This window comes from Labilibaculum manganireducens, from assembly GCF_002843385.1.
Classification (GTDB): domain Bacteria; phylum Bacteroidota; class Bacteroidia; order Bacteroidales; family Marinifilaceae; genus Labilibaculum; species Labilibaculum manganireducens.
In genome coordinates, this window is sequence record NZ_MVDE01000017.1 from 57,672 (window position 1) to 115,342 (window position 57,671).

The window sequence follows — 57,671 nt, forward strand, 5'->3', positions numbered from 1 at the left end:
CAATATTGGTAGGTTTTATTTCCCCCGTTCCAGAGAAAATTGTAAAATAATCTTCAGGAACATCTTTAATGTGTTTTAGTTTTTTTGTCCGAGCCACCTGACCAATTAATCCATGTCCTATTTGAATGTTTCTGTATTGGTTTTTATTTGGTATGCCAATGGAGGCTGTAAGTGATAAATTCTTATTTTCTTCCTGATAAACGTAAATTGCACCAAGCTCAGTACTTAAAAATTCAGTCATAAATATAAGAGAGTTGTCCGAAACTTCATTTAAATTTTGATCCCCTTGAAGAATTCCATTCAATTGATTCACACCAGATTTAAACCAAGATGTTTCATCATTTATGCTTTTTGCATCCTTAAGGGTTTTCACCATCTGATTTAAAGAGGTTGATAATTCATCTTCTTTGGATTTAGGCGTAAGACTTATGCTTAAATCTCCATGCGCAACTTTTTGTGTGTAGTTAACAACATTCTGAAAATCTTGTTGAATAATTTCGAAAGAATTAGCTAAAGCACCAATTTCATCTTTTGAATTAATATTTAAAGGAGTGCGAAAGTTACCTTTGGCAATAAGCTTAAAATTGTTCACCATTTGTTGAACAGGAACAGAAATTGATTTGGAAATATATCTTGACAACAGCAGAATTGTAATTGCCAGGAGTAAAGCAATTCCGAGCATCACCCAAATTAATGCAGAATTGGTTTTTTCCGCTAAATTACTAAGAACAGAACTAATTTCTGCATAGTGTTGTTTAATCTCGCTTAGCTGTATTTTTGTTGTATCAAGGCTTATATTTTCTCTTTTTGTAAGTAATTCTTTTTTTATTTTTTCAATAAGATCAAGAGTTTTTTTTGCATGAATTCTCGTGTCTTTAATATTGCTGTTGTTTAGTGCTTTAAGTATTTTTAAGCGATTCACTAAAAGTTTGGCATTATTAATCTCATTATTATAGATTTCAGGAAAATTCTTGAACAGATAGTTTGCTATTTCATCATCGCTTTTGAATGTGAAGTCATTGTTGATTTGTATAAAGTCTTCAGCTAAATGGTTTGCCCGGGTTAAATATTCGGCAGATTTTTCAAGATGTTCAACGTCTTTCGATATTTTGAAATTATAAAGTTCCTCAGTGGCGTTTTGAAGTAGAGTTTGATGAACACGTACACCATTAATTATTAAATCAAGAGTTTTGTTTGTGTTGAAAAAATAGTTTGAAGTCAAACTTAAGAAAAGGATACTTAAAAGTGCTAGAAGAGTCAGCAAAAGCAACTTGGATTTAATCTTCCAGTCTTTAAATCGTGTAAATCTTGTGAGCATAGTGTTTGAACCGTATTAAATACTTTATGAACAATTTTGTTTGTGTGTTCTTGTTATCCGTAGTAGTACGGTATTGCGTGCGAATGGTTACTAAAGTAGTGCGAATGTTACTTTTTATTACTTTAATTTCTAAAGTAGTGATTTTTTCAATTACCGGCATCAAAACCAATGGATATTTAATTTCATTTTTTTCATGTATTATGGAAAGAAATATTGTTAATGAATTGTTATTTTATTAGGATTTATTCCTTGGTAATCATAAGTTTGTGTGAATCAAAACAAACAATTAATAATCCTAAAAAGTAATACAATGAAATACGTAAGCATCATTGCAATTTTTCTTTTTTGTATGTCTTGTAATTCAAAACAAAAAGAGGCAAAGGAAGGTAATATTGAAAAAAATCAGTCAGCACAAATCAAAACAGCTGTTGTAACCATTGATCAGTTAATGGTAAATGCTGAAGAATTGGTTGGTAAAGAAGTTCATTTTACAGGATTGGTAAATCATGTTTGCGCACATTCGGGCAAACGATGTATTTTAAAGAATTTGGAAGGTAACTTATCTATTCGTGTTGAAGCAAGTGGGAATTTGGAGGGATTTGATAAAGAAATGGCCGGACAGGATATTACGGTGTCTGGAATTTTGAGAGAGAAACGACTTGAAGAAGCGGCGATAGATGAATGGGAGACAGAAGTGAAAGCTAAGGATGCTTCGGAAGACGGCGGAAAACATTGTAGTTCGGAAATGGCAAATATTAAGGAAATGCGCGACTGGATGAAAGAGAACAACAAAAATTATTATGCAATTTATTATGTAGACGGAAATAGTTATGAAGTTGTGGAATAATGTAAAGATTAGAAAATGGCTCCGTTATATACATCGTGATCTGGGATATTTTTTTGTTGGAATCACGATTATTTATTCCGTGTCGGGTATTATTTTAAATCATAAAAAGAATGGGGAAGATCCGGCTTACCGTACTGAGTCTAAAACAATGCAGTTGGCTTCAAATTTAACACCAGATCAGTTAAAGGTTTATTGGGACAAAAACATTACGAATTATCCTTTAAACCGAATAATTCCTGATGACAGTAAATACAATGTTTATTTAAAAGGAGGATTGGGAAATTACGATCCGGTAAACGGACGCTTGTCATTTGAGGTGTATGAGAAAAAAGAATGGGTCTATTTCATTAATAAACTTCATTACAATAGTAGAAAAGGGTGGACACTAATGGCAGATATTTTTGCCGTTGTACTGATTGTGTTCGCTTTATCCGGGATGTTTATGGTTCCGGGTAAAAAAGGGATTACAGGAAGAGGGAAATGGTTGATTGTTATTGGAATAATCATACCATTTTTGTTTTTTCTGTAAAAAATATAATTAAGCAAAGAAGAGTTCATTGAGAAGGTTAAAAATACTTTTGAAATGAACTTTTTTTTGTAGTCGTTTTTATAAGCAAGTTGTGGAACGATAATTGACTAATCAATAAAGTTCTTTAAATACTCATTTTGTTAATCAATTTATTCCTGTAAATTGCTAGCTCTAAATCTGATTTATGCCATGAATAGAATACTTGTTACACTACTACTGATCATTTTCCATATTAGCTCGATGAGTCAAAATAAGGAGCTGAAAAAATTGTTCTCGAAAGGAAAATACGATCAGGTAATTGAGAAAGCTCATTCTATGTTGCAGGGAAATGCAGTAGATCCGGATTTAAATTCGATTCTAGGTCGGGCCTATACAGATTCCAAGCAGTTTACAATTGCAATCCCGTATTTGGAAAAAACGATTGCATCGGCAACAGTTTCGAGTGATGTAAAAGAAATCAGTAAGGCGTATTTGGCAAAATGCTATTTTATAAATGGTGAAGAACAAAGAGCTGTAAAACTATTAAAAGAATGTCAGAATGACAGAAAATCAAAAGAGGCTGCTAATTATGCGGATAAATATTTGAATTTGTTTCAAACCGGGATTTATTATAAAGCATGGGAAGTGGTGGAATCAGAGAATATTCGATTTCATTTTCAGGATAAAAATAAATTGGAGAATGTGGGTGCATTCATGGCAAGAAACGATCTTAACTATAAAAGAATTACAGAAACCCTCGGCGCTGAACCAATTAAAAAAGTAGATTTTTTTGTATGGAGCGATAGAAATGAGGCATTTAGAAAGTTTAATCGTCCTCTTGGGTTCTCAAATTCGGATCTTCGTATAGTGAACGTACTATATAATACTCCTAATGACTACGAACTTTGCCATATGCTTTGTCAGATGGCAGTGCAGACAAAGTTCAGGACAATGTTGATCAAGGAAGGTTTGGGAATGTATTTCGACCAAATGGATCAGAATTTATTAAGAATTGCGCGCCTTAGAGTTCCAAAGGATAAATTTTCATTACTGCAGTTGTGGGAAGAGCCCACTAAATATGAAAGAGATTTAAGTTATCCTGTTGGAGCGGCTTTTATTGAATTTTTAATCAATAAAGGAGGAAAGCAAAAATTGAAAGAGTTCTTAAAAATACAAACCATAAAACATGCCGGGGAAGTTTATCCTGAGTTTCATAAATGGGTGAAAACTTTTGAAGCTATGTTAATGAGGTGAAATTTACCTCTCTTGGCAGGGAGGTATTTTTCATAAGAAAGTTTACTTCAGAATAGCAGCAAATGCTATTCAATTCCTTCTGTAATTTCATTGAAATTAGGTGTTTTTTTAATCCATTTATAAAACTCCCTCTCTTTACTGTTTGTAATAGAAACTATTTTGTCTTTAGGTATTTTTAATCTCACCGAAATTTTACCATTCGAAGAGGTAATTTTTTTGATATTGTTTTTGTTGACAATACATTGTCTATTGATTCTAAAGAAGCTATCGTTAAGTAATTCCTCGTAATGATTAAGAGAATGTGTTAATACAAAATTGTTTCCTGAAAAATTGATCAACGTAACTATTTTGCATTCAATATACATATAAGCAATAGTACTGCTGTTTATAGTTAAAGTTTCACCTCGTTTTTGAATTTGTATTTGTTCTTCAGTATTGATACTTGTTCTGTTTAAAATTTGCAATGTGTTCGACGAGGTATAATGAAAGGGAGTCCCTTCTATCGTGATTTTATATTCTTGTTGATCTTCTACAGCTTGTTGGTATTTCTTGCAATTCTCTTTACAATTCATGTTTGTTGTATATGTGTTTTAATTATTACCATAAAGGAGGGAACTGGATAATCAGCTTAAATCATGAAAATTATTAACATATAAATAAAATGCTGAGTTGCTAATGTTTTGCTTGGAATTTTCGGTCTATTATCAGAGATTAATTGAATTTTAATAATTATGTGGTATGTGGATAATGACTAGCAAATATATAGAATTGAGATGATGAATATCAATGGAGGATTTGAATTTGTTGATGAATGGCCATTTATTGTATGCTAATCTTGCTTTGTCAGGAAATATTTTCTATCGATGAGGTAGAGTGATTGATAAACAAAGATTCGATTTCAATCATAATTTTATTTGTCATTTTATCATGTCGATGAATATTGTGAGTAAAAGGTTGTGGGTATTTATTTTCTTTAAGAGGGGATTAGTATAATAAGTGATTTTCAAGTTTGGAAGTTTAAGCGTAAGAAGGCATTTTTACTATGGCATTGGGAAGAGGATTATTACCAATCGTAAAATCTTGATATAATCATGAGAGAAAATAAAAAGAAAGCTTTGCTATTTTGTGTTGATAATAAAGAGCGGGAGATGCTATCCATAATATTGGATGCTTTTTCTGTTGAAGTATTTGAGGAAACAAGTATGAATCGGGCAATAAATGTAGTTAATGAACACGGTATTGATTACATTATTGGAAATGAAGAGGAAGAGAAATTTATTAGTGCAAAAAGCACTTTTACAAGACAAGCGAATATTTCTTTTCAATTTATTTGTTTTCATAAAAGTGTATTTTACTTTTATTTGAAAATTTTTAGGAATGAGGAGGATTTCTTTGATCTAAAAATCGATATAAATGATTTTTTTGGAAATCAAAAGTCACGTGAAATATCGAATAACAATCTTCTCTCTATTCTAAGTCATGAAATATTCACACCTCTTAATTCGGTACTAGGATTTTCTACATTGCTTCAGGAATATAGTTATACAGAAAAAGATGTGAAAAAGTATTCAGGGTATATTTATAAATCTGGCCAGGAGATACATAATAAATATCGATTACTCATAGATTTTATTGCATTAAAAGAAGGAGGGAGAGATTGTCAATTTTCTTATTTTTCCATTGTCTCTCTTTTTAGTGATCTTTTGGAGAAATATAAATTAAAAAAGGAATCTATTCTGATTGAAGTTGAATATAATTATGATCTAAGTCAGGTTGAAGTTTTTACAGATAAAACCAAAGTAGAAAAGATACTTGAAAACCTTTTAGATAATGCAATAAAATTCACTGAAGAGGGAACAGTTGTTTTTGGTTTTGCAATTAATAAGAATAAGTCATTGGTTCTTTTTGTGAAAGATACTGGTATTGGAATTTCAAAAGAACATCTGAATTCTGTTTTTGATGCTTTTTGGCAAGTGGATAACTCTGATTCAAGAAAATATGGTGGTTTGGGGATTGGATTGTATTTGGTGAAGGAATTTCTAGATCAGTTGAATGGAAAAATAGTATTGAATTCGGAGGAAAGTAAAGGCACTTGTATTCAGATAGAAATACCTCTTCCCGAATCAATTCAGTCTGAAAAGATTCAATTGGAAGAGGCATGTTCTTTTAAATAATAACTGCTAAAACACTAAAATGTTAACCGTGCTGTTATTCGTATTTTAAACTTTTAATAGGGTTTTGGGTGGCTGACTTCCAGCTTTGATATCCTACTGTAATAATTGCTATCATTAACAACAGTATGAACACTGCAAGAAATAGCCAGAACGGAAAATCAATTCTGAATGGGTAGTTGACAAACCATTGTTCCATTGCAAAATAGGTGATTGGCCATGAAATTAACGAGGCGATCACGATCCATTTACTAAAATCTTTGCTGAATATAATAATTAATTGCTGCATTGAAGCTCCCAATACTTTTCGCACTCCAATTTCTTTAGTGCGTTCTTCAGCATTAAATGAAGCCAAGCCAAATAATCCTAAACAGGATACAATAATTGCAAAAATAGAGGCATAAAGTAAAGTGCTAACTGTAGCTCTTTGGTTTTCATACATATTATTGTAATTATCATCCAAAAACTGATATATCAATGGAAAATCAGGATTGTATTTTGAACATATTCTTTCGATTTCATGCACTGCTTTCATCGAATTTCCTTCAGCATATCTTATAAATAAGTAATTTGGATCGTGACACAAACGAAGCATGAATGGTTGTAATTTCCTGGTGTTTGGAGTACAATGATAATCTTTTACAACACCAATAATTCTTAAATCTTCGCTGTTTGAATGAATCATCTTATCTAAAACAGATTCTTTAGAAATCATTTTTGCCAATTTTTCGTTAATGATTACACAGCTTGAATCTGCTGCTGGGTTGTCAACATTGAAAGGTCTTCCTTTGATAAATTTGATTTTAAAAACATCGAAAAAATCAACATCAACGTACGGATAAGTGATTAATGGGTGAAAGTTTGGATCTTTTCCTTCCCAGTTTTCGCCCCAGCCATTGGAAAAAACCGTGTATGGAATGTGTGAGCTATAGGACACATTTTCAATAAGATAACTGCTTGATAATTCGTTTTTTATGGTTTCTATTTTGTCCCTCATTTGTTGATTTACATTCACCGAAATAACATTGTCTTTATTTAACCCAACATCCATATTGGCAAGATATTTGGTTTGAAGCACTATGGTTAAGGTAGAGATTAGTAGTGTAGAGGCTAATATGAATTGGATTACCACTAATGTTCTTCTGAATCGATTACTGCCTTTGCCTCCCGAGAAGGTTCCTTTTAATACCATAATAGGATTGAAGGAAGACAAGTAGAAGGCCGGGTAGGCACCTGCGACTAATCCTGTGAAAATAGTTACAGCAAAAATAATTAACCAAAATTCAAGCGATGAATAGTCTATAACCAATTGCCTGCTCATTAATAAATTGAATTGTGGTAAGAATAAATGCGACAATATAATTGCAAAATTTGCAGCTACAATTGTGATAAGTAAGGATTCACCCATAAACTGTTTGATTAATTGAGTATAGGTAGCCCCAATTGCTTTTTTTAAACCAATTTCTTTCGCTCTTTTTGCGGCTCGAGCTGTTGAAAGATTCATAAAGTTGAAACAAGCAATGATGAGGATAAAAATGGCAATCATGAAGAACATTTTCACCTGTGTTATTTTGGTTGGATTGCCATCCAGATTATACAAATGCACTTTGGTGATTGGGAATAAGAATGCATATTTTTCACTTTCCTTATCAACATGATCAATATAAAATTGGTCTAGCTTTTTATTCAGAGAGGTAATGTCAGTTCCTTTGGCGATTTTAGCATAACCAAAGTAATTGTGTGAACTCCAATTTTCAGAATAAGGATTTTGTTTTCTCATCATCTCAAAAGGGATCAGAAAATCAAACTTTATGCTGGAATTACTTGGAATATTTTCAGTTACTGCTGTAATTACCAGTGGTTGTCTATTGTCAACATTTACGATTTTACCGATTGGATTTTCCTCCCCAAATATACGTTTTGCGGCTTTTTCTGATATTATTAGCGAATTGATATCATTCAAACAGGTTTCCATATTTCCGTAAATCAATGGGAAATTAAATATTTTAAAGAAATCCGGGTCAGCGCTTTTAATATTTTCGTACTGCTTTTTACCTTTATATTCTACTAATAAATTTTCTCCCCAAGCATTATAATGAGTAGCATATTCTATTTCAGGATATTTTTCTTTGATTGCATCTATCAATGGAGTAGGTAAATTTGGCATTGCATTTTTTGTGCCATTCCAGGTTTGGTAGTTGGCCACCTGATATATCCTGTCAACTTCTTTATGAAAGTTGTTAAAGTTCAATTCATGGTTTACCCACAACAAGAGTAATATTGTACAAGCCATACCGATAGCGAGACCTGATATATTAATAAAACTATATCCTTTGTTGCGGATTAAATTTCGATAGGCAATTTTGAGGTTGTTAAAAAACATGATATGGGTTTTAATATTTTGAATTGTCTAAATTATAAAAAGGAAACGGCATTGGCAGGCGTTGCTATTTTGGATTTGTTGTTTTCACTTACAATTTGTCCGTCGAATAATTGAATTATTCTGCTTGCCCTTTCTGCATCGGAGCTCGAATGCGTAACCATCACAATGGTTGTACCTTCATCATTAAGCTGTGAAAGCAAGTTCATAACTTCATTGCCGTTAGCAGAATCAAGATTTCCTGTGGGTTCATCAGCTAAAATTAGATTCGGATTAGCAACTACAGCTCTTGCGATGGCAACCCTTTGCTGTTGTCCGCCAGATAATTGCTGAGGGAAATGCTTGCTTCTATTTTCGATCTGAACTCGTTTCAAAACTTCATTTACTTTTAATTTTCTCTCAACAGCAGGCACTTTTTGGTAAATCAATGGAAGTTCTACATTTTCATAAACGCTTAATTCATCGATTAAATTAAAACTTTGAAAAACGAATCCAATATTTTCTTTCCTTAGTTTCGTTCTTTGTTTTTCTGAGTAGTGAGATACTTCATTCTCAATGAATCTAAAATTGCCTTGACTTGGGTTGTCCAATAATCCAATAATGTTTAATAGTGTTGATTTTCCACAACCAGATGGCCCCATTATGGCAACAAATTCACCTTTTTTTATTTCTAAATTCACATTTGAAAGAGCCGAAGTTTCTACTTCTTCGGTTCTGAATGTTTTACATAGATTTTCAGTTTTTATCATGGCTTTGTGTTTTTAATAATTATTGATGCTGGAAGCTATTTTTGTACCAATATTCGTAATTGTCTAATGATGAGGTTTGTGTGATTGTTCGTGGTCGTTGTTAAGGTTTCAAAGTGTCACAAAATCATCCAAGAGATGTATCAGAATGGAACAATTGGTTTTTTAGTTGATCAATTTGATTTACTTTTAAATTTGTAAAAACGAAAGAGTAAATCTTTTTGAAAAATGAAAAAAGCAGGTAACGTATTAATTGTTGATGATAACAAGAGTGTTTTGGAATCTCTTCAATTGTTTTTGAAACGAAAATTCGATGAGGTGATTATTTGCAGCAATCCGAATCGAATCCCCAATCTACTTTCCTGTCATAAATTTGATGTTGTACTTCTTGATATGAATTTTTCAACAGGTATTAACAATGGGAATGAAGGCTTGTTTTGGTTGAAGGAGATATTGAAGATTGATTCGACTTTGGTAGTAATACTTTTTACAGCTTATGCCGAAGTTAATCTGGCAGTGAATGCAATGAAAGACGGAGCTGCTGATTTTATTTTGAAACCTTGGGATAATAAAAAACTATTTGCAACACTTAAAAGTGGTGTGGAATTGCACCAAACAAGGCAAAAAGTTGAAAGTTTAGAAAATCAAAAACAGTTTTTGGAACAAGATTTAAATCAGAGTTTCGAGAAAATAATTGGTGATTCTGAAGCCATGAAACCTATTTTTGAAACAATTAGAAAGGTAGCAAATACAGATGCTAACGTTCTTATTCTTGGTGAAAATGGTACAGGAAAAGAATTGGTTGCCAGAGAACTTCATTTGAAGTCTGCCCGGAGAAATGAAATTTTTATGGGGGTGGATTTGGGCTCCTTAAGTGAATCAATTTTTGAGAGTGAATTGTTTGGTCATGTAAAAGGTGCTTTTACCGATGCAAAGGAAAATCGACAAGGACGTTTTCAAACTGCCTCAGGTGGAAGTCTGTTTTTAGATGAAATAGGAAATTTATCGTCAGCCATGCAGGCAAAACTATTGGCTGTATTGCAAAACAGAAAAGTTACTCCTTTAGGATCAAACAGAGAAGATCATGTTGATATTCGCCTGATTTGTGCAACCAATCAAAATGTTCAGGAAATGATAATTGCAGGAAATTTTAGAGAAGATTTGTTGTATCGTATTAATACCATACAGATTGAGCTGCCACCTCTTCGTAATCGGGGGAATGATATCATTACAATTGCAGAACACTTTTTACAACGCTATGCTGATAAATATGGAAAATCAGAGTTGAAGCTAAGACCTGAAACGAAAGATAAATTACTAAACTATTTATGGCCGGGAAATATTCGTGAACTCCGGCATTGCATGGAACGGGCTGTTATTTTAAATGATAAGGGAGAATTGAGTCCGGAAGATTTTCTTTTGGAAACACAAAATTCAGGTATTGAGCTAGGAGACAGCCCTATAAGTTTGGATGAAGCTGAAAGATTAATCATTGTAAATTCAATAAAAAGGAATCGCGGAAACATTAGCAGTGTCGCTAAAGAATTGAATATTGGCCGGCAGACATTGTATCGTAAAATTGAGAAATACAATATTTCTTAAAATCTAAAATATGATTTATCCAAAATTAACGATAGTAATAATTGTTCGGGTATTTGCTTTACTGGTTAACTGTATTTTTTTGGCTTTGGCTTGGGTGTACTATAATGATGTACTTGTAATTGCGAATTTACTAATCATTTTAAGTATTCAGATTTATTTCTTTATCCGAAAGTTAAATGCTGTAAATCAGGATTTAGAAAATTTTTTTAAAGCAATTCGAAATAATGATACCAGTATTAAATTTCAAAACAGGAGATCAAACTTAGGTTATAATCAATTATTCACTCAATTCGATCTGATTAATAAAAGCATACAAAATATTAAAATTGAGAATGAAAACAGAAATCAATATTTCAAAGTATTGGTAGAGCATGTAGGAGTTGGATTGGTTTCTTTCAACGAAAAAGGAAAGGTGTTTTTATTTAATGGAGCAGCAAAGGAAATATTTAATAAGACTAATTTATTTCATATCCAGCATTTGGATAGAATTCAGGAAGGAATTTCGGGTTTGATATTAAATTTAGAGCCATCTGAACAAAAATTGATTTCTCTTTACCGAAATTATGAAATGATTCAGCTTTCTGTGAAAGCAACTAAATTGAAAATGTCCGGTCAAAACTTAACGCTCGTATCTTTTCAAAATATTAAAAATGAGTTGGATGATAAAGAGTTAGACTCATGGCAGAAATTAATTAGAATCCTAACTCATGAAATTATGAATTCTATCAGTCCGGTAAGTTCATCTCTTTCTACTTTAATTGATTTCTACCGAGATGATGATACAAATGAGCTGATTTCCAATAATGAGGTTGATGCAGAGATGATATCAGATACAGTTAGCGGACTGAAAATTATCGATGAACGAATTAAAGGTTTGTTGGATTTTGTTCATCGGTTTAGAGATATTGCTATAATTCCAAAGCCAAATATTCAACGAATTGATATTCTGGAACGAATCGTAAAGATTTCTAATTTATTTTCTGAAAAGTTTAAAAGTTCAGACATTAAATTCGATCTGATTTGCAGGGAAAAGAAAGTTGTTTTAAATGTAGATCCTGTTTTATTAGATCAGGTTATTATTAATTTACTGACAAATTCTATTCAGGCATTTCAAGGAATTGAGGATAGGAGGATAATTCTTCGCATTGGCAGAAATGAAGAAGACAGGAGTTTTATCGAAGTTGAAGATAATGGATGTGGAATCGAAAAAGATCTTCAAGAAGAGATTTTTGTTCCTTTTTTCACCACAAAAGAGAATGGCTCTGGTGTTGGTTTAAGTCTTTCAAGACAGTTGATGAGACTTCATGGAGGTACTATTTCTTTTAAATCAATGCCAAATAAACAAACTCTGTTTAGATTGCAATTTTAAATAATTGTTAAAAATCAATAAAGTATATTGGATGAAACAATTATTTTATATATTTGCACTCAAAATACTAAAATAGTTCATTTATGGCAAAATCAGATAAGGTTGAGATTCAGGAGAGGGTTACTAAGGTAGCGATGGATATGATGCTGAAATTTGGACTTAAAGGTTTGAATATGGTTGAATTAGCCCGGGAGTGTGGGCTGGCAAAAGCCACTCTTTATAAAATTATTGGAACAAAAGAAGATTTGGTAAGAGAAATTGCTTTTGAAATATTCAATGTGAATATGATTAAAATTTTAGAGCCTTATAAATCGAATAATGATCCTGCAAAGGCAACACAGGAGTTTTTAGATAACTATTTGAGCTATGCTATTGCTGGACAGAAGGTTCTAATACAACAGATTTATAAAGAATATCCTTTGATTGAGAAAGATGTTGATGAAAAATATGAAGATGAAATAAACATTGTTTATGCTAAATATACTGAATGGCAGGAACAGGGCTTAATTCGTCAGGATATTAATGTTGAGTATTGTATTGATGCATTAGAAAGTCTGAATGATATTTATATTACAAGGCATTACTCTGAAGAAGAAACGATTAATAGATTACGTGCAGCTTTTCGATGTATGATTATGGGAATGGGAATTTCTTTAAAGTAGAAAATAAAACAAATAGTCTTTTTGGAAATAGTATAGAGTGTGTAAAACTGTTGAGGTAGATATGCTTCAATATTTTTTTGATAAAAATGAACCTAATGAACGAAAATAGTTCAAAGAAATAAAATGAAAATGATGAAACTAATGAAAATGGTGATTCTTACTACAATTTTGTCAGTTGGAATTTTTGCTTGCAAAAAACAAGAGGAATCCAAAACGGAGATTATTCAGCCAGTTAAGGTGTATAAAGTAAGTGATAACCCCAATGGCATTTCAGTTAAGGTTTTTACAGGTTTGGTTAAAGAATCCAGAGAAGTGAAATTAGCCTTTCAGATTCCGGGTCCTCTTGTAAATTTGAATGTAAACGAGGGACAGTTTGTTAGTAAAGGTGACGTTGTAGCAGCCTTAAATGAACGTGATTATCTGGTGCAATTGGAATCGGCGAATGCTAATTTTGAAAATGCAAAATTACAAGCAGAAAGATATACTGCTTTGTACGAGAAGAAAAGTACATCAAAAAGTACGTATGATCAAATCCAAGCAGTATATAAATTGGCAAAAGCACAAAAAGAAGCTGCAGAGAATGCTTTAAAAGATACAAAAATTTACGCGCCATTTTCAGGATACGTACAAGCTATGTATGTTGAAAATTTTGAAAAAATTGGTGCAGGTCAGCCTATTGTTTCCCTTTTGGATTTAAATAATTTAGAAGTAACAGCCGCTTTAAGTGAAAATGATTTTCTTCAACATAAATTATTTACCGAATTCAGTGCGAATTTTGAAAACTTTCCAAATATTGATTTTAATCTGAAATTAATTGAAATTGAAAGAAAGCCAAACGGTGATAATTTTTTTAGAATGAGATTGAAAATCGATACTCAGAATAAACAAATTGTTCCGGGAATGGTTGCAAGTATTACCGCAAAATTAAAATCGACAACTATTACAGGTTGTAAAGTGCCGGTAGAATCTGTTTTTAGTAAAGAGGGAAAATCGTATGTGTGGGTTTACAATGAGAGCACGAATTGTGTAAAAAGAAAAGAGGTGCAGATGAAAGGTTTTGATTCTATGGGAATGATTAACATCACTAAAGGTATTTCAAGCGGAGATTTGATTGTGTCGGCTGGTATTAATAGTCTTCGCGAAGGTCAAAAAGTAAAGCAATTACTTCAAAAGTCAAACTCTAATATCGGAGGTCAGTTATGAATTTTACAGAGGCTGTATTGAATCATCGGAAGGTATTGCTTTTTGTGCTGATTGCTGTTGCAATTGGAGGTGTTGTTTCTTTTCTAAAAATGTCAAAGCTTGAAGATGCCGAAATTAGTGTGAAATCAGCTTTGGTAATTACTAAGTATCCGGGAGCTTCTCCCCACGAAGTAGAATTACGAGTTACAGATGTTCTGGAGACTGCGATTCAATCCATGGATAATATTGACAACATTGAATCCAGATCTATGGCAGGATACTCAGAGATTACTGTGGAAATTGCTTCATCTGTACGAACTAAAGATCTTCCTCAAATATGGGATGTTCTGCGTCGAAAAGTGAATGATGTAAGTGTTTACCTGCCATCAGGAGTATCTCATCCAATGGTATTTGATGATTATGGAGATGTTTATGGGATTTTTCTTGCTTTAAGCGGAGATGGTTTTTCTGATGAGGAATTAAAGGATTATTCCCGATACATGAAGAGAGAGCTGCTGCTTGTGCCAGGAGTGAAACGAATTAACTTATTTGGAGAACAGCAATCTTGTGTTAATATTGAGATCTCTCAGGAAAAAATGGCTTTTTTAGGTATTCATCCTTACAAGGTGATTCAAATTCTTGATGCTCAAAATAAGATTGTTGATCCCGGAACTTTTAAAGTGGGAAGTAATAGGGTAAGAATTGCTTCCGATGGCAGTTTTCAGCAATTGGATGATTTAAAGAATTTATTGATTTCGGGCAGTGGTAAGAATTCGGTTTTTCTAAAAGATATTGCTGACATTAAGAAAGATTCCTATACGCCGTACACCAATAAAATGAAGTACAATCAAACTCCGGCAATTGGTCTGGCAATAGCCATGGATAAGGGGGGGAATGTGATTAAATTGGGTGAACTTGTTCAGGCCAAGATCGATAAATTAATGACGAATGTTCCTGTTGGGATACAGATCAACCGTGTTTTTTATCAGCCGGATCGTGTAAGTATTGCTATAGAGCAATTCATGGTGAATTTAATTGAATCGGTTTTAATTGTGGTGATTGTATTGCTTCTGGTTATGGGATTCAGAACGGGTCTTTTAATTGGTAGTGGTCTTATATTTACCATATTAGGAACTTTTATTGTAATGCTTGGTTTTGACATTGCATTGCAGCGGGTGAGTTTGGCTGCGATTATTGTTGCAATGGGAATGTTGGTAGATAATGCTATTGTTATTGCTGATGGTATTTTGGTTGATCTCAAAAAAGGGATTCCGCGAAAAGATGCTATGGTAAGGACATCTAAGCAAACTGCCATGCCATTACTCGGAGCTACTTTTGTGGCAATACTTGCTTTTTTGCCAATTTATTTGTCGCCGGACAGTACAGGTGAATTTTGTGCCAGTTTGTTTCAGGTAATTGCAATTTCTTTGTTTTTAAGTTGGTTGCTGGCATTAACTCAAACACCTTATTTCTGCGATTTATTTTTGAAAGGTAAGAAATACAGTAAAAAAGAAGGGGACAATACAGATCCATACAGTGGAAAATTCTATCAGTATTTCCGTGGTCTTGTTAAATATTCTTTGCGACACAAAACGTTAATTATTTCACTTACCTTATTGGTATTTGTATCATCAATATTTGCTTTTAAAAATGTGAAGCAACTGTTTATGCCAAATTTGGAGTACAATCAGTTTATTGTGGAGTATTATTTACCTGTAGGCTCTGATATTGAAAATGTAGAAAAGGATCTTGGCGAGGTTGAGGCATATTTACTGAAACAGAAAGATATACTAAATGTAACAACTAGTTTAGGTGCAACTCCTGCCCGATATACATTGGTTCGTCCTTTTATAAATAATAATTCAAATTACGGTGAATTGATAATCGATACAAAGGATTATGAATCAACAAAAAGATTAGGGAAAGAGGTTCAGGAATATTTAGATGCAAATTACTCCTCGGCCAGATGTCGTGTAAGATACTATTCTCCGATTTTTGCAGAATATATGATTGAGGCTAAGTTTTCAGGACCGGATCCTAAGGTTTTAAGAGATTTGTCCGATCAGGCGGAAAAAATTATGGCGGCAGAACCTACAGCAGCTAAAGTAACCAATAACTGGAAAAATCCTGTTAAGGTTTGGAATCCTGTTTTTTCGCAGGCACAATCGCGGGTAACTAATATTTCCCGTTCCGATGTGTCGAATGCATTGGCTTGCGCCACTGATGGTTTACCAATAGGGCGTTTTTATCAGGGTGATGATATGATGCCGATTATTCTGAAAACAAAAGCGAAGGCGGACAATTACATCGAGGCTTTGGAGAATACGCCTGTTTGGGGGAATGTAGCCCATAGTATTCCTTTGCGTCAGGTAGTTTCGGATATTAAAATTGATTTTGAAGATCCAATAATTAAACGTTACGACCGTCGAAGAGCAATTAAGGCTCAATGTGATCCGGCATCAGGCTATAATGCACCAGATACATTTAAGAATCTCCATAAAAAGATTGAAGGAATTCCTTTGCCCGAAGGATACGATTTAGAATGGTTAGGAGAGCATAAAGATAGTGTTGATGCAAATGATAGTATTAATAAATTTATGCCTTTGGCATTTTTGTTAATGGTAATTATTATCATGATGCTGTTCAATAATTTCCGACAGCCAATTATCATTTTAGCCATTCTTCCACTCGCTTTTATTGGTGTGAGTTATGGTTTATTATTTACCGGGAAACCTTTTGGCTTTGTGGCAATAATTGGTACGCTCGGGCTGATGGGGATGATGATTAAAAATGCTGTGGTTTTACTGGATCAGATAAATGAGGATATAAGTGAGGGAAAAGAAATTTTAACGGCCATTATCGATTCAGCAGTTTCGAGACTGCGTCCGGTACTAATGGCGTCTTTTACAACCATACTTGGTATGATTCCTTTAATCAGTGATGAGTTATTTGGAGGAATGGCAGTAGCCATCATGTTTGGATTATTGATTGGTTCCCTTATTACATTGATTGTTGTGCCTGTTTTGTACGCGATTTTTTACAGGGTTTCAACAAAAAGCGTAATGGAATTATAAGTGTTAGCAGATATGAAACGTTCATGCCAAAACGATTGCGACACACGGGGAGATGATTATCCCGGCAGGATAAGTTCCATATGGCAAGAACATACAATTAGAATCATATGAAAAATAAAATATTTTGTCTTTTGATCTTTTCCCTGACAGCTTTTCAGGGAAAAGCTCAGGAGTTGTCTCTGAGCGAGAGTCGCACATTGGCATTGGAATACAATCAGAAAATTAAAATTGCTGATGAAATGATTGCTGAAAATGAGTCGAATGTTCGATTTGTATTCACACAGTTTTTACCGAGTTTAAAAGCAAGCGGTTCGTACAATTATTATCATGATATTGATGATATTAGTTTGCCTGGTTCATTTTTGCCTACTGCCAACAGTTTGGCTGAAGCGCAGCAGGGAATTTATAGTGGTACCAGTGATGTTTATTTTCCTGGCTTTAATTTAGAGTTGGGAAATATCGATTATTTTTCTTCTAATTTAACGCTTACCCAGCCAATATATATGGGAGGAAAAATAAGAAGCTCCTATCAAATGACTAAGATGGGAAGAGAGATTTCCATCTACAACAGGAAGTTGCAGTCATCGGATGTTTTGCTGGAAACTGATCAGGCATACTGGAATCTTGTTTCTATAAATGAGAAAGGCAAATTGGCTGAGAAATATGTGAAGATGCTTTCAGCTTTGGTTCAGGATCTGCAAAATGCATTTGATCTGGAGATAACCACTAAAAATGAATTATTAAAGGCTCAGGTACAATTGAATCAGGCAAAATTGGATTTGTTTAGGGTGCAAAACCTGATGGTGTTGTCTAAAATGTCCTTGTGTCAGGTGATTGGGAGAGATTTGATGAGTGATATTACCGCCACAGACACAACAATTACAATCATACAAAATGCAATTGATGCAGATTACATGCAAAAAGCATTAAATCAAAGACCAGAACTATTGATGTTGGGCAAACAGGTTGAAATTTCACAGGAACAGATTAAGAACACCCAGGCTGATTATTTACCTCAGTTAGGAGTTGGTGCATCTTACTCCTATATAAGTAGAATTGAAAGTTTGATTGGGTCATCAAAAATTCTGGCTGTTCAAGCGAATTTGTCTGTTCCGGTTTTTCATTGGCAGGAACGCAAGCATAAAGTAGCATCTGTGCGGTTTAAGAGTAAACAAAAGGAGTTGGAAATGGATCGCACCAGAGATCTGATTAGTCTTGAAGTTCAGCAGTCTTACTTCAAATTACAGGAAGCATATCAACAAATTGAATTGGCGAAAGTGTCAATGGATCAGGCAAATGAAAACGTTGAGCTTACTCAGAACAGTTTTTACGAAGGCTTGGCCAATACAACAGAATTGCTTGATGCACAGGCTTTTTGGCAAAGAGCACGTAGCGAGTTGATTGATTCAAAGATAAACTACAAGCTAAGGGAAATTAGCTTCTTGAAATCAATCGGAGAATTGGCAATCTAATAGTGGGGTGGACGTGACCGAATTAACCGGTAGGATGGGATTGATGTGTAATCATCAATTTTAATTCGGTCACTCCTTTTTTATATACAAGTATGATTAGCAGGTATCAGGACAGAGAGAAATTATATCAGTTTGGAATCACCCGATTGGGTAATACATCTCAGGAAAATATTAAAATATTAGAGAACCATTTGTTTCATCTTAAGATGAATGAGGATTATGTAATAAATTCTTATAAAGAAGTGGAGGAGTTGGTTCAATTTATTAATAGTAATGAATAAAATTTTATTTAGAATTAATAGTAAATCAGTTGGTATTTATTTTCTCACAATAATACCAATTTGGGTACTTGCATTTTTCTTTTTAATGATTTTTCAGGTGGATGAAACAAGTCATCTGTCTGTTTATAAGGTGCAAAATCTTATAAATTTATTGTGGTTTGGTATCATGGCTGGAATAATCTGGGGCACAATATTCAAACTTGCAAAATCTCTTCGCAATCAAATTCCTACTTATTTATTTACGATTATAGTAAGTTTATTGGTAAATGTAAGCAGTGCTTATTTGCTGGTTTATTGTATGTATCACATGGGAGATTTTTTTCCAATAGATAATTTTCCGGCGACCTTTCCTCAATTGTTGTCTTTGTATCAATCCAAGTTGTTTTACGCCATATTGGCTTATTTTTTCATTGTTGGAGGCTTAATCGAAATTTTCCACGAAATAGATCGAAAATTGGGTAAAGGTATACTTGTTAAATTTTTGCTTGGAAGATATTACAAACCAAAAGAAGAGCAACGGATTTTTCTGTTTATGGATTTGAAATCGTCCACCTATTATGCAGAAAAGTTAGGGCATTTTAAATACAGCAGATTAATTCAGGACTGTTTTAAGGATATTTCTGATGCAGTAAGGATAAATTATGCTCAGATCTACCAGTATGTTGGTGATGAGGTTGTATTGACCTGGAAAATAAACGATGGAATAGAAAATTTGAGATGTCTGCAGGTGTTTTATGACTTTTTGGATATTCTTGAGAAGAAAAAGGAGTATTATCAAAAGACTTATGGAATGATACCCATTTTTAAGGCTGGGGTGCATTCAGGTAAAGTAATGGTTGCAGAAGTTGGAGAGTTGAAATCTGAAATTGCTTATCATGGCGATGCAATAAACACGGCTTCAAGAATTCAGGGACTATGTAATTCTTATGAATCGAGACTGCTGATTTCCGGAGATTTGTTGGCAGAGTTGAAAAAGAAGAAAAAGAAGGTAGATATGTATACTTCTTTAGGAGAAGTTTTGCTGACAGGTAAAAAAATACCAACAGAATTATATTCCTGTTTGGTTAAGTAACCGATTTCCTTTTTTAAGGTGTTTATTAATAGTAGCAAGTAACTTCTTTTCGTCAAAAGGTTTTGCTATAAAATCATCACATCCGGCTTCAATACTTTTGCTTCGATCTTCTCTAAAGGCATTTGCTGTCTGAGCAATAATAGGTAGATTGTCTCTCATTTTTTTGATAGACTGAGTTGCTTCCAAACCGTTAATGTCGGGCAATCTTAAATCCATTAGCACCAAATTAATAGTTGGGTTTTTAAGACTTAACTCAATGGCTTTATTCCCTGATATTGTGTGTAATATTTTAACTTTTGTTGGTTTTAAAGCGGCTTCAATGTATTTAAAATTGGTTTCATCATCTTCTACAACTAGAATTAGTTTATCATCCCATTTATAGTTTTTTTTATTCGTGCTTTTTATAATTTTCGCCTCCGAACCTACAGGTTTATAAGGAATGGTAAAGTAGAAGGTTGTTCCTTTATCTTCTTGAGTTTCCATTCTTATTTGTCCGCCCATTAATTCAACAAAACCTTTCGAAATCGCCAAGCCAAGCCCTGTACCTCCGTATTTACGGGTAAAAGTTTCTTCCACCTGTCGAAAACGTTCAAATATAATTTCTTGTTTTTCCTTTTGAATTCCAATTCCGGAATCCTGAACATAGAATTCCAGAAAATTATTATCTATTAGATGGTATCCATATTCAATATAACCTGAAGAAGTGAATTTAAAAGCATTGTTAAGTAAGTTGGAAAGTATTTGACGCAGCTTTCTTTCTTCTGTTATCACCAATGTTTCTTCATCCGAAAGTGTCTTGTTAACTCTAAAATCAATTCCATCGTCCGCACTATTTTCTCTAGAGAATTGGGCAAACAATTCATCTAAGATAATATTAAGGAAGCATTTCGTTTCTTTAATAAAAGTTTGCCCGGAATCTAGTTTTGAGATATCAAGAATGTCATTAATTATTTTCAGCAACTGATTCGAACTTTTATAAATAATGTTGATGTAAGTATTGCTCTGAGCTTCTGTTTTGTCTGGTCTGCGAAGCATATCCGCAAAACCAATAATGCCATTCATTGGTGTTCTTATTTCATGAGACATATTGGCCAAAAAGGCAGATTTTAAGTGATCACTCTCTTCCGCTTTCTCCTTGGCTTTCACCAATTCTTTTTGTGTAGATATAATTTTCGAAATGTCATTAATGATAATCATTGATGAGTTGTCAAAAGGAACCATAAAGAATTCACAATGACGAACTTCACCATTTTTAATTGTCATATGAAATTCCTGTTTCCCTATGTCGGTATGCTCTTTTTTTGCTTTAGCGATAGCCTCTTTCCAAATGTTTTTAACTTCTTCCCGGTATTTTCGATCAGGGAAACACGATTTATACCAGTCATCCGAAGTTTTTATGTCATTTAAAGTGTATTCAAACAGCTCTATAAACTTATCGTTAAAGTATTCAATGTTTTGTCTTTCATCAGTAATAACAATAGGAAGGGGAGATTGATGAATCATTTTTTTCAACCTTTTCTCGCTCTGTACAATTGCCTGCTGAGCATGTTTACGTTCTGTAATATCTCTTGATGTTGATAAGATTACATGTTTTCCCTGCAGAGTTACAAGCTGACTAACGGTTTCCATTGGAGTTTTTTTTCCATACTTGGAAACGAAGGTTTGTTCATGAGTGAATTGTTTCTCTCTTGTTAACCTTTTTATGGAGTTAATGATATAATCATCTGGAAGATCTTCAATGTAATCGGCTGGAGATAAAGTAAAAAGTTCATTTCTTGAATAACCCAGCACTACACAGGATGTATCATTTGCTTCTATTAATTTAGAACTGCCGTCACCAATATATTCATTTACCAGAATAATATCGGTACTCCCGTTTATTAGGTTGCGGTATTTTTCTTCACTTTCGGCTAAAGCCATTGTTCGTTCAGTAACTCTTTCTTCCAATTTATCATTAAAGAGTCTTAATTTTTCCGAGTATTCGTGAATTTCCTGATACTGAACACGAATAGTATCTTCGCCACGCTCCCGTTCTTTTATTTCATTCTGAAGCTTAGTATAGGTTTGAGTTAATTCGGTCATGGAGTGATCCAGAAGCTGTTCTTCACTAATATGACGGACAGAGCCTTTTCCTTGACCTTGATAGATTGCCTGCGCTTTGTAAATAAATTTTTTAATGGGTCTGGAAATACTCTCGGAAATAATATAGGTAATAAATAAACTTGCGAGAACAATTAATATGGCAACACCAATAAATATATATAATTTTTTTGTGTGTGCTAAAGTTGCTTCCTTATAGATACGATTTGCCTGTTCTTCGGCGAAATCAGTCATTACTTTCGTTTTTTCTTTTAATTTATTGAGGTGCTCAGCCGCAATTCCATCAACCATTTTTTTTGCACTCACCTCTTTGCCGCTAACTTTTAAATCGATGATCTGATTTCGAAGTTCTTCCCATTCTATAAAGGTATGATAGGCAATTCCAACATCTCTCTTATCGCCTAAAAAGCGATTGAAAACAGTATCGAATTGAGTCATTACTTTTAGGTGATATAAATTGATTGTATCAATAGCCTGATCGAATTCTTGTTGTGTTTTGGCAAGAAGAATATCCTTCATGGCGCTTTCCATGGTTTGGATATGAGTGTTGATATCCCTAACAGCGTTACTGACCGTATATGTGTGAGTATAAATGAATTCGGACTCGTTGCGAAGATCTTTTACCTGGAAAATAGAGAGGATAACAAATGATACCGTAAACAGTAATATTAAACCGAATCCGGCGATTACTCTGGTGCGGAATTTCATTTTATTTAACATGAAATCTCAACGGGTTTAAGTGTGTAACATAGTGGGAGTTGATTCCAATTAATCGCATTTGACACCAAGTTAATTATTATTACGGATTTACACAATAAATTTGATTAAAGGTAGATATTGACCCATGTAGAGGCGATAATATGCAATAAAAAAGGCAGCTCATTTGAGCTGCCTGTAAAGTATAATGATGTGTTTTTTAATTACACAATACCGGAAAATCCCATAAAAGCCATCGCCAGTAATCCAGCTACAATTAGTGCCGCCGGAGTGCCTTTTATTCCTTTTGGTAAATCAACAAGGTCGAGATGTTCTCGAAGACCTGCGAAGATTACTAAAGCAAGACCGAAACCAATGGCTGTAGATCCTGAGAAAACAACTGCTTCTAACAGATCATAGTCTTTCTGAATTGTTAAAATAGCAACACCCAAAATTGCACAATTGGTTGTAATTAAAGGAAGGAATACTCCCAATGCCTGATACAATGCAGGACTAACCTTTTTGAGAATGATCTCAACCAATTGTACCAAAGCAGCAATGATCAGGATAAAGGTGATGGTTTGCATAAAGCCAATACCAAAAGGATCCAACACCAATTTTTGAAGCAGATAAGTTACAATAGTAGCCAGAATCATTACAAAAGTAACAGCACTTGACATACCTACTGCTGTAGATACTTTCTTCGATACTCCAAGGAAAGGACAAATTCCAAGGAATTGAGCCAAAACAACGTTGTTTACGAATATGGCAGATATAATGATTATAATATAATTCATGATGATTTCTCTTTAGGCTTTTTTAATGCGGTTAATAATAGCAATAAGGTATCCTAATGCGATAAAAGCACCAGGAGCTAATACAAAAATCAGCATACCATAATTATCACTAAATATAGAAATACCAAAAACTTTTCCACTTCCCAATAGTTCACGAACAGATCCCAAAAGTGTTAAGGCCATTGAAAAGCCTAAGCCCATTCCTGCTCCGTCCAATATTGAAGGTAAAATTTTGTTTTTGGAAGCAAATGCTTCTGCACGCCCTAATACAATACAGTTTACAACGATAAGGGGAATAAATACGCCCAATTGTGCATGTAAGGCAGGAGTGTATGCTTCCATTAAAAAACTAATGATCGTAACAAAAGCTGCTATGATTACGATGAAGGAAGGTATTTTTACTTTTTCAGGAATCTGAGAACTCACCATTGAAATAACCATGTTTGACATGATTAAAACGAAAGATGTAGCCAGACCCATTCCCAGACCATTAATTGCCGAGGAAGTAACACCCAGAGTAGGGCACATTCCAAGCAGTAATACAAAAATGGGATTCTCTTTAATAAGTCCTTTGGTGAAATTTTGAATGTTACTCATTGCTTATCTCCTCCTTATTATTGTTTTTTTTCATGTACTCGTCATAACCAGTTTTTATGGCATCCAGAAATGCTCTTGAGCTAATGGTTGCTGCAGTAATTGCATCAATATCTCCACCATCTTTGCTTACCGTGAAATTTATAGAGCCAGGGTTTTTGTTGATAACACTGGATTTTTCACGTGATGGTTCTGTTGGTTTAAACCAACTTACCATTTTTGTTCCTAAACCTGGTGTTTCAGTATGTTCCAAAATAGAATAATTGTGAATAGTTCCATCAGGTTCAAAACCAACCATAATCCAAACATTACCTCCAAATCCTTTAGTGGTTAGAGTTTTAACTGCCGTACCAACTAATATTCCATCTTTTTTAGCTGGATAAAATTCCAGAGTATCCTTTTCGTTCAATCCAACTTTGTACATCTCATCGCTGGGATTGTTATTAAATTCAGGAACAACTTCTTTAATGGCATTGAGTTTTTTTGCCAATTTTGCTTTAGCAATAGGTTCTTTGGTGATTTCGTATACCGCACCTAAAGCAGCAGAGGCTATCAGTGTTATTACAAACAACACCAAAACCATATTTGTAAATGTAGATTCTTTTTTCCCAGCCATGATTATTTCCTTTTTTCGCCGAAACGCTTTGGTTTAACATACACATTAATCAGTGGCACAAATGCATTCATAATAAGAATCGCAAAAGATACACCTTCCGGATAAGCTCCGAATACGCGAATTATAACAGTAAGTAAACCAATACCAATACCATAAATAATCATTCCTTTATTCGACATTGGAGAGGTAACATAGTCGGTTGCCATAAAAATAGCACCAAGTAGTAATCCTCCTGTTAAGATATGGAATAAAGGACCCGCATAGGCTTCAGGATTAGACATGTGAAGAATACCCGAGAATACAGCTACAGTTCCAAGTACAGCAACAGGAATATGCCAGGTAATGATCTTTTTAAATAACATGTAAGCCAAACCAAGAAGTAAAGCAATACCCGCTACTTCTCCCATAGATCCACCCATATTACCCATAAGCAAATCCATATTGCCTGGTACATCATGCATTAATTGTGATAATGGTTCACCTTTCTTTAATCCCTCTTTTATAAGTGCTAATGGAGTTGCTCCTGTTTGCGCATCGAAATAAGCAGTGTCAAAACCTAAAGGTTTTGGCCAGCTTGTCATTTGTACCGGAAACGAGATTAAAAGAAATACACGACCAACTAAAGCCGGGTTGAAAACATTGTTTCCCAATCCGCCAAAGGTCATTTTGCCAATACCAATTGCAACCAAGGCTCCAATCAGAATAATCCAGATTGGAAGGTTGGCCGGAACGTTAAAGGCCAAAAGAATACCTGTAATTAATGCAGAACCATCAGTTATGGTGGGAACTTTTTTAAGCAGGTATTTCGAAATTAGAAATTCGAAAAGATAACAGGATGCTACGGCGGTTAGGGTTACGATGATTGCACCCATGCCAAAGTAAACGAATGAAAAAACAAGCGCCGGAAGCATCGCAAATACCACTCCATACATGTTCTTTTGTATGGAATCTCCACTATGAACGTGTGGAGATGGGGCGACTAGTACTTTGGTGTTCATATGTTAAATTTATTAATTAATTTACTGGTTTATTGAAATTTGAAGCACTTGTAGGTTGTTGTGTACACTATAAGTACTTACTTTCGAGATCTCATAATCTGACCAACTTTTCCTTTTCCCAAGCGGATGTAATCCAATAAAGGACGGTTTGCCGGGCATGTAAAACTACAAGATCCACACTCAATACAATCCATAACGGCATCACTTTCCAAACGTTCGTATGCTTTTTTGTCAGCCAAAACCATTAGTAAGAATGGTTCAAGTCCCATTGGGCAAACAGAAACACATTTACCGCAACGAATACATGGTTTAGATTCTTTACGAACAGCTTCTTCGCGGGGCAACAGCAATAATCCAGAGCTGCCTTTGGTTAAAGGTACATCAACAGTAGTTAAAGCTTTTCCCATCATTGGGCCACCGCCTACAATCTTACCCGTATCTTCAGGTAAACCACCTGCGGCATCAATCAAATCTTTTACCGGAGTTCCAATTCTGAATTTCCAGTTCGAAGGATTTTTTAATGATTTACCTGTGATGGTTGCAACACGCTCGAAAAGAGGTTTGTTTTTTTGAACCGCCTCATAAACAGCTAGTGCAGTTCCAACATTTTGTACAACAGCACCAACTTCAATAGGTAGTGCCCCCGACGGAATTTCACGTTTAATAGTTGCTGAAATCAATTGTTTTTCACCACCCTGAGGGTATTGAGTTTTCAGTGGGCAAATTTCAATGCCTTTATAGTTTCCTGCAAGCTTGGTTAAATGAGCTATAGCATCAGGTTTATTGTTTTCAATTCCAACAATGGCTCTGTCAACACCTAAAGCTTTCATTAAAATTTGAGTTCCAACCAATACTTCATCGCCTTTTTCGAGCATAACTCTGTGGTCAGAAGTCAGGTAAGGTTCGCATTCTACTGCATTGATGATTAGAACTTCGGCAGTTTTTCCCGGAGGAACCGACAATTTCACATGAGCAGGAAAGGTTGCTCCACCCAAACCAACAATTCCGGCTTCGGCTATCTTTTTTATAATTTCTTCTTTGCCTGCGCTGATTTCTTTTACCAAATCTTCGCTTCGATCAATTGTTTCCATCCATTCGTCACCATCAACTTTAATGATAATAGATGTTCTGCGGAAACCACTTGCATCCATAATATCATCCACTTTAAAAACGGTTCCTGAAACCGAAGAGTGAATGTTTGCGGATACAAATCCTGATGATTTTGCAATCAATTGTCCTACTTTAACTTCGTCGTTTTTTTTAACGACCGGAGTAGCAGGAGCGCCAATATGTTGAGAAATTGGAATACTTACTGTTTCGGGTATTGGCAATACCTGGATTGCGCTGCTTGCCGATAATTTGTTTTCGGCAGGATGAATACCTCCTAATGAGAATGTTTTTAACACTGATGATCCTCCTATTTATTTGTTCTCAGTTGTGTCGTCATTTGCTGTTGGCTCTATCTTTGGAGCCTCTTCCGCTTTAACCTCAGCTTTTGGTGCTGCAACAGGTTTTACGCTTGCTGCAGTAGGTTTTTCAGTTGGCTTTTCTTTACGAGGCGGAAAATTCAACTCGTGAATTGCATTTGTAGGGCAAACAATTACACACTTTCTGCAAAGTTTACATTTATTGTAATCGATGTATGCAAGGTTGTTTTCTAAAGTGATTGCATCGAAAGGACACTCCTTAACACATTTACCACAACCAATACAGGCAACGTCACAAGCTTTTTTAGCAATCGCACCTTTGTCTTTATTTACACAAGACACAAAAACTCTTCGACTTTTTGGTCCTTTTTTACGAAGCTCGATAATGTGGTTAGGACAAGCTTTTACGCAGGCACCACAAGAAACACATTTGTCTTCAATAATTACAGGAAGACCGGTTTCCTTGTCCATATACATTGCATCAAAATTACATGCATCAACACACTCGCCTAATCCTAAGCAACCAAACTGACAGCCGGTTTCACCGCTGTAAAGAGAGGCTGCAATTGTACAAGATGGTGCGCCATCGTACTGATTGGTTTTAGGTCGGTTTTCGCAGGTTCCGTTGCATCGGAGCACAGCTACGGTTGGTTCGGCAGCTTTAACTTCGTGTCCAAGAATGGCACCTACATGCGACATTACAGGAGCTCCACCCACAGGGCAAAGAAAGTTGTCGATGTTGTCGGCCTTCACCAATGCTTCGGCAAAACCTCTGCATCCGGGATAACCACAACCACCACAATTTGCGGCTGGTAATGCTTCTTCTACCTCGTCGATGCGAGGATCTTCATACACTTTGAATTTTTGCGCTACAAAAAACAGTATAATTGCTGCCGTTACTCCAATAGCACACAAAGCCAGAATAGTGATAACTATAATGCTCATAGTTTAAATGTTTACGATTTTCTCGATTGTAAATGAAAAAGTTTTCTTAAAATGACCTTTATAAAAGGACAGTACTATATAATAGGGAAGTAATATGGCTAATGCCGAAATCCCGCTTATTAATTCATTATTAGTAATTGCTGTGGCAATGATTAGTGTAAGTATCACCAATACAAACGGCAACACATAGGCAAGAAACATTGCCAACCATCCTAAAGATTCCCGATAGCTTAGGATAACCTTTTCTCCAACTTTAAATTTGTTACTGTAATCAATAACATCAATTGATTTGTCTTTCATGTCAGACATGGTACAAGCACTTTTTGCATGACAACCTGCACAAGCAGAAATATTAACAATGCCCACCGTAATCTTACCATCCTCTATTTCAAGGATAGTCCCTTCGTGATCAATTTTTTTGTGATCCTGCATGTACTTTTCCCTATTAATTGTTGTTTCTAAGTAAAACTCCTGCGAAAGCAAATGAGTTTCATTCATGTAACATTCATCTAGTCAATTTGGTAGTGAATGGGTGCTGTTTAACACAACGCAACAAAAATAACACTTTCGGTTACATTCGATTCTGGCAAAAGTCAATTTATAGTGTGTTTAAATAGAGGCAGTTCCCTGCTTTTGTAAAGTAGAGATTGCAATTTTTTTTGTATCTCTATTGAATACAGTTAGTTTGGGCTATTCCTGAAAAAAATCAGTAATTTAAGTCTGTTTTGCAATCGAGTTAATTTAGATTCATTATGAATAAAATAAAGATTGCAGGATTCTATTCAAAGAATTAATTGATGCTAATTTGACTAAATTTAAATTTATGCGGTAATTCTTTGATAGTATGTGTGATTAGTGTTTTTTTATAGTTCTCCTGTTAAATAACTAAAAATACATTCTTTAAAATTGTCTTATTTGTGATAATAGAATTGAGAATTTTAAAGAATGTATTTTTAGTTATTTAAGAGGAATAATTAAAAAAACTTTCAAAACAATAGTACTTCAATACCAGTCAATCTTGTACTTTATTATATATTTGTTGCCCTGCAAGCAGCATAAATATCAAATACATAAAAATCAATTATTTACATAAAATAAGCTTACTATGTCAACTCCTTTTTCTGAATGTTTGTATTGCCAAGACAATGAATTGCTGCACAGTTTAATGATTAAGATCTGTGATTTGGAAGTATCGAAATTATTCCTGTTTAAAGAACAATCGTATTTGGGGCGCTGTAATGTTGTGTACAAGGATCATGGTGTAGAATTTCATGAGTTGAGTGACGAACAACGCAATGCATTTATGAATGATGTGGCTAAAGTTGCAAAGGCAATAGATACTGCGTTTCAACCTGCAAAAATTAATTATGGTGCTTATGCCGATACTTTATCACATTTGCACATGCATATTGTTCCAAAACACAAAGATGGATACGGATTTGGTGGTGTTTTTGAAATGAATCCACAAAAAACAACTCTTTCCGAAGCGGAATATATTGAGCTAATAGAAAAAATTAAAATGGGATTATAGTTTAGTTTTAGATTGAAGATCATTTTTTTTGAAATTAAACTACAAATTACTTGCATCAAGTAATAAAACATGCAATATTCTCACAATAAAAAAACAGCGAAATTCCCAAAAGGGTTTCGCTGTTTTGATATCTCGATATGTTTGTTTTTTAGCTAATTACACTCCAGTTTATTTTGGTTTTACTCAATCGTTTAACCTGTTTTGCAAGAGTGAAATTTTCTTCTTTGTCCAGTAGGGGATCATTGTCCAGTATTTCCTGAGCAACATCTCTTGCGTATTGAAGCAACTGTCCATCTTTACCAAGATTGGCAATCTTTAGGTTGTAAGAAATTCCGCTTTGCTGAGTTCCTTCAATATCTCCCGGACCACGAAGTTTTAAATCTACTTCGGCAATTTCAAAACCATCGTTGGTTCGAACCATTGTTTCAATCCGCTTTCGCGATTCGTTAGAGATTTTGTAGGAAGACATCAGTATGCAGTACGATTGTTCGGCTCCACGGCCAACCCGACCACGTAACTGATGAAGTTGGGACAAGCCAAACCGTTCGGTACTTTCAATAATCATTACTGATGCATTTGGAATGTTTACACCAACTTCGATTACCGTTGTTGCTACCATTATTTGAGTTTCTCCTTTTGCAAACCGCTGCATTTCAGCTTCTTTTTCAGCTGGTTTCATTTTCCCATGAACCATACTTATTCCATATTTTTCGGGAGGGAAATATTGAGAAACACTTTCATATCCTTCTTCCAGATTTTTGAAATCCATTTTTTCAGATTCTTTAATCATTGGATAGACCAAATAAATTTGTCTTCCCAAATCAATCTGTTTCTTCATGAAATCGTAAACCTGTTTTCTTCTTTTCTCGAAGTAGTGAACCGTTTGTATTGGTTTTCTTCCCGGCGGTAACTCATCAATAACCGAAACTTCCAAATCACCATATAAAGTCATGGCAAGAGTTCTGGGAATAGGTGTAGCAGTCATCACCAAAATATGAGGAGGAATATTATTTTTTTTCCACAATCGGGCCCGTTGCGCAACACCAAACCGATGCTGTTCATCAATAATTACCAAGCCCAGATTATTGAATTGAACAATGTCTTCAAGAAGAGCGTGAGTGCCAATCAAAATTTGCAGCTCACCACTTAGTAATTGTTCATGAATAATTTTGCGGTCTTTCTGTTTTGTTGATCCGGTAAGCAAAGCCACTTTAATATCAAGTCCCTCAAGAAATTCACTGATTGATTCCATGTGTTGAGTGGCTAAAATTTCCGTTGGAGCCATCAAACAAGACTGACAACCATTGTCAAGTCCCATAAGCATGCACATTAGTCCAACCATTGTTTTACCACTGCCCACATCACCCTGCAAAAGACGGTTCATTTGTTTTCCCGAACCAACGTCTTTTCTAATTTCTTTGATAACTCTTTTTTGAGCATCGGTAAGTTCGAAAGGAAGATTATTTTGAAAGAATTGGTTAAAGTTTTCCCCTATTTTAGTGAACTGATGACCACGATAAAGCACCCTGCGCTTCATCTTCATTTTAAGAATGTTTAGCTGAATGTAAAACAGTTCTTCAAATTTTAATCGGTAGGTGGCTTTTTTTAGTATTTCTGCATTACTTGGGAAATGAATCTGCGTAAGCGCTTCGTGAAGATTAATTAATCCTAATTTACTCGTCAAACTTGCCGGAAGTGTTTCCGGAATTTTCCCATTTAATGATTGTAATGCATTTTCCTGAAGTTTGTGAATTGCTTTAGAGTTGATAAAACTGCTTTTCATCTTTTCGGTAGTCAGATAAAAAGCCTGCAGGGAGGCATTCAATTTCCCATTTTTGGCCTCACTCTCTTCCAGTTCAGGATGAACTACATTTATTTTCCGGTTAAATTCGGAAGGCTTACCAAAAACGATATATTCAGTCTTGGGTTTAAGGCTTGCTTTAATGTATTTAATTCCCTTAAACCAAACTAATTCCATTACACCTTTTCCATCAGTAAAATATGCTACCAGTCTTTGTTGTCTTTTTTCTCCAATTACTTCAATGCTGGTTATCTCACCTTTTACCTGTATGTATGGTAATTTAGAATGAATTTCACTGATTTCGTAGAACTTGGTTCTGTCGATATATTTGTAGGGAAAATGATACAGTAAATCTTCGTAACTGTAAATTGATAATTCCTGATTAAGGATGGAAGCCCTTTTGGGGCCAACGCCTGCTAAAAATTTTATGTCGAGTCCAGCTAATTCTGACATTCTTACGGTTCTAATTCTATTTTATATGGAGGGATAAAATTTCACCCTGTTTGTGAAAATGCTTTAAAAATCTAAAAGTACAAACAAAAGTAAATTGAAAAACTTTTATTTTAAAGAAATGATTGCTTAATCTTATGCCATATTATCATTAATAATATCAGGATAATACCTGCAACAGATGATATCTTGGCTTAAGAATTTGAAGAAATTCAAATTTACGATTAAATTCGCCAATTCTAGTTTATTGTAATTATGGGTCGAATCCGCTACAAATTAAAGAAACGTTTATATCGCTTAAAGGCCTTTCGCCGAAAAGGATTTGGGGTTCATTCACCCTTTACTTTTCACCTGATTGTTAATGTTATTGAGGCAAAATTGTCTTACTATGCATTCGGTCAGTTATTTCCTTATCGGAAAATTATTGTGAATGCGCTAAAATCAAAATTGGAAGATGGTGAGATTGGTAAGGATTTGGCAAAGAAGTACAAAGAGGAAATTCAAATTATTAAATCGACTGAAGCATTGGATCGATTGCTGTTTCGCCTGATGAACTTTTGGCATGCTGAAAAATCAGGCTATTTTGGAGGAGGAATAGGATTTACCATTGCTTATATGGCAAAGCTTGATTCTCGAAATAGTGTTGCATGTCTGGATCGGGGAGGTGTTTTCCCAGAATATTCGGATGATATTTTTCGGAACTATATGGGAATTCAGAATTATAAGAGTTTTAACTATAATGAGATTCTGAAGCAAAATCCAAAATATGATTTTCTTGTTTTTTCTGAAAATACCAGTAAAGAAATTCTGTCTGATTTTATTCTGAATTATGAACTTTTGCTTGCAGATAATTGCATGATTGTTATTCAAAATCCACATAAAAATGATACGATTAGCCTCTTTTGGAAACAGATGAAGAAATTGGAGAAAATTTCCGTGAGTCTGGATTTATTTCATTTGGGAATTCTGATTTCGAAAGACGGAATGCAGAAACAAGATTATGTAAGAAAGTATAGGTTTTAGCTATTGCATAGATTCTATGAAATTTTATCTTTGTAGTAGTTCTGCTGAAGGGTATAAAAAGATCCTAAATGTTGGAGCTAATTAAAACACACACACAATGACTAAATTTAAAGTATATACAAAAACAGGAGATTCCGGTACAACAGGTTTGATTGGAGGAACACGAGTTCCGAAGCATCACTTGCGATTGGAAGCCTATGGTACCGTCGATGAATTAAACTCTTATATTGGTTTGATTCGATCGCATGATATTGAATCTAAATCAAAAGAGATTTTATTAGAGATTCAGAATAAATTGTTTATGATTGGTTCAAGGCTGGCAACCGATGAAGAAAAATCTGATTTAAAGGAGAAGTTACCTATTGTGGAAGCAGACATTCTTTTATTGGAAAAAGAGATGGATCGGATGGATGAAGAATTGGCTGAACTTAATAATTTTGTATTGCCGGGAGGTAGTTTGGCCAACGGGTTTTGTCATGTTGCAAGAACGGTATGCCGAAGGGCAGAACGCCGGGCAAATCAACTATCAAAAGATGTAAATATAAATCCACTATTGTTGAAGTATTTAAATCGTCTTTCGGACTATTTATTTGTGCTTTCGCGTAAGGTTTTGCATGATGCAGGAGCTGATGAAATTAAATGGAAGCCTGACTTGTAAATTCAAAAAAAAAAATTATATTCGCAGAATAATAAAAGAACCTAATAAAAATATTAAATATATGTACTGGACACTTGAATTAGCCACTAAATTAGAAGATGCACCTTGGCCTGCTTCCAAAGATGAATTAATTGATTATGCGATCCGTTCCGGAGCGCCATTGGAAGTGATTGAAAACTTGCAGGAAATTGAGGAAGAAGGTGAAATTTTCGAAAGTATTGAAGATATTTGGCCTGATTATCCAAGCAAAGGAGATTTTCTATTCAACGAAGATGAATATTAAGATATAAAAAAAGGGACTTTTATAAAGTCCCTTTTTTTATTGGTTTTTTTACGGCTGAATTTAATTTCCGAATTGGCGTATACTCTTTCCAGATAAATATGTCTTCCTTTGATTTTGGTTGGTATTCTTCAAGCCACTGAAAGTCTTTAAGAAATTTCATTTCCTTTTCTACTTCGAAGAGGGGATACATATTGCCGTCAGGTTTTTTAAGAAAGATGATTCTATCAATTTTATTTTTTTCGATGAGAATACTGATATTGCTGCTCTTGGCAATATTCATTCCCATAATTACCTCCTTGTCAACAGGATAATATAAGGTTTCACCATTGCCTCTAATATCAAGTTTGTAAAGTTTATTGTCTTTAATGTGTCCGAGCATATTTCTACCTTTTATCTGATTGAAAAAAGTGGTGTCTTCTTTAGCTGTTAAAAAAGAAGATCCTCGAAAATGCAGATAACGAATTGCTTTATTTTGGGTTTCAATACCAATTGTATCAGCTACCATTTGGTTTTGTTGTGCCCAAAGAACGGGATCATTGAATAATCTGATGGTCGAATCCTGCATGGTATAAACCAACGAATCGCAAATTCCCTGCAAATCTGTACGGTAAAATTTCACATGATGAAAAGCCTTAATCCGTTCAAATTTGGCACTGTCTTTTTCAATTTTCAGAGTGTCCGAATGAAGAAACAGTGAATCACTGTCAGTAATCTGAATAAAGACTGCAGAATCGGTCATAAGAGCCTCCTCTGTATTCTTGAACGTTTCAAGATAATTGCCCTTCAATATTAAATTATTCACCGTGTCCCGCAACTCAACATTTTTAAAGATACGGGCCAGTTCGTTGTTTCGATCCAAATAAATACTGTCGCCTTTAATTTGATACGATTTACTGTCAAGAGTTGTGTTTTTAAAGAACTGAGAGATATTTGATTCTGTATTGTACCAACCATCTTCCGAATATAAGGTTTCTTTCTCACCAACAATTTTAGTTGGTCCTAAAATAAAAGCAATCTTGCTAACTGTATTGTATTTTAAAGTATCTGAATACAGCGTGTAATCAGTAGTTACAGCTTTAACATTATCTTTAAAAAACAGCAGCTCTTGTTTTGTATAATACCTTCCAATATCACTGGTAAGAGTATTTTCTGCGTCAACAATTTTGCCGCCGTTAAAATAGTATCCTACGCTTTCGTTCATGTCAAAATCAAGAAATTGTGTGGTAACGGTAACCGATTTGTTTTTTAGTTTCACGTTATCTCTCATTTCTGCAAATTTTGTATTGCCATAATATTTTAGGTAGTCTCCGTATATATGAACGGTGTCGGCATTAATAATATGAACATTGCCAAAAGCCTCTAAAGTGTTTTGCTTTTCGAATTGATAAGCACTGTCACAATACATTTTTATATCGCCATGTGTAATAAAAACATTGCCTAAAAATTTATTGAGTACAGGATCTGAGTTTCTCACAAACTGTACTTCGTCCGAATTTTTGATCAGTACTTTCGATTTCTTTTGAGCAGAAGACGAAATATTTGCCAGGCAGATAATGCCTGTAAGTAATATAAATGTGTATCGATTAGCTTTGCTAAGCATTCTTTTTTACTTTAATAGTTCTTGTATGATATTTTCAATACTGATTCCTTCAGCCTCAGCTTTGTAATTCTTCATGATTCTATGTCGAAGAATAGATACTGCAACCTCTTTCACGTCTTCAATATCCGGTGAATATTTTCCAGACAGCAAAGCGTTGGTTTTTGCGCCAACCACTAGATATTGTGATGCTCTGGGGCCTGCTCCCCAATTAATGTATTCGTTGGCCATTCTGTGGGAATGCTCTGTGTTTGGTCTTGTTTTAGCAGCTAAATTAACAGCATATTCCAATACGTTTCTATTAATCGGGACTTTCTGAATTAATTTCTGATAGTATAGTATTTGTTCTGCCGACATTATTTTATCAAGAGCAATTTCTTTGCCGGAAGTTGTGTTCTCAACAATTGCCAACTCGTCTTCAATTTTTGGATAGTCCAGATATATGCTAAACATGAACCGATCCAACTGTGCTTCAGGAAGGGGATAGGTTCCTTCCTGTTCTATTGGATTCTGCGTAGCGAGGACAAAAAATGGTTTTTTAATTGGATAAGTTTTACCGTTTACAGTAACCATTTGTTCCTGCATTGCTTCTAAAAGTGCCGACTGAGTCTTTGGAGGAGTCCGGTTTATTTCATCAGCAAGAAGAATGTTTGCAAACAACGGACCTTGAATAAAGTTGAATTTTCTTTCATTGTTCAATATTTCAGTTCCAATGATATCCGAAGGCATTAAGTCGGGAGTAAACTGAATTCGCTGGTATTTTAAATCAAGAACCTGAGCTATTGTATTTACTAGAAGTGTTTTAGCTAGGCCGGGAACACCAACAAGTAAGCAGTGCCCATTACTGAAAATGGAGATTAATACTTTTTTGATAATATCATCCTGTCCATATATTTTTTTCCTGATTTCAGCAGTTAATTTTTGGTAATCTGCTTGCAGGGCATTTGCAGCTTCAACTTCAGTTTTAAAATTCATAGGATTCCTTCTTGATTATTGCCGTTAATAAATCAGACACAGCTTAGGCTGTGTCTGAGAATTGTATCGGTATTTTATTTACTTTATCCAGCCTTTGAATCGGAATTTAGCATTTTTATAGGTGTCATCAACATGAACATAGGTCTTTTCTTGTTTTTCAGAAATCCATTTGTTCAGGATTTTTTGTTGCTTCTGGCCGGTCAGCATGTTTTCAAATATGCTCCAATCGTCAGATAGATTTGCTTTATGCGCTTTTGTTTCCGATTTTATTTTAATCACCTTATAAGCTTCCTTGCCGCCTGTAACATCCAGAAAAGCTGAAGATATTTCATTTATTTTAAGATCGTTTACAGTTTTAGATACAGCCGGAGGTAAATTGTCTCTTTCGAATTTAGAGGCTCCGGTATAAGGATTTACGAGTAATCCCCCGTTATTTCTGGTGTCTTTATCATCTGAAAAATAAAAGGCCGCCTCATCAAAATCCATTTTGTCCTCACGAATTAAATTGGCAATACTATCCAGCTTATTGATAGCTGCGGTTCTTTTTTCCTCTTCAATTTGAGGTTTTAGAAGAATATGACGAACATTAATACGTTCTCCTTTTCTGTCAATTAGTTGAATAATATGAAATCCATATTCAGTCTCAACAATTTTCGAAACTTTATCTGTTTTTAAGTTAAAAGCCACATTTGCAAATTCCGGAACTAATGAAGATCTGGGTGTATAACCAAGTTCTCCACCTTTTTGTGCACTTCCCGGATCTTCTGAATAAAGAACTGCAAGTGTTGCAAAGCTATCGCCGTTTAGCACTCTTTCCCTATATCCTCTTAACTTGGTTCTGATTCTGTCTTTTTCATTATCCGAAATCTGAGGGTATTTTACAAGTTGCTGAATTTGAAGTTCTCCTGGAATAGTGGGCAAACTATCCTGAGGAATAGAATTGTAAAATTCCCGAACTTCGGCAGGAGTAATATGTATGTCTTTTGTGATTTCAGCCTGCATTTTTTCTTTGATACGTTCGTCGCGGGTGTCATCACGAAGATCGTTTTTCATATCAACAATACTTTTGTTGAAATATTGTTCCAGTTTTTCTTTCGATCCAATGCGTTGAATATACATTTCCATCTTGCGCTCCAACTGATCTTCAACTTCCTGGTCTGTTACCTCGATACTATCAATTTGCGCCTGAGCAATCATCAGTTGTTGAATCAAAAGATCTTCAAATATTTCAGTCTTTAAATCAACACTCCCTGAAGTATATCCCTGAGCCTGCATGCTTAAAAATCTGTTTTCTACATCCGATTTTAGAACCACTTGATTCCCAACAACAGCAATTACCTTATCTACCACATTATCTTGAGCATTGGCAGAAAAAACGCCAATTAAAATCAAGGCTAAAAGAGTATTGAACTTCTTGAAAATGTTATGCATATTTTATGGATTAATAAATTTTGAATTTGTTTTTGGATTCAGCATCTCTGTAAATGTTTTCTTCCAAATTTTTAATAAACTGAATTTTACGTTTGTTTAATAATATTTTTTTAATGTCTTCCTTAACAAAAGGCAAAGGAGCAAGATTGTCTTTTAGTTCAAATTCCTGAATTTTCACAAAGTAATGATGTGTTGAATCACTTGTTTCATAGTATTTTGTGTGTTTCAGAAATTTAACTTCATCATTTATATTACCTGGAAGTTTATTCAAAAGTTCCTGAGCATAAATCCAACGATCGCTAAAATTATCAAATTTTGTTGCATTCTGAAAACAGTAGTCCTCTAATTCAGCCCAATCGTCTTCTTTTTCCGATTTGTAAAGTTTTTGAATTTTTGAAAGATTAGGAACCGGAATAGGTATTTTTATATATAATGCTTTAAGAATGTTTCGGTTTAAAATGAAATTAGCTGAATAACTTCTATAATAATTTTCGATTTCGAATTGACTAATCAGGGTGTCAATTTTCTGTTCTATTAATTGTTGTTGATATTTGTGAATTATTAGTGACGATCTGTAGTCTTCAACCATTTTACTAACATCTTTATCTTCCTCAGACAGATTGAGTTCTGCTTTTGATATGATGAGTTGTTTTTTAATCCACTGATGTGTGTAGTTTTGGGCAATAAGAAGGCTGTCATCCTTGCTGATGCCATTTGGAATTACCTCTTTAACAGTACTTAAATAAAGAATGTTGTCGTTTACTTTTGCAACTGGCTTATCGTTTTCACTTTTATTCGAATTGCATGAATAAAGAATTACAAAAAGTAGTAACAGTAAGGAATGTTTAGTCATTTTGTAGTTGAACAATTTTGTTTAATGTTGATTGTGAGATTTCAATTTTGTAATTATTTCGCAATTGATCTTCCCAAACTTCTTTTAAATACATTTTGTAATCAGAAGCGACCTCTTGTTTTATACTTTCAAAATCAACATTGTTGTTGTACCTATTTATTTGGTTTTGATAGAATTCCATCAAACCTTTATTATTTTGTTTTGCCGGCAACCAAACTTTTTGTTTTGTAATGCCCAAAACCAACACTCTGTTTTCATAATTTTGAATCAGATTTATGAGATCGGTATTGCTCTCAAGTAACTGATTTTTGTAAAAGGCTAAGATACTATTGTTTGAGAAATTATCGTAAATTCGGTTGATGTATTCTATAAAATTTTCATAAATATCTTTAGATGCCTGCTGGCTAAGATAATTTGCAAAATCTTCCTGAGTATATTCCTTCCCGGCTATTGTGAAAAGTGGCTCCCATAAATCAGCATAGGCATAATCTAAAATGGAATAAAAATTAGAAAGAAGCACTCTGTTTTCTTTAAATTGGTAGTCTTTTTTGATTTTAGCAATCAATTCTTCAGTACTTAGTTTTGAACGACTATCTGATGCAATCAGGTATTGAATTTCTGCTCTGCAATCGTCTAATGAAGAGTAGTTTTTTTTATCGGTTAATTGTAAAATATGATATCCGAAATTGGTTTTAACGGGTTTCGATATTTCTCCAATTTCTTTTAATTGAAATGCTGTTTCTTCAATTTTCGGGTGTGTTTCAAATAATCCGAACCAAGGAAGAATTCCACCTGATGGAGCTGATCTTTTATCTTCGGAATATTTTGCTAATTGTGCGAAATCAGCACCTTCCATAAGTCTTGTATAAAGCGAATCAATTTTTTGTTTTATTTCCGATTCATTTTCAGGTTGATACTCGAGTAGTATGTGTCTGATTTTTACTTTCCCAGGATTTGGTATTTTTTCCAGAATTTGAATTATATGGTATCCAAACTGCGTTCTTACGGGTTTTGAAAATTCGCCCACCTTCAATTTGTAAGCAGTAGATTCGAACCGGTATTCCATGTCAAATGCTGTAAAATAACCTAATTCTCCATTGTTTTCTTTTACAGATTGATCATCCGAATTTTTTCGTGCTGTTTTTTCAAATGATTTTCCTTGCAGCAGATCCTGATAAACCTCCTGTGCTTTCTGATAAGCTGCAAGTGTATCGTTAGCCCGTTTGCTGATTTTTACTAAAATATGTCTCGCTTTAAGAAAATATTGGATCCGGTTGAAAGCTTCCTGAATTTTTTCTTCTGTTATAACTGTAGGGTAAAGAAACGAATTAAGGGCAATGTCTCTGCTGATTTGTAATTCGTGTTTTACTTCGGGAAGTGTATCAATTCTTAACTTTTTTGCCTCGGTTAATTTAACTTGAAACAGGATGTAAAGATTCAGAGCTTCTTCTATAGACAACTGATGGTTTGCCTGATATAGGTCTTTAAACTCCTGAGAAGAGAAAGGGGTGTTGTTTATTGTAAAAAGAGTATCTGCTGGATGTGATTGTCCAAAGCTTGCCATTTGGCAACACAGCATTATTGATAGATAAAAGAATACTCTCTTCATTTAGCAGATTTAATGTGATCATTGAACCGCAAAAAAAATGATAACCTGCACGCGGCAGGCTATCATGAAATATCAGATATGACTATCTGCTGTAATTTGGAGCTTCGCGGGTAATTGCAACATCATGAGGATGACTTTCTGCCATTCCCGAAGCTGTTATTTTCACGAATTTAGCATTGTGAAGTGCTTCGATATTAGGAGCACCACAATAACCCATTCCTGCCCTTAGTCCGCCTACCAATTGATAGATAACTTCATAAAGGGTTCCTTTGTAAGGCACACGGGCTACAATTCCTTCAGGAACTAATTTTTTGATATCATCTTCAGCATCCTGAAAGTAACGGTCTTTTGATCCTTGCTGCATGGCTTCAATGGATCCCATACCCCGGTACGATTTAAATTTACGACCATTGTAAATGATCGTTTCTCCCGGTGATTCTTCAACACCTGCAAATAAAGAACCTGCCATAATTGAATCTGCACCGGCAGCAATTGCTTTTACAATATCACCGGAGTAACGTAAACCACCATCTGCAATTACAGGAACACCTGTTCCTTCAAGGGCTTTGGCAATTTCATAAATCGCGGTAAGCTGAGGCACACCAACACCTGCAATTACGCGTGTAGTACAAATAGAACCAGGGCCAATCCCAACTTTTACAGCATCAGCACCTGCTTCAACTAAAAATAAAGCGGCTTCAGGAGTTGCAATGTTTCCAACAACAAACTGCATGTCGGGAAATCTTTTCTTTGCAATTTTAAGCAGATCGGCTACACCTTTTGTGTGTCCGTGAGCTGTATCGATAATAATTGCATCGGCATTTGCATGCACCAATGCTTCAATTCTGTCGAGAGTATCGCCGGAAACACCTACAGCAGCGGCCACTCTTAGTCTCCCTTTTTCATCTTTACATGCCAAAGGTTTGTCTTTTGCCTTGGTGATATCTTTATAAGTAACCAGACCGATTAATTTATTGTCGGAATCAATTACTGGTAATTTCTCAATTTTATAGGCCTGAAGAATTGCTGCTGCTTTTTCGAGGTCGGTTGAAACCGAAGTCGTCACCAGATTTTCTTTGGTCATTATTTCAGAAATAGGTCGATCCATATCCAACTCGAAACGAAGATCACGATTGGTTACAATACCTTTTAATGATTTGTCTGATTCAACAACAGGAATGCCGCCAATTTTAAATTCTTTCATTAATGCCAATGCATCTTTAACTGTTTTGTAGGAAGCAATAGTAATAGGATCATAAATCATCCCATTTTCTGCTCTCTTCACAGTCATAACCTGTTTGGCCTGAGATTTAATACTCATATTTTTGTGGATAACGCCAATTCCACCTTCACGGGCAATAGAGATGGCTAAAGCCGATTCGGTTACAGTATCCATTGCCGCTGATACAATTGGAGTGTTCAGAGTAATGTTACGGGTGAAACGGGTTTTTAGATTTACATCTCTAGGTAATACTTCCGAGTATGCAGGAACTAAAAGTACATCATCAAAAGTCAGGCCGTCAGAAATAATTTTATCAGAAACAAATGACATTATGCAATAATTTTAGATTTAAATTGCATGCGAAATTACAAAAAAATAGTGGAACAGAGATTGTTCTGAATTCTAAAAAGTGTTAATTAGTTGATTCATTTCAAAAGTTACTATTTTTAATTTGTTATTTATCTTTCAAAATCATGTTTTTTTAATCAAATTACTTGTAATTCAGTTCAATGGATCGTTTTAACGGGATTCTAAAAAAATATTGGGGTTATGTAGGTTTCCGACCTTTGCAGGATGAGATTATTAAATCTGTTGCAGATGGGAAGGATACGCTTGGTTTAATGCCAACAGGAGGAGGGAAGTCATTAACTTTTCAGATTCCGGCATTGGCAATGGAAGGGATATGCCTTGTTGTTTCTCCTCTGGTAGCTCTAATGAAAGATCAGGTACAAAACCTAAAAGACAAAGGCATTAAGGCTGAACTTCTGTATTCAGGATTGACACATAAAGAAATTGAAATTATTCTGGATAAATGTTTATTCGGAAATATTAAATTTCTGTATATCTCGCCTGAGCGGATAGGTTCAGATTTATTTCAAATAAAATTAAGACAGATGAATGTTTGTCTGATTGCAGTTGATGAATCGCATTGTATATCGCAATGGGGTTATGATTTTCGGCCTGCTTACTTAAAAATCACACATTTGCGGGAGTTGCTTCCCGAAGTGTCGGTTTTGGCTTTAACAGCCACGGCAACCCCTGATGTAGTTAATGATATTCAGGATAAACTGGGATTTAAGGAGAAGAACGTTTTTCGAAAGAGTTTTGAACGTAAGAATTTAATTTACCTGGTTAGGGAGGTTGAGGATAAAAAGAGATATCTGCTTAAAATATTCAGCAAGCAGAGGGGGAGTTCGGTTGTATATGTTCGAAGCAGAAAAAGGTGTAAGGAATTAGCTGAGTTTTTAAAAACAAACAATATTAGGGCGGAATATTATCACGCCGGCTTATCAAATGAGGTGAAGGATCTCCGTCAGGACAGATGGAAAAGAGGCATTTTTCAGGTTATGGTTGCGACCAATGCTTTCGGAATGGGTATTGATAAAGCCGATGTACGAACCGTAGTTCATATGGATTTGCCCGATTCGTTGGAAGCTTATTTTCAGGAGGCGGGTCGTGCCGGTCGCGATGGGAAAAAAGCCTTTGCTGTATTGTTGTATTCGAAGCCGGACAGAGTGCAATTGTTGAAACGGATTTCTACTTCGTTTCCTGAAAAAGAGACGATTAAAAGAGTGTATCAATCGGTGGGGAACTTTTTGCAGGTTGCCGAGGGGGCTGGAAAGGATGCTGTTTTCGATTTCGATTTAGCTTTGTTTTGCCATAATTTTAAATTTAATGTGCTTCAGGCTTTTAACAGTTTAAAGGTTTTGCAAAGAGCTGGATATTTAGAGCTTACAGATGATTTGGAACACGAATCGAGAATACATTTTCGAATTGAAAGAGATGATTTGTATAAATTTCAGGTGGCCAATAAAGATTTTGATGCGTTTATAAAAGTTCTTCTTCGGTCTTTTACCGGTTTATTTACCGATTTTGTTCCTGTTAATATTGATTTACTGGCAAAACGGATAAAAACTTCCAAGGAGTTGATTATTTCTTATTTAAAAGAATTATCGAAATATAAGGTGATTCAATACATTCCAAGAAAAAAGACACCGTTTATTATTTATACACAGGAACGATTACCGCTCAATTTTATAAAGTTTACGAAAGAAGTTTATCAGGATCGAAAGGAAAATTTATCTCAGAAAATTAATGCAGTAATTAATTACGCTGAAACAACAACCATTTGTCGGTCGAAATATTTGTTGGAGTATTTCGGACAAAAATATGCTCCTGAATGCGGGCAGTGTGACATTTGCAAAGAGGCGGAAGGACATGACTTAAGCAAGGACGAGTTTGCTAAGATTTATAATGAAATTTGCGCCACATTGGGCAAGGAAACTTTATGTGTTGATGAGATTATTAAAGTGTCGAAATACTCAGAAGAATCTGTTTTGGAGGTGATTCGTTTTTTGAAAGACAATGATGAGCTTGAGTCCTTAGATGGCAATCGTGTTCGTTATATCTCCTTTTAACTCTTGTTTTTATTCTTTTATAAGCAGTAGTATATTACTATTCTGCCAAATATTCGTAAAATCTTGTTATTTTTGCATGCTTATAGTATTAGATAGAAGATGAAAGATCAGTTTGACCATATTGTTTATTCAAAAAATGTTATCGAGTTTGTAGCAGTTGCCAATGAGTTTTGTTTGCTGTTGGAAAACTGTGCTAAGATATCAAAGATTGAATTTATTGAAACAGCTCAGAAGTTATTGCCTTTGCTTTACCTAAAGGCATGTTTGCTGCCTAAAAATGAAACAGACTTAGAGGAAGAGATTGAAAAATTTGTTTCTGAGTCCGATTGGGAATTTATTCATTCTTCGGTTCAGTCAAAAATGGGAGCTCACGATCAGTATCTTGAAGTGTTCGAAGAAGATATGGAATATAGTGAAACACCAGTTGTTGCTTCTATATCAGAAAATTTTGCCGATATTTATCAGGATGTAAAAGATTTTCTTACCTCCTACAGAATTGGCACAATGGATGTGATGAATGAGGCATTGTGGGATCTAAATAATAGTTTCTATCAACATTGGGGACAGAATTTAGTAAATTCATTGCGGTCAATTCATAATTTGGTGGCAAAAAACGAAAATCTTGATGAGGAGATTGAAGATTCTGATCGCTCCAAATTAGATAATATCGACTTAAGTAACTCAATCTTTTCGCAGAGGAAAAGAGAATGGGGAGAAGAGGATCAATAGATGGGAAAATAAATTCATGTTTTCCTTAGAAAAAGAGTAATAGATGTTACCATTTCAAAAATCAATTACAAAGGAAGAAGTAAACGAATTGCCATTGCAGGGCTTTGATGGTGAAATTGTTCTGGTCGATCAAGACATGGAATTGGATAATGCTGTTCAGTATTTGAAAAAATTTCCAATTTTGGGATTCGATACAGAAACGCGACCGTCATTTAAAAAAGGAAGAGTCAATGATGTAGCTTTGCTGCAGTTGGCTGCTAATTCCAAGACTTTCCTTTTCAGGATAAATAAAATAGGATTGCCTGAGCAATTGCTTGATCTTCTTGCTGATCCAAAAATCATGAAAGTTGGAGCCGCTATAAAAGATGATATTCGGGGATTGCAAAAATTGAATGATTTTGATGCCAACGGTTTTCTTGAGTTGCAGGAATATGTCTCAAAATTTGGGATTGAAAGTTATTCTCTGAAAAAGCTGTCAGCTATTGTTCTTAATTTCAGAATCTCGAAGCGCCAGCAGGTTTCCAACTGGGAAGCTGAAGAGCTAAGTTTCGGACAATTAAAATATGCAGCTACCGATGCTTGGGTATCCCTTAAAATATTCGAAAAATTAAAGGCTTCAATAGCATAGTAAACAAAGCTTTAATTAAGAGAATTCTTCTTTAGTATCTGTCCTGAATTATAAAAGTTTGAATTATTATTTTTAAAGAGAGAATCGGCGGGGAAAATTATTTTTCCGATTAGATTCCTCTCTGTTCAAAAAGAAAAGAAATTTCCAAAATGATAAATTATCCAAAAGTTATCCTTAAGCAAGGGAAAGAACATTCTATTAAACGATTTCATCCCTGGATTTTTTCGGGAGCGGTAAGCAGAGTGGACGAAGGGCTTGAAGAAGGAGATTTGGTTGCTGTTTATTCGGCAAAAGAAGAGTTTTTAGGGATCGGGCATATAGCCATTGGATCGATTGTGGTAAGAATTATTTCCTTCGAAAAGGTAGAGATCAATCTTGATTTTTGGGTGGGGAAATTCGAATCGGCCTGCAAAATGAGAAAAGCAATTGGTTTGTATGGAACTGCAGATAATAATGTTTGTCGTTTGGTGCATGGTGAGGGAGATGGATTATCTGGATTAATCATCGATTTTTATGCAGGAACTGCTGTGATTCAATGTCATTCGGTTGGGATGTATTTGCATCGCGAAGAAATTGCGAAAGCATTATTAGCCGTTTTGGGTGATGATTTAAAAGCTGTTTACGATAAGTCGGAAGGAACAATTCCTTTTAAATCAGGTATTGAACCAAAAAATGAATATTTGTATGGAAATACAGATTCGTTTGTTGCTTTAGAGAATGGATTAAAATTCAATGTTGATTGGTTAAAAGGACAAAAAACAGGATTCTTTATCGATCAGCGCGAGAACAGAAGCCTTTTGGAGCAATACTCGAAGGGACGATCGGTGCTGAATATGTTTTGCTATACCGGAGGGTTCTCCTTTTATGCAATGCGTGGAGGTGCAGACTTGGTGCATTCTGTAGACAGTTCAGCACGGGCTATTGAGATTACAAAAGAAAATGTTGAATTAAATTTTCCGGGAGATTCCCGTCATGAGGCATTTTCGGAGGATGCATTCAAATATTTGGATCGATCAGCAGGAAAATATGATTTGATTGTATTGGATCCACCCGCTTTTGCCAAACACAAAAATGTGCTCGCGAATGCTTTAAAAGGATACAAACGCTTAAATACAATAGGTTTCGAACAAATAAGGAGTGGCGGAATCCTATTTACTTTTTCCTGTTCGCAGGCGGTAAGTAAGGAGGATTTTCGAAAAGCCATTTTTGCTGCGGCTGCGAGTGCCGGAAGAACAGTACGGATTCTTCATCAGTTAACACAACCTGCAGATCATCCTGTAAATATATACCATCCAGAGGGAGAATACCTAAAAGGACTGGTTTTATATGTAGAGTAGTATAAATATTTTCACAGAGGAATTGGTAACAGAATTATCAGTTTTTTGTATCTTCCCTGTCGCTTGATATTTAGTTGGTTTTCAAATTTGAAAACCCAGTAATCAATAAGTAAATCGAAAAAAAATTGAAGTTTTCTGAATTTAACTTTACACCTGAATTAATGGACGGGCTTGCAGCCATGGGGTTCGAAACTCCTTCTCCTGTTCAGGAACTTGCTATACCGCAAATCATCAACAATAAGGATTTAATTTGTTGTGCACAGACAGGTACCGGAAAAACAGCAGCCTATTTGCTGCCAATAATGGATAAAATACAAAAGAATAAAATTGATGGTTTTAGCACTTTAATTTTAGTGCCGACGCGTGAACTGGCGATGCAAATCGATCAGCAAATGGAAGGTTTTGGCTATTTCGTATCGATTACATCGCTTTCGGTTTATGGAGGTGGAGACTCTTCAGTTTGGGATCAGCAGAAAAAAGGATTAATGGAAGGCGCTGACATTGTAATTGCTACTCCCGGCCGAATGATTTCGCATTTGAGTCTGGGCTATGTAAATACATCTAAATTAAAGCATTTAATTTTAGATGAGGCGGATAGAATGCTCGATATGGGATTCTTTGACGATTTAATGCAAATCATTGGTCATTTGCCAAAAGAGCGTCAGAATTTAATGTTTTCGGCTACCATGCCACCAAAAATTCGCGAATTAGCGAATACTATGATGAATAATCCTGAGAGCATCAATATTGCCATTTCGAAACCGGCTGAAGGAGTTTTGCAAGCGGCGTACATGATTTATCCTGAGCAAAAAATACCTTTGATAAATCATTTGTTAAGAGACAAGGATATTAAGAGTATTATTATTTTTTCTGCAACAAAGTTGAATGTAAAAGCAATTACCAAAGATCTAATAAGGCATAAGTTTAAAGCCGCAGGGATTCAATCTGATTTGGAGCAAAAGGAGCGGGAAGATGTTCTTCGTGATTTCAAAAACAGAAAGTATCAGATTTTGGTGGCCACAGATATAATTGCCCGGGGAATCGATATCGATTCAATCGACTTGGTGATTAATTTTGATGTGCCTCATGACGCGGAAGATTATGTGCATAGAGTTGGCCGGACAGCGAGAGCTGAAACCGAAGGTGTTGCAATTACATTAATTACGCCCAAAGATCAAAACGATTTTAAAAAGATTGAAGATTTGATTGAATCCTCAGTTTATAAAATTCCTGTGCCCGAAGAATTAGGAGAAGCTCCTGAGTACAATCCAAAGTCATATAGTGGAGGCGGGAAGAAGAAATTTTTCAAGAAAAAGAATTTCAAAAAGAAATAAACGTAAACGAACCCAAATCATGAACCATTCTAAAGTATACGACATGATTGTTGTAGGCGCCGGAATCAGCGGATTAAGCCTCGCCTGTCAAGTTGCCAAAAAAGGAAAACAAGTTCTTGTATTAGAAGGTGATAATAGAATTGGCGGTTGTTTAAATACTTACTACCACGATGAAAATGATTTTTGGGTGGAAATGGGAGCACATACTTTTTATGCTTCCTATACAAACCTGATTGCGTTGATTCAGTCTTCAGGTTTGGAATCAAGTATTGAGCCTAGAGCCAAGGTGGGAATGAAGGTTTTTACCGACCGGCACGAGAAAATCATGTCGGGGGTAAGTAAATGGGAATTGTTAACATCAGTGCCAAAATTATTTTTCTCGAAACGAGATGGCAAAACGGTGAAGGAATATTTCGGGAACATTGTTGGTAAAAAGAATTACGACAAGGTTTTTAACCGCATGTTTAGTGCAGTAATTGTTCAGAATGCTGATGACTTTTCTGCAGAATTTTTCCTGAAACGAAGGAAAACAAAAAGTAAAGAGCATCCTAAAAGCTTTATCCTGAAAAAGGGAATGCAGAGTTTTATGAATGCTTTGGCCGAAACAGAAAATATTACTTTGCTTACAGGGCAAAAAGTGGTTTCGGTTCAAAAAAAGAATGAAGTAAGTGTTACAACAGAATCAGGAGAAGAGTTCAACGCAAAAGATATTACTTTTGCTGTAACTCCATCGGTTGCCGGAGGTTTACTTGCTGAGATTAATTCCGATTTGGCTGCTAAGCTGAAAGAATATACTACCAAAAATATTTTATCGAGAACCGTTGTCCTGCCAAAGGAAAAATTGTCTTTCGATCCGGTTTCTTTTATTATTCCCTTGCAAGGGTCTTGTCTTTCGATGGTGACAAGAGATGTAATGGAGCACAAAGAATCAAGAGGATTTGCTTTCCATTTCGAGGAGAATAGTATTGTGAAAGAAGAGCAGGAAGCTTTAATGGCTAAAATACTGGGGGTGGATGCATCAGATTTGGGTGAGACAATTGTGGCAAATCACAGGTTGCCGGTTTTGGATTTGGGACATAAAGAGCGAATTCAGGAAATTCAAAAATTGGCGGAACAAGCAGGAGTTTATCTTACCGGTAATTATTTTAACGGACTCTCGTTAGAAGATTGTGTAGAGCGTTCGGGGAACGAAAGCAAAAGATACCTAAGAAATAATAGTTAATAGGCAGGAGTGGTCTTAAATCTCAGGTCTAATATCTCATATCTAAAATAGATGAAAAAATACATAGATCATATAAAGAAAAGCTTGCAGTTGCAGGCTTTTCAGGTTGAAAATACCTTACAACTATTGAGCGAAGGTGCCACTTTGCCATTTATTTCCCGTTATAGAAAAGAGATGACGGGTAGTTTGGATGAAGTGCAGATTGGCAATATAAAAGACGAAATTGCCCGTTTAACCGAGCTGGATAAACGTCGCGAAAGTATTCTTGATTCCATTGAGAAACAGGATAAGCTCACCGATGAGTTGAAGCAGCGCATTATGGATTGTGGTGAGCTAAATAAGTTGGAAGATTTGTACCTGCCCTACAAGCAAAAGAGGAAAACCAAGGCGGTAAAGGCCAGGGAAAAGGGACTGGAACCCTTGGCAAAAATCTTAATGAAGCAGGAAGAACGTGATGTGGAAAGCAGAGCATCGCAGTTTTTGACGGATGAAGTGCCAAATACCGATGAAGCTTTGCAGGGGGCACGGGATATTATTGCCGAGTGGGTAAACGAAAATGAAGTGGCCAGAAATTCGGTGCGAAGTATATTTCAGCGTCAGGCGGTAATTCGCTCCAAGGTTGTGAAAGGAAAAGAAGAAGAAGGAGAGAAATTCAAAGATTATTTTGAGTCGGAAGAGCCTTTAAAGCGGGTAGCTTCGCATAGAATACTGGCTTTGCGAAGAGGCGAGGCTGAAGGCGTTTTGCGTGTGAGTATTGCTCCCGATGAGGAGGAAGTATTGGATCGGTTGAACCGGCTTTTTGTGAAAGGAAATACTGCAGCTTCCCAGCAGGTAGAACTTGCAGTAAAAGATGCCTACAAAAGATTGTTGGGATCATCATTGGAAACAGAATTTGCAAATGCTTCGAAAGAAGCTGCCGATAAAGAAGCCATTCGGGTGTTTTCTGAGAATCTAAGACAGTTGCTTCTATCATCTCCACTGGGACAAAAACGTGTTTTGGCTTTAGATCCGGGTTACCGAAGTGGATGTAAAGTGGTTTGTTTGGATGCGCAGGGAAATTTGCTGCACAACGAAACTATTTATCCGCATCCGCCGCAAAATCACGGAAGTATGGCGGCTAAAAAGCTGACCAACATGGTCGAGACTTATAATATTCAGGCCATTGCTATTGGTAACGGAACTGCCAGCAGGGAAACAGAACGTTTTGTAACCAATCTTCATTACGATCGAAAAGTGCAGGTTTTTGTAGTGAGCGAGGCCGGAGCTTCTATTTACTCGGCATCGAAAGTAGCCCGCGAAGAGTTTCCCGAATATGATGTTACCGTGCGTGGTGCAGTTTCCATTGGCCGCCGGTTAATGGATCCTTTGGCCGAGTTGGTGAAAATTGAAGCCAAATCGATCGGTGTTGGCCAGTACCAGCACGATGTAGATCAGAATTTATTGCAGCAAAGCCTCGATCAGGTGGTAGAATCCTGTGTAAACAAGGTGGGTGTTAATTTGAACACGGCCAGTAAGCATTTGCTCAACTACGTGTCGGGTTTAGGTCCGCAATTGGCTCAAAATATTGTTGATTACCGTGTCGAAAACGGAGCTTTCAATACCCGAAAAGAGATATCCAAAGTGAAACGAATGGGTGCAAAAGCATTCGAGCAATGTGCAGGTTTCCTTCGTATTCCCAATTCTGATAATCCTTTGGATAATTCTGCCGTGCATCCCGAATCGTATGGCATTGTAAAACAAATGGCGAAGGATTTAAAGTGTTCGGTGGCCGATTTAATTGCCGATCAGGAATTGCGAAAGCAAATCGACTTGAATAAATATGCTAGCGACGAGGTCGGATTGCCTACCCTGAAAGATATCATGGAGGAATTGGAAAAGCCGGGCCGCGATCCGCGAACCATTATTAAGGTGTTCCAGTTTAAAGAAGGAATTTATAAGGTAGAGCAGTTGGAAGTGGGCATGGAGTTGCCGGGAATTGTAACCAATATCACCAATTTTGGCGCTTTTGTTGATGTGGGCGTGAAACAGGATGGTTTGGTTCATATCTCGCAGCTGGCAAACCGGTTTGTGTCAAATCCGGCTGATGTGGTTCAATTGCATCAGCACGTAAACGTGAAAGTAACCGAGGTTGATGTTGCCCGAAAAAGAATTCAATTATCAATGAAAGAATGTGAGCAGTAATTGTTATGTGTTGAATTTATTTGGTGTTTGTTTATTCTTCGGAGCAGTTTTTTAAGTTTGGACATTAATTTGTTGTTATATCCTTATTTTAAGAATAGATTTTATCTAAATAATAAGGAATAGGATATATTTTTTATCGAAAATGTTTTTTATTTCAAATAAATGCAACTAATTTGTAGTTGCATCGTAGATAAAGTTGTAAGTTGATTTCAAAGGATTGAAACTTAATATATAACCCCATTTTTATTTTTCATTAAATGAGTAAGATAGAAAAATTAAGAAGTCGTTTTTACCAAAAGCCAAAAGACTTCACTTGGGATGAAATGAAAACTCTATTAGAAGGGTATGGTTACAATCAGATTGAGGGGAATGGTTCTCGTGTATTATTTAAGAATGAAGCTCTTGGGCATTCTATAAAGTTACACAAGCCACATCCCGGAAAAATTATTAAAGGTTATATCATGTCTTATGTTTCAAAAGAGCTTAAAACCTTGTTTCCTTAAACTAAAAGAAATGAAAAATATTATTGAGTACAAAGGATTTATTGGGACAATTAATTTTTCCGATGAAGACAATGTTCTTTTTGGAAAAATCGAAGGTATTGATGATTTAGTGACTTTCGAAGGTCGAAGTGTGGATGAATTACGGGAGTCGTTTATTGAAGTTGTAGATTTACATATAGCAGACTGTGAAGTTGCTGGTATCCCTGCTGAGAAATCTTTTAAAGGATCTTTTAATATTCGTTTAAATCCGGAATTACACAAAAAAGCATTTAGGACAGCTTTAAAAAACGGAATCTCATTAAATCAACTAGTACAAAGAGCGATTGATCATGAAGTCAATTCATCATCAGATGAATGTTGTTGCTGTTAAAAAATCTATATAATTGGAAAGATTTTAAAGCCCACTGACAGTGAGGCTTTTTTTAGATACTAAAACTTGGATTAATTATCAGTTATTTGAGATTTTTTCTTTACGAAGGAGAAACAGAGGAAGAATTTCATATTTTTCCAATACTTTTATAAAATCAGAAAAAAGAGAAATTATGGAATTTAACGATCAGGAAGTAATTATAGAATGTCCGCATTGCAAGAGCGAAATTATTGTTAATATATTGGAGATTACCAATCATAAAACAGTAAGCTGTCCAAAGTGTTTGGGTAAAGTCGATTTAGCAGCAAACGATCCTTCTGCAAAATTGGGCGTTCCGAAAACCTACATGCCGTTCGAAGGCCTGGGTGATTATCTGAAACAGGTTGAGGAGAAGAAAAAGAAGAAATAATTCATAAACCTCTGTGTCCCTCAGTGCTCTCTGTGGTAGAAAAGATGGTAGTTTGGAAAAAAAACAGGAAGAAATTTCGACCGCAGAGTACACGGAGTATCACAGAGAAAAAAAACGATTTCCTATCTCAATCTGGTGTTTCCTCTCTGATAAGTTTAAATTAAAATTGCACAATCCCTCAGTGTTCCTTAGTGTTCTCTGTTGTAGAAAAAAATAAAAATAAATTTTGACTACAGAGTACACAAAGTATCACAGAGAAAAAAGGGGTGAGAATTGAAAGAGGCATTCCCGAATAGAAAATGCCTCTTTGTTGCTCTAACGACGATTAACATCTCCACCGCTTGAGTCACTTACGTTTATTTTTGCAGGATTTCCATAGTAGTTAACATCACCACCGGAACTTGCACTGGCCTCAATTTCTTCTTCTGCATAAACGCTTACATCACCACCACTTGATGCTTTTGCCTTACAAACTTTTGCGATTAATTCTTTCGCCTTAAGGTCGCTGCCACTGCTTGCTTTACCAGCAAAGAAATCAGCTTTTCCTCTTAGTGTAGCATCGGCACCAGAGCTAACACTGCAGCTTAATTCTTTAGCATTTAATTCCATTTTGGCATCGGCACCACTGCTTACCGAAATATCTAATTTTTCTGCGTTTATCATGTTTCTGGTTTCGAAATCGGCACCGCTTGAAACGTGTATTTCGGTAACATTTACCAGAGTAAGGTAAATATCCATTTTAGTTGCCCTGCGGATATTACCATCTACTTTAAGAATCAGTTCGTTTCCTTTTACACGGGTAATAATGTATTCCATAAGGTTTTCGTCAGCTTCAACACGTAAAGATTCTTTGTCGCCCTGAATCACATATACGTTCAATCCACTACTTGCCGAAATTGCAGAGAATGATCCAATTTCACGATCTTGAGTCTGAACATTGCCGTTCCCTTTTTCGCCCCAAAATTGAGCATTTGTATTTCCTGTAAACAGGAAAGTAAGACCTACAATTAGAAAGGAGGCCTTTTGGATAAATTTTTTCATAGGTATTGTGTTTTAAGTGAAAATGTTAATCAGTATATAGGACGCCGTGAACTCGAATTAAGTTACAGCTTAAATAAAAAAAGCAGAAATTCATAAGAAAGTCTGCTTTTTATATTTTGAAGAAAAGACGAGTAAATTGAATGGAGTGTTGCACAGAATCTATTTGTTCTGCTCTGTATATTCATCTGAATTTTTAAAACAGGTTTAAAAATGGTTGTCTGATAAAGTTTCTAATTCTACTCGAAACGGCCACTTTGCCTCTTAAACTGACTTTTCGGTTTTCAGGAATTTGAGTGTGATTTCCCAATACAATTACTGCTGGTGAAGCCGGCAATTCGCTGTTTTTTATTTGGCTGAAAAACTTTGTGTTCCCGCTTATCACATCACTGTCTGTATAGCTAACCTTCGATACTACATTGATATTGGTTTCCTTCGATAATTTTTTATGAAGCTCATCAGCCATGTCTTTTAAATGTTCCAAGCCCATGTAAATAACAACGGTATCGTTATTTTCAATTTCCCTTATAATTTCGTTTAAAGCACTTTTTTCACCACCAACTTTTACGGCAGAATGAAAATGGATGCCCGATGATTTCCCTCTTTCAGTAAGGGGAATCCAAAATTCACTGGAGGCGGCCATAGCAGCGCTGATTCCCGGAATCAGTTCAAACTCTAAACCCGCTTCCAGCAGGAAACGAATTTCCTCAACTCCTCTGCCATAAACCATTGGGTCGCCCGATTTCAATCTCACTACCTCACTGCCCAGCAAGTAATACATCAGCATCTGATCATGAATATATTCTTGTCTGCTTATCGGATTTTTACCATCGCCTGATCGCTTCCCTACATCAATAAGAATCGCTTTATTGGGAAACAGAGCCCGCACTTCATCGGTAATTAATGCATCGTATAAAATAACATCTGCATTCTGAATGCTTCGTAAAGCTTTTATTGTGAGCAGATCGGCAGCACCGGGTCCGGCACCAACAATCCATATTTTTCCGTTTTTCATATTCAAATAAATTTTTAACCACAAAGGGAGCACAAAGGACTTCTCAAAGACCACAAAGAAATATTGAGCCAATTTTGTTGTAATGTAGTTTTACTTTTCTCACCCCTAAATCCCCTTCATGGGTTTCTAGTCTTTCGACCTTTCAAGACCTATCGACTTTCCTATGTTTAATGCTTAAAATCTCTTGGATTCACAATTTCGGCAACATATTGTTTGCGGATCACAAAATCACCAAATTCTTCACCTTTTGTTCTGTTTTCGGAATAATCTTTAAGAATCGGACGAAGCTCATTCAGTATTTCTACCTCGTCCACATTTTCGCGATACAAGTTATTCAGGCGTGTTCCCTTAAAATTGCCACCCAAATAGAAATTGTACCTTCCAGGAGCTTTTCCGATAAAGCCTATTTCGGCTACGTAAGGTCTTCCACAACCATTGGCACAACCTGTCATTCGAATCACAATTTTATCCTTGGTTAAGCCAAATTCCTGAAGGATGTCATCAATTTTATCGATTAAGAAAGGAAGATATCTTTCTGCTTCAGCAAAAGCCAGACTACAGGTGTTTAAGGCTACACAAGCAATGGAATTGGCTCTTGTCCCGGAAATTGCCTGAGGCAAAAGCTGGTGTTTTTTCAAAATCTGATTGATTTTAGCCTTATTTTCTTCCTCAATCTTGCCTAGAATCAGGTTTTGATTTCCTGTGAGGCGAAAATCAGAAATGTTTAGCTTTGCAATTTCCTGCAATGCCGATTTTATTTTGATATGATCAACATCCTTCACTCTTCCGCCTTCAATAAAAAGACCTAAATACCAAAGGCCATCTTTGGCTTTTTGCCATCCGAATTTATCGCCGTTGCGTACTAAAGCATAGCTTTTTTCAGGCTCTAATGAATAACCAAGCTTTTCATTCAGTAGTTCTTTAAATGCATCAACCCCAATTCTGTCGATGGTGTATTTTAAACGGGCATTCTTTCTCACTTTTCTATTTCCCAGCTCCTTTTGTAAGAGCACTACTTTCTCAGCAACATCCACAGTGTTCTCTACCGAGGTAAAACCCAGAACATTTCCCAATCGGGGATAGGTTTCCGCATCGCCAAAAGTTGTTCCCATTCCACCGCCGACAACAATGTTGAATCCTTCCAGAACACCATTGTTTTCTATGGCAATAAATCCCAAATCCTGAGTGAAAATATCTGTATCGTTAAAAGGAGGAGTGGTAAATCCAATTTTGAACTTTCGTGGCAGATAAACCGGTCCGTATAAAGGTTCTACTTCGCCGGCACTTCCTTCTGCCACTTTCTTTTGGTCGAGCCAGATTTCGTAATAGGCAGGAGTTCTGGGCGTTAAATGATCGCTCACCTTGCCAGCTAATTTCTGTACCTGATCGAAAACTTCCGATGCATACGGATGAGGACTGGCCATAACATTTCGGTTCACATCACCACAGGCTGCAATGGTATCGAGTAATGCCTTGTTTATGGATTGGATACTTGGCTTTAGGTTTCCTTTTAAAACACCATGAAACTGAAATGCCTGTCGGGTAGTTAATTTGATGGTTCCGTTGGCATATTTATCTGATATTTGATCGATTTGCAGCCATTGCTTTGCATTTACAACACCGCCAGGAACTCTCACCCGAATTAAAAAGGAGTAATCCGGTTCCAGTTTGGTTTTCTTTCTTTCCCGTTCATTATCACGGTCGAATTGCTGGTAAATACCATGAAATTTAGAGACTTGTCTGTCATCAAGAGCAATGGCTCCTGTAATTGGATCGGCAAGACTTGCCTCCAGTGTTCCGCGCAAATAGTTGCTTTCGGTTTTTATTTTTTCGACTTCGGACAATTCTGCCCAGTTGATATTATCTGACATAGGTTTTTTGAATTAAAACCTGACAGAGTCGTACGACGCTGTCAGCGTTTGGTTGGTTAAGACGCAGACAGGTTTTTCAAACTCTGTCAGGTCTCTGTTTAGTAAACATCAAGCAACAATCGCTTTTCTTTTTTCAGCTTTTTTAGATATTCTTCAGCTTTTTCAGAAGTTATTCCACCTTCGTTCTGAATGATTTCCAGTAAGCTTGTCTGAACATCTTTGGCCATGTATTTTTTGTCTCCACAGATGTAAAAATGAGCACCGTTTTCGAGCCATTGAAATACTTCTTTCCCATTTTCCTTCAGTCGGTGCTGCACGTAAGCTTTTTCTTCCTGATCTCTTGAAAAGGCAACATCTAATTTTTGAAGTATTCCTTTTTTAAGGAATTTCTGCCACTCAAGTTGATATAAAAAGTCTTTTTTGAACCGTTGATTTCCAAAGAATAACCAGCTTTTTCCTTTTGCCTTATTTTGTTCCCGCTCCTGCAAAAAGCTTCGGTAAGGAGCCACACCGGTTCCTGCGCCAACCATAATCAGTGGTTTGTTTTCATCATCCGGCAAACGGAACGACTCATTTTTATCAATGTAAATGGGCAAATGATCACCTACATTAACTTCGTCGGTGATGTAACTGGAACAAGCACCGTTTCTGTCGCGTTTCTTACGATTGTATCTTACCGAAGCAATAGTAATGTGAACTTCCTCAGGATTCGCTCTCGGACCTGAAGAGATAGAGTAGAGGCGTGCATACAAAACCCGAAGAGTAGATAAAAATTGGTCGCTGGTAATTTCTCCCGGGTAATCTTCCAATAAGTCATATGCATCAGCTCCGTGAAGATAGTTTTCCAACTCATCCTCATTATTCAATAGCAGTTCAATATCCTTATTCTGAGTTATGGTTTTGTACTTTTCAAGCACTTCACGGTTCAAAACAGTTATTTCCAATTTGTTTTGTAAGGCCCGAAATAAACTGATTTCTTTCTCATCAATTGTAACTATTCGTTCCGGATCATCTTCCAACTTGTCAATTATCAAGTCCACCAAATCAATAGGATTGTTGGGCAAAATACCAAT

At 35.5% G+C, this 57,671-nt stretch carries 49 protein-coding genes (2 of these 49 cut by a window edge); 26 read left to right on the forward strand and 23 right to left on the reverse strand.

Annotated features, from left to right (window positions below):
- Window positions 1–1,318 carry the 5' end (the start) of a response regulator gene (locus BZG01_RS12190; RefSeq protein ID WP_101310114.1) on the reverse strand. 2,426 nt of this gene lie to the left of the window's left edge, so only the first 1,318 of its 3,744 coding nucleotides appear in the window; its start codon is at window positions 1,316–1,318; its stop codon lies off the left edge, out of view.
- A 310-nt stretch (window positions 1,319–1,628) separates the two neighbouring features.
- On the opposite strand from BZG01_RS12190, the gene BZG01_RS12195 reads away from it, so the two are divergent.
- The 3 genes from BZG01_RS12195 (at window position 1,629) to BZG01_RS12205 (ending at window position 3,927) form a co-directional block, all read left to right on the forward strand.
- Complete coding sequence (locus BZG01_RS12195; RefSeq protein WP_143470899.1) at window positions 1,629–2,165, forward strand: hypothetical protein; 537 nt, start codon at window positions 1,629–1,631, stop codon at window positions 2,163–2,165.
- On the forward strand, window positions 2,149–2,694 hold the full coding sequence (locus tag BZG01_RS12200; RefSeq protein ID WP_101310116.1) for a PepSY-associated TM helix domain-containing protein: 546 nt from the start codon (window positions 2,149–2,151) through the stop codon (window positions 2,692–2,694). Before BZG01_RS12195 ends, BZG01_RS12200 begins: the two co-directional genes overlap by 17 nt.
- A gap of 189 nt (window positions 2,695–2,883) precedes the next feature.
- Window positions 2,884–3,927 carry a tetratricopeptide repeat protein gene (locus BZG01_RS12205; protein WP_143470900.1) on the forward strand — a complete coding sequence of 348 codons (1,044 nt, stop codon included), beginning with the start codon at window positions 2,884–2,886 and terminating at the stop codon, window positions 3,925–3,927.
- Between the two features lie 65 nt (window positions 3,928–3,992).
- On the opposite strand, the gene BZG01_RS12210 is transcribed toward BZG01_RS12205, so the two are convergent.
- Window positions 3,993–4,499 (reverse strand): LytTR family DNA-binding domain-containing protein, encoded by a 507-nt coding sequence (locus tag BZG01_RS12210; RefSeq protein ID WP_101310118.1) that lies wholly within the window; start codon window positions 4,497–4,499, stop codon window positions 3,993–3,995.
- A 519-nt stretch (window positions 4,500–5,018) separates the two neighbouring features.
- Here BZG01_RS12210 and BZG01_RS12215 point away from each other — a divergent pair.
- Complete coding sequence (locus BZG01_RS12215; protein WP_101310119.1) at window positions 5,019–6,101, forward strand: sensor histidine kinase; 1,083 nt, start codon at window positions 5,019–5,021, stop codon at window positions 6,099–6,101.
- Between the two features lie 34 nt (window positions 6,102–6,135).
- Here BZG01_RS12215 and BZG01_RS12220 read toward each other — a convergent pair whose 3' ends face one another.
- Window positions 6,136–8,481 (reverse strand): ABC transporter permease, encoded by a 2,346-nt coding sequence (locus tag BZG01_RS12220; protein ID WP_101310120.1) that lies wholly within the window; start codon window positions 8,479–8,481, stop codon window positions 6,136–6,138.
- A 32-nt stretch (window positions 8,482–8,513) separates the two neighbouring features.
- Entirely contained in the window at window positions 8,514–9,227 is a 714-nt protein-coding gene (locus tag BZG01_RS12225) for an ABC transporter ATP-binding protein (RefSeq protein ID WP_101310121.1), read from the reverse strand.
- A 225-nt stretch (window positions 9,228–9,452) separates the two neighbouring features.
- On the opposite strand from BZG01_RS12225, the gene BZG01_RS12230 reads away from it, so the two are divergent.
- From BZG01_RS12230 to BZG01_RS12265, 8 genes are all read left to right on the forward strand, one after another.
- Window positions 9,453–10,826 (forward strand): sigma-54-dependent transcriptional regulator, encoded by a 1,374-nt coding sequence (locus BZG01_RS12230; RefSeq protein ID WP_101310122.1) that lies wholly within the window; start codon window positions 9,453–9,455, stop codon window positions 10,824–10,826.
- A 10-nt stretch (window positions 10,827–10,836) separates the two neighbouring features.
- Window positions 10,837–12,195 carry a sensor histidine kinase gene (locus tag BZG01_RS12235; protein ID WP_101310123.1) on the forward strand — a complete coding sequence of 453 codons (1,359 nt, stop codon included), beginning with the start codon at window positions 10,837–10,839 and terminating at the stop codon, window positions 12,193–12,195.
- Window positions 12,196–12,278: 83 nt separating this feature from the next.
- Entirely contained in the window at window positions 12,279–12,857 is a 579-nt protein-coding gene (locus tag BZG01_RS12240; protein WP_101310124.1) for a TetR/AcrR family transcriptional regulator, read from the forward strand.
- Between the two features lie 132 nt (window positions 12,858–12,989).
- The gene (locus BZG01_RS12245; RefSeq protein ID WP_180327301.1) at window positions 12,990–14,060 is read left to right on the forward strand and encodes an efflux RND transporter periplasmic adaptor subunit; all 1,071 of its coding nucleotides are present in this window, start codon (window positions 12,990–12,992) and stop codon (window positions 14,058–14,060) included.
- On the forward strand, window positions 14,057–17,113 hold the full coding sequence (locus BZG01_RS12250; protein ID WP_101310126.1) for an efflux RND transporter permease subunit: 3,057 nt from the start codon (window positions 14,057–14,059) through the stop codon (window positions 17,111–17,113). The genes BZG01_RS12245 and BZG01_RS12250 overlap by 4 nt, the downstream gene beginning before the upstream one ends.
- A gap of 107 nt (window positions 17,114–17,220) precedes the next feature.
- Entirely contained in the window at window positions 17,221–18,585 is a 1,365-nt protein-coding gene (locus BZG01_RS12255) for a TolC family protein (protein ID WP_101310127.1), read from the forward strand.
- Between the two features lie 92 nt (window positions 18,586–18,677).
- A complete protein-coding gene (locus tag BZG01_RS12260) occupies window positions 18,678–18,866 on the forward strand; it encodes a hypothetical protein (protein ID WP_101310128.1) in 189 nt (62 codons plus the stop codon).
- The gene (locus BZG01_RS12265) at window positions 18,859–19,938 is read left to right on the forward strand and encodes an adenylate/guanylate cyclase domain-containing protein (protein ID WP_101310129.1); all 1,080 of its coding nucleotides are present in this window, start codon (window positions 18,859–18,861) and stop codon (window positions 19,936–19,938) included. The genes BZG01_RS12260 and BZG01_RS12265 overlap by 8 nt, the downstream gene beginning before the upstream one ends.
- Here the strand turns inward: BZG01_RS12265 and BZG01_RS12270 are convergent.
- From BZG01_RS12270 to BZG01_RS12305, 8 genes are all read right to left on the reverse strand, one after another.
- The gene (locus BZG01_RS12270; protein WP_101310130.1) at window positions 19,915–22,758 is read right to left on the reverse strand and encodes an ATP-binding protein; all 2,844 of its coding nucleotides are present in this window, start codon (window positions 22,756–22,758) and stop codon (window positions 19,915–19,917) included. The two genes, BZG01_RS12265 and BZG01_RS12270, sit on opposite strands and share 24 nt — an antisense overlap.
- 200 nt (window positions 22,759–22,958) lie before the next feature.
- Window positions 22,959–23,531 (reverse strand): electron transport complex subunit RsxA, encoded by a 573-nt coding sequence (gene rsxA / locus BZG01_RS12275; protein ID WP_101310131.1) that lies wholly within the window; start codon window positions 23,529–23,531, stop codon window positions 22,959–22,961.
- Window positions 23,532–23,543: 12 nt separating this feature from the next.
- A complete protein-coding gene (locus BZG01_RS12280; RefSeq protein ID WP_101310132.1) occupies window positions 23,544–24,128 on the reverse strand; it encodes an RnfABCDGE type electron transport complex subunit E in 585 nt (194 codons plus the stop codon).
- Window positions 24,121–24,741, reverse strand: a complete 621-nt coding sequence (locus BZG01_RS12285; protein ID WP_101310133.1) for an RnfABCDGE type electron transport complex subunit G — start codon at window positions 24,739–24,741, stop codon at window positions 24,121–24,123. The genes BZG01_RS12280 and BZG01_RS12285 overlap by 8 nt, the downstream gene beginning before the upstream one ends.
- A gap of 2 nt (window positions 24,742–24,743) precedes the next feature.
- Entirely contained in the window at window positions 24,744–25,739 is a 996-nt protein-coding gene (locus BZG01_RS12290) for an RnfABCDGE type electron transport complex subunit D (RefSeq protein ID WP_101310134.1), read from the reverse strand.
- Between the two features lie 77 nt (window positions 25,740–25,816).
- Window positions 25,817–27,145 (reverse strand): electron transport complex subunit RsxC, encoded by a 1,329-nt coding sequence (gene rsxC / locus BZG01_RS12295; RefSeq protein WP_101310135.1) that lies wholly within the window; start codon window positions 27,143–27,145, stop codon window positions 25,817–25,819.
- Window positions 27,146–27,160: 15 nt separating this feature from the next.
- On the reverse strand, window positions 27,161–28,111 hold the full coding sequence (locus BZG01_RS12300) for a Fe-S cluster domain-containing protein (protein ID WP_101310136.1): 951 nt from the start codon (window positions 28,109–28,111) through the stop codon (window positions 27,161–27,163).
- A gap of 3 nt (window positions 28,112–28,114) precedes the next feature.
- Complete coding sequence (locus tag BZG01_RS12305; RefSeq protein ID WP_101310137.1) at window positions 28,115–28,609, reverse strand: SoxR reducing system RseC family protein; 495 nt, start codon at window positions 28,607–28,609, stop codon at window positions 28,115–28,117.
- A 607-nt stretch (window positions 28,610–29,216) separates the two neighbouring features.
- Here BZG01_RS12305 and BZG01_RS12310 point away from each other — a divergent pair.
- A complete protein-coding gene (locus BZG01_RS12310) occupies window positions 29,217–29,642 on the forward strand; it encodes an HIT family protein (protein WP_101310138.1) in 426 nt (141 codons plus the stop codon).
- 148 nt (window positions 29,643–29,790) lie between these two features.
- Here the strand turns inward: BZG01_RS12310 and recG are convergent, their stop codons facing one another.
- On the reverse strand, window positions 29,791–31,896 hold the full coding sequence (gene recG / locus BZG01_RS12315; RefSeq protein ID WP_101310139.1) for an ATP-dependent DNA helicase RecG: 2,106 nt from the start codon (window positions 31,894–31,896) through the stop codon (window positions 29,791–29,793).
- A gap of 252 nt (window positions 31,897–32,148) precedes the next feature.
- Between recG and BZG01_RS12320 the strand changes: the two genes are divergently transcribed.
- The 3 genes from BZG01_RS12320 (at window position 32,149) to BZG01_RS12330 (ending at window position 33,857) form a co-directional block, all read left to right on the forward strand.
- Entirely contained in the window at window positions 32,149–32,916 is a 768-nt protein-coding gene (locus tag BZG01_RS12320) for a hypothetical protein (protein WP_101310140.1), read from the forward strand.
- Between the two features lie 97 nt (window positions 32,917–33,013).
- Window positions 33,014–33,574 (forward strand): cob(I)yrinic acid a,c-diamide adenosyltransferase, encoded by a 561-nt coding sequence (locus BZG01_RS12325; RefSeq protein WP_101310141.1) that lies wholly within the window; start codon window positions 33,014–33,016, stop codon window positions 33,572–33,574.
- A gap of 61 nt (window positions 33,575–33,635) precedes the next feature.
- Window positions 33,636–33,857, forward strand: a complete 222-nt coding sequence (locus BZG01_RS12330; RefSeq protein ID WP_054714819.1) for a DUF2795 domain-containing protein — start codon at window positions 33,636–33,638, stop codon at window positions 33,855–33,857.
- Between the two features lie 19 nt (window positions 33,858–33,876).
- On the opposite strand, the gene BZG01_RS12335 is transcribed toward BZG01_RS12330, so the two are convergent.
- From BZG01_RS12335 to guaB, 6 genes are all read right to left on the reverse strand, one after another.
- Window positions 33,877–35,457, reverse strand: coding sequence for an OstA-like protein (locus BZG01_RS12335; RefSeq protein ID WP_101310142.1), 1,581 nt, complete (start codon window positions 35,455–35,457; stop codon window positions 33,877–33,879).
- A gap of 6 nt (window positions 35,458–35,463) precedes the next feature.
- The gene (locus tag BZG01_RS12340) at window positions 35,464–36,429 is read right to left on the reverse strand and encodes an AAA family ATPase (protein WP_101310143.1); all 966 of its coding nucleotides are present in this window, start codon (window positions 36,427–36,429) and stop codon (window positions 35,464–35,466) included.
- Window positions 36,430–36,507: 78 nt separating this feature from the next.
- Window positions 36,508–37,860 (reverse strand): peptidylprolyl isomerase, encoded by a 1,353-nt coding sequence (locus tag BZG01_RS12345; protein WP_101310144.1) that lies wholly within the window; start codon window positions 37,858–37,860, stop codon window positions 36,508–36,510.
- A 10-nt stretch (window positions 37,861–37,870) separates the two neighbouring features.
- Entirely contained in the window at window positions 37,871–38,713 is an 843-nt protein-coding gene (locus BZG01_RS12350) for a hypothetical protein (RefSeq protein WP_101310145.1), read from the reverse strand.
- Window positions 38,706–40,322: a peptidylprolyl isomerase gene (locus BZG01_RS12355; RefSeq protein ID WP_101310146.1), complete on the reverse strand. Its 1,617-nt coding sequence runs from the start codon at window positions 40,320–40,322 to the stop codon at window positions 38,706–38,708. Before BZG01_RS12355 ends, BZG01_RS12350 begins: the two co-directional genes overlap by 8 nt.
- Window positions 40,323–40,404: 82 nt before the next feature.
- Window positions 40,405–41,874: an IMP dehydrogenase gene (guaB, locus tag BZG01_RS12360; protein WP_101310147.1), complete on the reverse strand. Its 1,470-nt coding sequence runs from the start codon at window positions 41,872–41,874 to the stop codon at window positions 40,405–40,407.
- 179 nt (window positions 41,875–42,053) lie between these two features.
- Between guaB and BZG01_RS12365 the strand changes: the two genes are divergently transcribed.
- From BZG01_RS12365 to BZG01_RS21410, 10 genes are all read left to right on the forward strand, one after another.
- On the forward strand, window positions 42,054–43,961 hold the full coding sequence (locus BZG01_RS12365) for a RecQ family ATP-dependent DNA helicase (protein ID WP_101310148.1): 1,908 nt from the start codon (window positions 42,054–42,056) through the stop codon (window positions 43,959–43,961).
- A 99-nt stretch (window positions 43,962–44,060) separates the two neighbouring features.
- Window positions 44,061–44,690: a DUF5063 domain-containing protein gene (locus BZG01_RS12370; protein ID WP_101310149.1), complete on the forward strand. Its 630-nt coding sequence runs from the start codon at window positions 44,061–44,063 to the stop codon at window positions 44,688–44,690.
- Window positions 44,691–44,733: 43 nt separating this feature from the next.
- Window positions 44,734–45,318: a 3'-5' exonuclease gene (locus BZG01_RS12375; protein WP_101310150.1), complete on the forward strand. Its 585-nt coding sequence runs from the start codon at window positions 44,734–44,736 to the stop codon at window positions 45,316–45,318.
- 149 nt (window positions 45,319–45,467) lie between these two features.
- Window positions 45,468–46,655 (forward strand): class I SAM-dependent rRNA methyltransferase, encoded by a 1,188-nt coding sequence (locus BZG01_RS12380; RefSeq protein ID WP_101310151.1) that lies wholly within the window; start codon window positions 45,468–45,470, stop codon window positions 46,653–46,655.
- A 125-nt stretch (window positions 46,656–46,780) separates the two neighbouring features.
- Complete coding sequence (locus BZG01_RS12385; protein ID WP_101310152.1) at window positions 46,781–47,989, forward strand: DEAD/DEAH box helicase; 1,209 nt, start codon at window positions 46,781–46,783, stop codon at window positions 47,987–47,989.
- Window positions 47,990–48,008: 19 nt separating this feature from the next.
- Window positions 48,009–49,211, forward strand: a complete 1,203-nt coding sequence (locus BZG01_RS12390; protein WP_101310153.1) for a protoporphyrinogen/coproporphyrinogen oxidase — start codon at window positions 48,009–48,011, stop codon at window positions 49,209–49,211.
- Between the two features lie 51 nt (window positions 49,212–49,262).
- On the forward strand, window positions 49,263–51,392 hold the full coding sequence (locus tag BZG01_RS12395; RefSeq protein WP_101310154.1) for a Tex family protein: 2,130 nt from the start codon (window positions 49,263–49,265) through the stop codon (window positions 51,390–51,392).
- A gap of 257 nt (window positions 51,393–51,649) precedes the next feature.
- Window positions 51,650–51,895 (forward strand): type II toxin-antitoxin system HicA family toxin, encoded by a 246-nt coding sequence (locus BZG01_RS12400; protein ID WP_101310155.1) that lies wholly within the window; start codon window positions 51,650–51,652, stop codon window positions 51,893–51,895.
- A gap of 10 nt (window positions 51,896–51,905) precedes the next feature.
- Complete coding sequence (locus BZG01_RS12405) at window positions 51,906–52,265, forward strand: type II toxin-antitoxin system HicB family antitoxin (RefSeq protein ID WP_101310156.1); 360 nt, start codon at window positions 51,906–51,908, stop codon at window positions 52,263–52,265.
- 172 nt (window positions 52,266–52,437) lie between these two features.
- On the forward strand, window positions 52,438–52,674 hold the full coding sequence (locus BZG01_RS21410) for an MJ0042-type zinc finger domain-containing protein (protein ID WP_143470901.1): 237 nt from the start codon (window positions 52,438–52,440) through the stop codon (window positions 52,672–52,674).
- Between the two features lie 315 nt (window positions 52,675–52,989).
- On the opposite strand, the gene BZG01_RS12415 is transcribed toward BZG01_RS21410, so the two are convergent.
- The 4 genes from BZG01_RS12415 to BZG01_RS12430 form a co-directional block, all read right to left on the reverse strand.
- Window positions 52,990–53,715, reverse strand: a complete 726-nt coding sequence (locus BZG01_RS12415; RefSeq protein WP_101310158.1) for a head GIN domain-containing protein — start codon at window positions 53,713–53,715, stop codon at window positions 52,990–52,992.
- Window positions 53,716–53,908: 193 nt separating this feature from the next.
- Entirely contained in the window at window positions 53,909–54,727 is an 819-nt protein-coding gene (cobA, locus tag BZG01_RS12420; RefSeq protein ID WP_101310159.1) for a uroporphyrinogen-III C-methyltransferase, read from the reverse strand.
- Between the two features lie 167 nt (window positions 54,728–54,894).
- Window positions 54,895–56,598, reverse strand: coding sequence for an NADPH-dependent assimilatory sulfite reductase hemoprotein subunit (locus tag BZG01_RS12425; RefSeq protein WP_101310160.1), 1,704 nt, complete (start codon window positions 56,596–56,598; stop codon window positions 54,895–54,897).
- Window positions 56,599–56,696: 98 nt separating this feature from the next.
- A protein-coding gene (locus tag BZG01_RS12430) for an assimilatory sulfite reductase (NADPH) flavoprotein subunit (RefSeq protein WP_101310161.1) crosses the window boundary here: on the reverse strand, window positions 56,697–57,671 show its 3' portion. Its footprint extends 801 nt past the window's final position; 975 of the gene's 1,776 nt are visible here — the last part of the coding sequence; its start codon lies beyond the right edge, outside the window; it ends in the stop codon at window positions 56,697–56,699.

Bases quoted from the DNA above. Each gene is read 5' to 3' on its own strand.
- BZG01_RS12195 (WP_143470899.1), top strand. From the start codon at position 1,629: ATGAAATACGTAAGCATCATTGCAATTTTTCTTTTTTGTATGTCTTGT.
- BZG01_RS12200 (WP_101310116.1), top strand. From the start codon at position 2,149: ATGAAGTTGTGGAATAATGTAAAGATTAGAAAATGGCTCCGTTATATA.
- BZG01_RS12205 (WP_143470900.1), top strand. From the start codon at position 2,884: ATGAATAGAATACTTGTTACACTACTACTGATCATTTTCCATATTAGC.
- BZG01_RS12210 (WP_101310118.1), bottom strand. From the start codon at position 4,499: ATGAATTGTAAAGAGAATTGCAAGAAATACCAACAAGCTGTAGAAGAT.
- BZG01_RS12215 (WP_101310119.1), top strand. From the start codon at position 5,019: ATGAGAGAAAATAAAAAGAAAGCTTTGCTATTTTGTGTTGATAATAAA.
- BZG01_RS12220 (WP_101310120.1), bottom strand. From the start codon at position 8,481: ATGTTTTTTAACAACCTCAAAATTGCCTATCGAAATTTAATCCGCAAC.
- BZG01_RS12225 (WP_101310121.1), bottom strand. From the start codon at position 9,227: ATGATAAAAACTGAAAATCTATGTAAAACATTCAGAACCGAAGAAGTA.
- BZG01_RS12230 (WP_101310122.1), top strand. From the start codon at position 9,453: ATGAAAAAAGCAGGTAACGTATTAATTGTTGATGATAACAAGAGTGTT.
- BZG01_RS12235 (WP_101310123.1), top strand. From the start codon at position 10,837: ATGATTTATCCAAAATTAACGATAGTAATAATTGTTCGGGTATTTGCT.
- BZG01_RS12240 (WP_101310124.1), top strand. From the start codon at position 12,279: ATGGCAAAATCAGATAAGGTTGAGATTCAGGAGAGGGTTACTAAGGTA.
- BZG01_RS12245 (WP_180327301.1), top strand. From the start codon at position 12,990: ATGAAACTAATGAAAATGGTGATTCTTACTACAATTTTGTCAGTTGGA.
- BZG01_RS12250 (WP_101310126.1), top strand. From the start codon at position 14,057: ATGAATTTTACAGAGGCTGTATTGAATCATCGGAAGGTATTGCTTTTT.
- BZG01_RS12255 (WP_101310127.1), top strand. From the start codon at position 17,221: ATGAAAAATAAAATATTTTGTCTTTTGATCTTTTCCCTGACAGCTTTT.
- BZG01_RS12260 (WP_101310128.1), top strand. From the start codon at position 18,678: ATGATTAGCAGGTATCAGGACAGAGAGAAATTATATCAGTTTGGAATC.
- BZG01_RS12265 (WP_101310129.1), top strand. From the start codon at position 18,859: ATGAATAAAATTTTATTTAGAATTAATAGTAAATCAGTTGGTATTTAT.
- BZG01_RS12270 (WP_101310130.1), bottom strand. From the start codon at position 22,758: ATGTTAAATAAAATGAAATTCCGCACCAGAGTAATCGCCGGATTCGGT.
- rsxA (WP_101310131.1), bottom strand. From the start codon at position 23,531: ATGAATTATATTATAATCATTATATCTGCCATATTCGTAAACAACGTT.
- BZG01_RS12280 (WP_101310132.1), bottom strand. From the start codon at position 24,128: ATGAGTAACATTCAAAATTTCACCAAAGGACTTATTAAAGAGAATCCC.
- BZG01_RS12285 (WP_101310133.1), bottom strand. From the start codon at position 24,741: ATGGCTGGGAAAAAAGAATCTACATTTACAAATATGGTTTTGGTGTTG.
- BZG01_RS12290 (WP_101310134.1), bottom strand. From the start codon at position 25,739: ATGAACACCAAAGTACTAGTCGCCCCATCTCCACACGTTCATAGTGGA.
- BZG01_RS12300 (WP_101310136.1), bottom strand. From the start codon at position 28,111: ATGAGCATTATAGTTATCACTATTCTGGCTTTGTGTGCTATTGGAGTA.
- BZG01_RS12305 (WP_101310137.1), bottom strand. From the start codon at position 28,609: ATGAATGAAACTCATTTGCTTTCGCAGGAGTTTTACTTAGAAACAACA.
- BZG01_RS12310 (WP_101310138.1), top strand. From the start codon at position 29,217: ATGTCAACTCCTTTTTCTGAATGTTTGTATTGCCAAGACAATGAATTG.
- recG (WP_101310139.1), bottom strand. From the start codon at position 31,896: ATGTCAGAATTAGCTGGACTCGACATAAAATTTTTAGCAGGCGTTGGC.
- BZG01_RS12320 (WP_101310140.1), top strand. From the start codon at position 32,149: ATGGGTCGAATCCGCTACAAATTAAAGAAACGTTTATATCGCTTAAAG.
- BZG01_RS12325 (WP_101310141.1), top strand. From the start codon at position 33,014: ATGACTAAATTTAAAGTATATACAAAAACAGGAGATTCCGGTACAACA.
- BZG01_RS12330 (WP_054714819.1), top strand. From the start codon at position 33,636: ATGTACTGGACACTTGAATTAGCCACTAAATTAGAAGATGCACCTTGG.
- BZG01_RS12335 (WP_101310142.1), bottom strand. From the start codon at position 35,457: ATGCTTAGCAAAGCTAATCGATACACATTTATATTACTTACAGGCATT.
- BZG01_RS12340 (WP_101310143.1), bottom strand. From the start codon at position 36,429: ATGAATTTTAAAACTGAAGTTGAAGCTGCAAATGCCCTGCAAGCAGAT.
- BZG01_RS12345 (WP_101310144.1), bottom strand. From the start codon at position 37,860: ATGCATAACATTTTCAAGAAGTTCAATACTCTTTTAGCCTTGATTTTA.
- BZG01_RS12350 (WP_101310145.1), bottom strand. From the start codon at position 38,713: ATGACTAAACATTCCTTACTGTTACTACTTTTTGTAATTCTTTATTCA.
- BZG01_RS12355 (WP_101310146.1), bottom strand. From the start codon at position 40,322: ATGAAGAGAGTATTCTTTTATCTATCAATAATGCTGTGTTGCCAAATG.
- guaB (WP_101310147.1), bottom strand. From the start codon at position 41,874: ATGTCATTTGTTTCTGATAAAATTATTTCTGACGGCCTGACTTTTGAT.
- BZG01_RS12365 (WP_101310148.1), top strand. From the start codon at position 42,054: ATGGATCGTTTTAACGGGATTCTAAAAAAATATTGGGGTTATGTAGGT.
- BZG01_RS12370 (WP_101310149.1), top strand. From the start codon at position 44,061: ATGAAAGATCAGTTTGACCATATTGTTTATTCAAAAAATGTTATCGAG.
- BZG01_RS12375 (WP_101310150.1), top strand. From the start codon at position 44,734: ATGTTACCATTTCAAAAATCAATTACAAAGGAAGAAGTAAACGAATTG.
- BZG01_RS12380 (WP_101310151.1), top strand. From the start codon at position 45,468: ATGATAAATTATCCAAAAGTTATCCTTAAGCAAGGGAAAGAACATTCT.
- BZG01_RS12390 (WP_101310153.1), top strand. From the start codon at position 48,009: ATGAACCATTCTAAAGTATACGACATGATTGTTGTAGGCGCCGGAATC.
- BZG01_RS12395 (WP_101310154.1), top strand. From the start codon at position 49,263: ATGAAAAAATACATAGATCATATAAAGAAAAGCTTGCAGTTGCAGGCT.
- BZG01_RS12400 (WP_101310155.1), top strand. From the start codon at position 51,650: ATGAGTAAGATAGAAAAATTAAGAAGTCGTTTTTACCAAAAGCCAAAA.
- BZG01_RS12405 (WP_101310156.1), top strand. From the start codon at position 51,906: ATGAAAAATATTATTGAGTACAAAGGATTTATTGGGACAATTAATTTT.
- BZG01_RS21410 (WP_143470901.1), top strand. From the start codon at position 52,438: ATGGAATTTAACGATCAGGAAGTAATTATAGAATGTCCGCATTGCAAG.
- BZG01_RS12415 (WP_101310158.1), bottom strand. From the start codon at position 53,715: ATGAAAAAATTTATCCAAAAGGCCTCCTTTCTAATTGTAGGTCTTACT.
- cobA (WP_101310159.1), bottom strand. From the start codon at position 54,727: ATGAAAAACGGAAAAATATGGATTGTTGGTGCCGGACCCGGTGCTGCC.
- BZG01_RS12425 (WP_101310160.1), bottom strand. From the start codon at position 56,598: ATGTCAGATAATATCAACTGGGCAGAATTGTCCGAAGTCGAAAAAATA.